Raw genomic sequence first — 56,424 nt, 5'->3', positions numbered from 1 at the left:
GTGGGCATTACCAACCAGCGGGAGACCACGGGCCTGTGGGACCGCGAGACCTCCGAGCCCCTGGCCCGCGCCATCGTCTGGCAGGACCGCCGCACCGCGGACATCTGTCAGCGGCTCAAGGCCCAGGGTGTCGAGCCCCGCGTGCGGGAGGTGACGGGCCTGGTGCTGGACCCCTACTTCTCCGGCACCAAGCTCACCTGGCTCTTCCAGCACCTCAAGGGCGCGAAGAAGCGCGCCGAGAAGGGCGACGTGTGCTTCGGCACCATCGACTCGTGGCTCGTGCACAAGCTCACCGGCGGCGTCGCCCACGTCACGGACGTGTCCAACGCCAGCCGCACGCTGCTCATGGACCTGCGCACGCTCAACTGGGATGACGAGCTGTGCTCGCTCCTGGGTGTGCCGCGCGCGTGCCTGCCGGAGATCCGAGGCAACGCGGAGGTGTACGGCACCACGCGCGGCATGCGCAGCCTGCCGGATGGCATCCTCGTCGCGGGCATGGCGGGAGACCAGCAGGCGGCCCTCTTCGGGCAGGCGTGCTTCGAGCCCGGCGAATCCAAGTGCACCTACGGCACCGGCGCCTTCCTGCTCATGAACACCGGCACCCAGCCGGTGCGCTCCACCGCGGGGCTGCTCACCACCGTGGCGTGGAAGCTGGGCAACACCACGCACTACGCGCTGGAGGGCAGCTCCTTCATCGCGGGCGCCGCCGTGCAGTGGCTGCGCGACGGCCTCAAGGTCATCAAGAAGGCCCCGGACGTGGAGGCGCTGGCCGCCAGCGTGAAGGACTCCGGCGACGTCGTCTTCGTCCCGGCGCTCGCGGGCCTGGGCGCGCCGCACTGGCGCCCGGAGGCGCGCGGCCTGTTCGCCGGCATCGACCGCTCCACCACCGTGGCGCACCTGGCGCGCGCGACGCTGGAGGGCGTGGCCCTTCAAATCCACGACCTGGCGGAGGCCATGCGCCGCGACAGCGGGCGGGACATCCCCGTCTTCAAGGCGGACGGCGGCGCCGCGGCCAACAACCTGCTCATGCAGTACCAGGCGGACCTGTTGGGTGTGCCGGTGGTCCGCCCGCGGAATCTGGAGACCACGGCCCTGGGCGCGGCCTTCCTGGGCGGCCTGGGCGCGGGCGTGTGGACCAGCCCGGACGCCATCCGCCGCGCGTGGAAGGCGGACCGGACCTTCAAGCCGAAGATGAAGCCGGAGGTGCGCGCGCGCCACCTGGAAAAGTGGAAGCAGGCGGTTTCGCGCGCGTGAAATGAGACAGAGGAGCCCGGCGCATTGAACGCGCCGGGGCTTCCATCGGGCGGGGGAGCGGGTAGAACGGCCGCCATGGCCTACGACCGCACGTTGCTCTCCCCGGATGCGCTCCAGACCTTCCTCACCCAGCACCCCACCTGGAAGCACGAGGGCGGGATGATCCGCCGCACGTATGAAGCACCCTCGTTCCTGGAGGGCATCGCCTTCGTGGAGCGCGTGGCCAAGGCGGCCGAGGCCGCGGACCACCACCCGGACATCGACATCCGGTGGCGCAAGGTGACGCTGGCGCTGGTGACGCACGACGCGGGGGGCCTCACGTCCCGCGACACCGCCCTGGCGGCGGAGGCGGACCGCCTCTTCAGCGAAGGAGCCGCGGTCCGGTGATTCACGGCGTGCGTAGCACCCTGACGGCCCTGGCGTGCGCGGTGTCCCTCGCCGCGCTCCCGGCCCTGGCCCAGGACGACGCTCCCACGGAGCCCCGTCCGGAACGTCTGTATTTCAACTCCGGCGCGCTCCTGGGGTCGGCGCGCGTGGTGGGCCTGGGCGGCGCCTACGTGGGCATCGCGGAGGGCGCCGCGGGTGTGTCCAGCAACCTGGCCGCCCTGGCCCAGCGCAGCCCGTCGCTGGAGCGCGACTGGGACCTGGGCGTCACCCTGTCCTGGCTGGACCTGCCCTTCACCGGCACCAAGCGCCGGGACGTGGACAACGACGGCCTGGCTGACGAATCCGTGGACAGCCGCCAGCTGCTGGGCGCGCTGATGTTGCAATACAAGCGCTTCGGCATCGGCTTCCTGTGGCGCAACAGCCGCACGGGCTACTGCCTCACCGCGGGCTGCCGGGGCGAGGGCGAGAAGCTGCGCGTCTCCCTCACCCAGTCCACGCTCGCGGGCTCCATCGCCTTTGGCCAGGACGACTTCATCCTGTCCCTGGGCATCTTCTCCGCGCAGGCCAGCTTCAGTGAGATGGGCGACCAGTCCTGGCGCTACGGCGACACCGGCGTGGCGGTGGACATGCTCTTCCGTCCGCACGGGCGGCCCTACCGCATTGGCGTGGCGGTGCGTCCGGAGGTGGTGGCGGGCTGGCGCCGCGACGACGGCCAGAGCCCCTTCATCGCGGGCCGCCAGGTCTACGCGGCCGTGGTGTCGCCCGCGGTGCTGTCCCTGGGCGCCAGCTGGCGGCTGGGCGAGGGCGCGCACCGCTACAACCGCCTGTCCCCCGCCGCCCGGCGGCAGCTCCAGGTGGACGGGGACGCGCTGCCGGTGCCAGAGGAGGAGCCCCGCGACGCGCTGGCCGGCCGGTGGCTCATCACCGCGCAGGTGGACCTCATCTCCAGCGTGAGCAACGCGGTGGCGTCGCGCTCGCTCGCCATCACCACGGAGCCCCAGCCCGTGGGCGACACCCCCACCTTCCAGCCGCGCCTGGGCGCTGAATGGGACACCTTCCCGGGCCTCTTGCGCCTGCGCGCGGGCACGTGGCTGGAGCCGTCCCCCTTCCGGGACCGGAACCCCCGGCCGCACCTCACCGGCGGCTTCGAGCTGTTCGTGCTGCGCTACTGGGAGGACTGGTCCCTCACCGCGTCGTTCGACCTGGCGAGCCGCTACTCCAACTGGGGCGTCTCCATCGGCTTCTGGCGGTAGTGTCTGGCTTTGCGCCGTGTTGGGTAACGCGAGGGCCTTCGTGGGCGCTCGCGTCGCCCACCCGCGGCGTCGCGAACCCCACCCGCGCGATACATCCGCCGTCCAGCAGCGGGCGGCCGAGCAACCTTCCGTGCCGTATTTGCCGGTGTGGGATGGCATGCGAACCCTGCCGTACACGGAGGGGATTCCATGTATCTGGGGCGGGGGTGGCGCCGGACCGTCGTGGGCGCGACGGTGCTGGGTTTCGCGGTTGGCGGAGGGTGGGGGTGCGGAGGCGGGGCTGAAAAGCCTGATCCGGACACCTGCCAGGATTCGAAGTTGGGGTGCCCGCCCGAAGAGCAGCCTTCGATCCCGGGCGAGCTTCCACCCCCGGGGAGCGGCACGCAGACGCCGCCGGGCAATGAGAACCCCCAGACACAGCCGCCTCCGGTGAAGGAGCCGGAGACCGTGCCACCTGCCTCGGGGGCCACGCTGTGGTTCGCGAAGGAGGGCGCCGCGCAGGACGACCTGGCGCTGGACCTGGCGGCGGACGCCACCACGGGCGACTTCTTCACCGCCGCCGTGCACGGCTACGACGACCTGGACGCGCGCACGCCCACGGATGACGCCGTGGAGCTGATCCTCACGCGGCGCTCCGGCGGGGGGCAGACGCTGTGGACCCACGCGTACGATGTGCGCGTGGACCCCACGCCCGCGGAACTGCGCGCGGACGTTCGGGCGCGCGTGGCGGCGGACGGTGCTGGCGGCATGCTCCTGGCCGGCAACATCCAGGGCACGGTGGACCTGGGCACGGGCAAGCTCAGCGACGGTGCCATCATCGCCAGGCTGTCCGCGGACGGCGCGACGCTCTGGGCGCACCGGGTGCCCGGCGAGCTGACGGTGAAGGACGTGGCGGCGGACGCGGAAGGAAGGCTGTACGTGGCCTATACCGCGCCGGCCTCCGTGGACCTGGGCAACGAGGTGAAGGGGGCCTCGGCCGGCGTGGCGGTGTTCACGGCGGACGGCACCGCGGAGCGCGCCTTCGCCGTGGGCAGCGCGGAGTCCGTAGGCGCGGGCGCCGAGCCCCTGTCCCTGGCCCCCGGCGCGGACGGCAGCGTGGCGGTGGCGGGGCACTACACGGGCACCGTGCGCTTCGGCACCAACGTCACGCAGGGCTCCGGTTCGGGCAGCCCGTTCGTGGCGCTGTACCGGCAGGACGGCGCGCTCGGCTGGGCGAAGGTGCGGCCCGGCGTGAAGGGAAGTGTCCGGGACGTGAGCCGCGACACCGCCGGTGACGTGGTGGCGGGCGGCGACTTCCAGGGCAGCTTCTCCTGGGCGGGCGCGTCGCTGAAGGGCGCCTCCAGCCCCAGCCCCTTCGTGGTGGTGACGGGCGCGGACGGCACCGAGCGCTGGGCGCGCGACCTGGGCGTGGACGCGTCCGTGCAAGGCGTGGCCATCCACTCCACCGGCGAGGTGCTGGTGGTGGGCTACACGTACTCGTGGCTGGAGAACGGAGCCTCGGGCACGGACGGCCTGGGGTCCGCGCAGCTCTTCACCCAGCGCTTCGACCCCACGGGACAGCCCCTGGCCTCGCGCCTCTTCCTGGGCACCGCGCCGGAAGCGCGCGGCGAGCTGTACGGCGTGGAGGCGGTGCCGGCGGTGACGTTGATGCCGGACGGCGACGCGGTGCTGTTCGGCTACACCGACCGCGTCACCGACTTCGGCGTGGACAAGTTCAAGCCCACGCGCGGCGACGTCTTCCTGCTGCGCGTGAAGCATTAGACGGGCGCTATGGAACGGGGCGCAGCGCGTTCTGGCCCAGGCGTGAGAAGTTGATGGAGTTGCTCAGGATGCGCACCGCCTCCTGGTCCGCGTGGAAGCCCATGGAGTTCTCCGCCTCCACGAAGTCCAGGTAGAACTGGGCGCGCTTCTGCAGGTCGCGCGCCTTGGCCAGCGCGTCCTCGGGCGCTCCCGCCTTCTGTGCGCTCTCGAGGTCGTGGATGAGGTCCACCAGCGCGTCCATGGCGATGTTGCGCGTCTGGAAGGTGCGCGTCTGGATGGTCTCCGCCCGGTTGAGCAGCTCCGCCTCGCTCCACTTGTGGCACGTCTGACAGGCGCGGTTGATGTTGAGCAGCGGGCTGCGCACGTGGTGGTCGCTGATCTTCATCGCCCCCTCGCGCTGGTAGGGCATGTGGCAGTCCGCGCACGCCACGCCGCTCTTCGCGTGGATGCCCTGGTTGTACATCTCGAACTCAGGGTGCTGGGCCTTGAGGACCTTCGCGCCGGTGAGCGCGTGGGTCCAGTCGGCGTGCCCGTCCTCGTCGTAGTAGGCCATGATCTGATCGATGTTGATGCCCTTGGCCCAGGGGTACGTGAGGCGCTTCTCCTTGCCCTTGAAGTAGTACTCGACGTGGCACTGCCCGCACACGTACGTGCGCATCTCCTGGCGGGTGGCGTCCTGGTTCACCTTGAAGTCGGGCACGCCCTGGCTGGCCTTGAGCGCGGCGATGCCCTCGATGAAGCCGGGGCGCGTGACACGCAGCTGCATGGTGGTGGGGTCGTGGCAGTCGATGCAGGACACCGGGTGCTCCACGAGCTTGCGCGCCTCGGCGAAGGGCATCTGGTTCATCTTTTCAAAGCCCTTGATGAGGTCCCCGTCCCCCAGCTTCTTGTAGGGCACGTACACGCTGCCGTGGCAGTGGATGCAGGTGCCCGGCTGCTGCGTCACCTGCTGCCGCTGGGTGAAGACCTGATCCTCCAGCATGTGCGCGTGGCCGCGCTCCTCGCGGAAGTCGGTGGCGAAGGCGTAGCCGCTCCACATGGTGACGAGGCGGGGGTCCTCCTCCAGCCGGCTCTGCGCCACCACCGAGCGTGGATCCGCCTGGGTGGGCGTGCGCGCCACCGCCTCGCTGCCACCGTAGCGGGTGCGCTTCTGGTCCACCGTGCGCTTGTAGCCGTCGTACTGGAGCGGGAAGTTCTTCCCCCACACGGCGGGGTCCGTGATGGTGTCGTCGAGCTCCACCACCCGGTAGAAGGGGTTCTTCGCCTCCTGCTTGCGCTCCATGATGTTGACCAGGAGGGCGGTGACACCCGCCGAGGCCAGCGCCGCCACCACCGCGACCGCCACCACGAGCTTGATGCCGCTGAACAGCCGGCGCTTCTCCGGAGCCTTCTCGGGCTCGGTCATCGTGCAATCTCCTTACGGATGAGCTCGGGGTTCCCCGACCCTTCGGGATGACCCACGGAGTTGTGGCAGGTGAGGCACTGGAGCTGCTCGCCGGGCGCCACCTGCCCATGGCCCGTGGGCGGCGTCTCGATGGCCTCCACGATGGAGGCATGGCACTTGCGGCACGCGTTCTCCGTCACCACGCGGTTGCCCGGACGCAGGCGGATGGGGTCCGGGAAGGTGCCGGTGGTGAAGTAGAACGAGTGCCAGAAGCCGTTGCTCGCCTTCGTGTAGTACTTGGGCAGGAAGCCCGCGGGCGTGTGGCAGTCGTTGCAGGTGGCCACCGCGTGGTGGCTGCTCTTGCGCCAGCCGTCGTACTGCTCGTTCATGATGTGGCAGTTGGCACAGGCGGCCGGGTCGTCCCGCAGGTACGACGAGCCCTTCGCGTACGCGAAGGTGAAGCCGCCGAGACCGACCGCCACACCGATGGCAATCCCGAGGGTCACGGCCAGCACGGTGCGGGATGCGAAGAGCACGTGGGGCACCCTACATAAATCGCCCACCGGTGGGGGAAACACTTCAACAGCGTGACGGTGGCGCGTGCGCGTGAAGTGTCAGACAGACGCCCACGACCGCTGACCGCATGGTCCCACCCCTCTGGCGGGCCCATGCTCGAGCATGTCCAAGCGTGCGGCGGCGTTGCTGTGTCTGGGGTTGAGCTCGGCCTGCGCGCACTACCGGGTCCAGGCGCCCGGCGCCGCCGGGGCCAGCGCCACTGAACCACAAGGCGAGGTCCTCTGGTCCCTGGGCTGGGGGCTCGTCCAGGAGCAGCCCCGGGTGGACAACTGCCAGGGCCAGGCGCTCGCGGAGGTCACCCAGAGCACCAACGTGGGCTTCGCGCTCATCAGCGTGCTGACGCTCGGCCTCGCGATGCCGCAGCGGGTGGAGTGGCGCTGCGCGAAGGCGCAGCCGGCGCCCGGCGACCTCGGGGTGCGGTAGCCATGCCCCCCGTCATCCACGAGAGCAGCCAGAAGCGCTGGCAGAACTGGCACCAGAGCTACACCCAGAAGCTGGAGCTGCTGGTGGATGTCTGGAACGCGGATGCCGCCCAGTCCACGGTGCCGGGCTACATCGACACCACCGTGGGCCTGCAGGGGCTCATCCAGCGCGCGCTCACCGAGCGCCTGGAGATTCGCGGCCTGGGCGGAGGCTGGTCCTTCACCAAGGCGCCCGCCACCAGCGGCATCCTCGTCAACACCCGGCCCCTGAACTACCTCTTCCCCGCACCCCGCACCCATCCCGCCTATCCAGGCCGGAGGGAGGACCTCCTCTTCGCGCAGTGTGGTGTCTCCGTCGCGGAGCTGAACCACTTCCTGAAGAGCATTGGCAAGTCGCTGACCACCTCGGGCGCCAGCAACGGGCAGACCATCGCCGGGGCCATCGGGACGGGCACGCATGGCTCCAGCCTGGAGACCGGCGCCATGCAGGACTTCGTGGTGGGCCTGCACGTCGTCGTCTCACCGGACCGCCACGTCTGGCTGGAGCGAGCCAGCGCGCCGGTCATCCATGACGAGATTCCCCAGAAGCTGGGCGCGGAGCTCATCCGGGACGACGCCCTCTTCAACGCCGCCCTGGTGGGCCTGGGCGGCTTCGGCCTCGTGCACGGCGTCCTCATGGAGGTGGTGGACCTCTACTACCTCCAGGCGTACCGCCGGAGGATGCCGCTCGATGAGGGGCTCTGGCGCGCGCTCGACCAGCTGGACTTCTCCGGCATCACGCTGCCGGGGCCGCCGGGACTCAAGCCCTATCACTTCACGGCGGTCATCAACCCCAACGACATGGAGCGGGGTGTCTTCGTCACGGTGATGTACAAGCACGCGCGGTGTCCGGAAGGCTCGAACCCGCCCAGCCCCGGCAGCAAGCTGACGCAGGGGGACAGCGCGCTCGAAATCATCGGCGTGCTGACGGACATGGTCTCGGAGCTGACCATCCCCCTGCTGGCGCGGCTGATGGATCGCTTCTACCCGGAGTACGAAAACGTCTGCGGGACGCACGGCGAGCTGTTCACCGACACGACCACCCGGGGGAAGGCCTGGGGCAGCGCGGTGGCCGTGCCGCTCGGCCGGGTGCGCGAGACGGTGGAGCTGGCCCTCGCCATCAATCGCACCCATGCGTTCCCCGGGCTGTTCGGGGTGCGCTACGCCCTGCCCTCCCGAGCTCCGCTGGCGTTCACCCAGCACGCGCCCATGACGTGCATCCTCGACATCGACGGAGCGTCGTCCACCCGCACGAAGTCCTACAACCGCCGCGTCTGGCAGCAGCTCGCCGGGTCCTCCATCCCCCACACGTACCACTGGGGCAAGTTCCACGAGCTGGACGGCCCGGCGGTGCGAAGCCTGTACGGAGAGGCACGCGTGGACGCCTGGCTCGAAGCGCGCCGGGCACTGCTCCCCACGCCGGAGCTGCGCGCGGCCTTCGCCAATGACTATCTCCGTGAATTGGGACTCGCGTGAGGAGACTCGCCAGCCCGTGGGCGGTGGGGCGCGGCTCTCCCCGGAAGCGGCGAGCAGCCTTCTTCAGCGACCCTCGTCGCGACCTCGGACTCGCGCGCGGAAGCTCGCCGGGGTGGCGGTAATGGCCGCACTGCTCACGCCCGGCGCGGACACGGATGACGGCCCGGTGCTCCGGGGCCAGGTGCAGCTGCGCTGGTACTTCGCCCGGTGCCGCTAAAGACAACGGGCCCGGCGCACTGAAGGCACCGGGCCCGTCCATGTCTCACAGCCGAGGAACGCCTCAGCCGCCGAGCGCCACGTTCTCCAGCACGCCCAGCGCGTCAGGGACGAGCACGGCGGCGGAGTAGTAGGTGCTCACCAGGTAGTTCGTCATGGCCTGGTCGTTCACGGCCATGCGCTTCACGGTGAGGCTCGGCTCCACCTCGTCGGGGATGCCCGCGTTGTGCAGGCCCACCACGCCCTGGTCGTCCTGACCGATGCGCATGGCGATGATGGAGGTGGTGTTCTCCCGGCTGATGGGCAGCTTGTCGCACGGGAGGATGGGCACCCCGCGCCACGCCTGGAACTTCGCCCCGCCCACGTCCACGACCGTCGGGTACAGGCCGCGCTTGTTGCACTCCCGGCCGAACGCCGCGATGGCGCGCGGGTGGGCCAGGAAGTAGCGCGTCTTGCGGCGGCGCGACACCAGCTCATCCATGTCGTCCGGCGTCGGCGGACCGGAGCGGGTGTTGATGCGCTGCTTGAGGTCGGCGTTGTGCAGCAGGCCGAACTCCGGGTTGTTGATGAGCTCCCACTCCTTGCGCTCCTTCAGCGCCTCGATGGTCAGCCGCAGCTGCTCCGCGGTCTGGTTCATCGGGTCGTTGAAGATGTCCGACACGCGGGTGTGCACGCGCAGGATGGTCTGCGCCACGCTCAGCTCGTACTCGCGCGGCTTCAGCTCGTAGTCCACGAAGGTGCCGGGCAGCACGGGCTCGCCGTGGTGACCGGCGGCCAGCGCGATGGCGGCCTGTCCCGCCTTGTCCTGGGGCTTCTTGAGGTTCGCCCGGTAGCGCTCCACGTGCGCCTTCAGCGCCGGGGACTGGCTGATGAGGGACTCGAACACGTCCTGCGGCAGCGCCATCACCGTGCAGGCCGTGACGGCCTTGACGGTGAAGGGCCACACGTCGTTCGACTCCACCACCGCCTGGTCACCGAAGTGGTCGCCGTCCGCCAGCGTGTCCAGCACGACGGGGTCGCCGTACTTGCCGGCCTTCAGCTTCTGCGCCTTGCCGTGCGCCAGCAGGAACACGTGCTCGGCGGACTTGCCCGCCTCCACGATGTTCTCCCCCGCCTTGAACTGCTTCTGGGTGAAGCGGCCAGCCAGGGTGCGGATGAGCAGGTCATCCACGTCCTCGAAGCCCCGCATCAGCGGCAGCTTGAGCAGCTCCTGCGGAATGATCTCCACCTTGGCGCCGATGTTGCTGAAGTTCAGCCGGTCGTCGCCCACGGTGTACGTCAGCCGCCGGTTCACGCGGTACGTGCCGCCGGATACCTGCACCCAGGGCAGGATGCTCAGCAGGTAGCGGGGCGAGATGCCCTGCATCACCGGCTGCGTCTTCGTCGTCGTCGCGAGCTGGCGCGCACCCGCCGTGCTGAGGCTGGTGCCTTCGTGCGCCGCTACGTCCTTCTGTGAAGTCGTCATGGAAGAACCTTCCCGTTACGTGCGGACGAAGAACTACGAGCGACCCAGCTCCACGCTCTCCAGGATGCCCAGCGCGTCCGGCGTCAGCACCGCCGCGGAGAAGTACGCCGTCACCAGGTAGTTCATGATGGCCTTCTCGTTGATGCCCATGAACCGGACGTTGAGGCTGGGCTCGATCTCATCCGGGATGCCCGCCTGGTGCAGACCCACGACGCCCTGGTTCTTCTCACCCGCGCGCATCAGCATGATGGACGTGGTGCGCGACTCGCTGATGGGCAGCTTGTTGCAGGACACGATGGGGATGCCGCGCCACGCGGGCACCATGGTCCCGTTCATGTCGGTGCTGGTGGGGTAGATGCCGCGCTTGTTGCACTCCTGCCCGAACGCGGCGATGGCGCGCGGGTGGGCCAGGAAGAACGACGGCTCCTTCCACACCGTGGCCAGCAGCTCGTCCATGTCGTCCGGCGTCGGCGCGCCGGAGCGGGTGTGGATGCGCTGCTTCAGGTCCGCGTTGTGCAGCAGGCCGAACTCACGGTTGTTGATGAGCTCGTGCTCCTTGCGCTCCTTCAGCGCCTCCACGGTCAGACGCAGCTGCTGCTGGGTCTGGTTCATGGGGTCGTTGAAGAGGTCCGCGACGCGCGTGTGGATCTGCAGCACGGTCTGCGCGATGGCCAGCTCGTACTCGCGCGGGTGCGTCTCGTAGTCCACGAAGGTGCCGGGCAGCACGGGCTCGCCGTGGTGGCCGGCGGCCAGCTCGATGGCCTTCTGGCCGGACGTGTCCTGCTTCTTCTTGGAGCGGGCCTTGAAGTTGTCGATGTGCTTCTGCAGCGACGGCACCTGCGCCACGACCGCCTCGAAGGCGGACTGCTGGAGGACGAGCGCGATGACGGGCGTCACGGCCTTCGCCGTGAACTGCCAGTAGTCCTGCGACTCCAGCAGCGCCTGGTAGCTGTAGTGGTCGCCGTCCGCCAGCGTCTCCAGCACCAGCGGCTCGCCGTACTTGCCGGTGCCAATGCGGTTCACCTTGCCGTGGGCGATGAGGACGATGGAGTCCGCTTCCTTGCCGGCCTCGGTGATGACCTCACCGGCCTTGTACTCCTTCTGCTCGAAGCGGTTGGCCAGCGCGGTGAGCGCGTCCACGTCTTCATAGCCGCGCAGCAGGGGCAGCTCGCCCAGCTCCTGCGGAATCACCTGCACCTTGGCGCCGGTGCTGGTGAAGGTGACGCGGCCGTCGCCCACCGCGTAGGTCATGCGGCGGTTGACGCGGAACGTACCGCCGGACACCTGCACCCACGGCAGCAGCTTGAGCAGCGTCCGCGAGGAGATGCCCTGCATCTGCGGCTCGGACTTGGTCGTCGTCGCCAGCTGACGCGCCGCCTGCGTGCCAAGGCTCTGGTTGTTGTCGTCGAACTTCTTGGTGTCGTTGGACATGGGTCACCCTTCTGCAGGTTGAAGAATCGAAAAGGCTTCGGACTGCGGTTGAACTCAGGATTTGGCGGCGCGGAACAGCTCGGCGACGCGCATCGCGGAGGTGCCCAGGCTGGAGACGTTCCCGGCCTTGAGCTTCGGCGCCGCGTCGTGGATGAGCTCCTTCTCGGTGTAACGGGTCACCTCCGCGTGCCACCGGGGGATGCCCGCCATCCACTGCTGGAGCTGCTCCACGTACTTGTTCAGCTTCTCCTGCGCCTTCGCATCCAGGTCGAAGGTGCGGATGACCACCGGCAGCTCCTTGGCCACCAGGTGCTCGAACTGCTTCATGCGCGCGGTCATCAATTCGTTGACCGTGAGCACGGCCGCGTCCTTGTCCACGCCCAGGAACTTCTGGACCACGAGCACGCAGTTGTTGAGCTCGCCCTCGAACTGGATCTCCTTCTGGTAGGAGAAGAGGTCGTTGACGAAGCAGGCGTAGTCCGCGGCGGAGTTCTCCAGCCCGCGCAGCGTGCGGGTGTTGAAGACGGCCTCCGGCACCGCGTCGCCCTTGGAGAGGCGCGACAGGCTCATGGTGAGGTCCGAGCCGAACGTCTTGCGGCGCATCTCCACGTAGTCCACGGGGTCCGGCACGCGGTTGGTGAGCTGGTTGTTCAGCTCCCACACCCAGCTGTCCGTCATGTCCTGGATGGCCTTGCGGAACAGCATGCGGCCGCGCGGCGACAGCGGGCCGGCGGTGCGCTTCCACAGGTCCACCAGGCCCAGCTCCACCGGGTTGGTGGGCACCGCGGCGTTGGCGGCCTCCACGTCATCCGGCATGAACTGGCCCAGCCGCGCGGTGAACATCTTCGCGCCCGCCATGTCCCGCGTGTTCGCGTAGAGCATGGGGAAGTAGTCGTCCGCGTAGGTGCCCCAGACGAGCCAGCACGCCGTCAGGTCCAGCTGCTCCGGGGTCGCGTCCGGGTGGATGTACGCGCCGCAGAGGGCCACGTCCGCCGCGTCGAACTTGTGGTCGTCCCAGACGTAGAACCCCACCACGGGCACCACCTCCAGCATGCCCACCCGCCGCGCCCACTCCTTGGAGTTCTTGCGCGCGCGGTCCAGGTGCGGGCTCAAGTACGTGCTGTACGGCATGTAGAACTTCGGCAGCTTCGTGGGGCCCACGTACTGGCGGGGCACGTGGCTCAGCGACCGGGAGCGGGGCCCCAGCCCCAGCCCGCCGGGCGTCAGCGGAATCCGCAGCGCGGAGGTACCCAGACCGGAGGGCACGGGGATGGACAGCGCCGGCCGCTCCTCCGAGTGCTGGTTCATGTAGCGGTTGGAGCGCATGTGCCACTCGTGGCCGCCGGACTGCCAGTCCTGCAAGCCGCGCAGGTACGTGAGCACCTGCGCCTGCTCCACCGGGTTGAGCCCGTACTCCGCGAACAGCCACGGCAGCTCCGTGGCGAACGTGGTCTCGAACTGCTGGAGCCGCGACGTCAGCAGGTCGTTGACCAGGTCCGCCGCGCGCTGGGTGTCGCAGTCGAGGAACTTCTCCACCACCAGCACGCCGTTGGAGAGCTCGCCCTCCTCCAGTTCGCGCTCGTAGGAGAACAGGTCGTTGCGCAGGTGCACCGCGTCCGAGAACGTGTCCTTGAAGACGCGCATCGGCCGGCTTCTGACGACGCGGTCCGGAATCTCCGCGGAGACGGCGTGCTCCACCAGGTCGGACGACCAGGGCGCGCCGCCCACCTTGCGGCGCATCTCGATGTACTCGATGGGGTTGGAGATGCGCGCCTCGCTGATGTTCTCGATCTCCCACATCGATTCATCGAGCAGGTGCTTGGTGTTCTCGAAGAAGCGCTTGCGCCAATCCATGGACATGGACGGCACGGTGCGCTGCCACAGGTCCCAGAGCGCGCGCTCCACCGGGTTGACCGGCTCCGGCGGCGGGGACATGTCCAGCGGCATGAACAGCGGCAGACGGTCCAGGTAGGCCTGCCCACCCGCCACGTCGCGCGAGTACTTGAAGACCTCCAGGAAGTGGTCGTCGAAGTAGAAGACCCAGACGTACCAGTCCGTGATGAGGTCCAGCTCCGGGCCCGGCGCCTCCGGGTGCGTGTACGCACAGAGCAGCGCGTAGTCCATGCCGTCGAAGCGGCGCTCGGACCAGACCTCGCGGTCCGTGCCATCCCGCGGCGGCCCCAGGATGCCCATCTGGTAGGACCATGCCTTGGTGTGCGCGCGGGCCGCTTCCAGGTTCGGATTCAGGCGCGCCGGCCACGGCACGTAGAAATCCGGCAGCTGGAACGGTTGCTTCTGCTTCCCCTTGGACATCTCCACCCCTCGTTGGACCCCAGGGGCTTGTACTGTCGTCCAGTGGGCAGCACCACGGACAACAGTTTTGACAGGAAATATTGCTTAATCAGTTGAATAAGGTTTCACGGGGATGGCGGATGACCCACTCGGATCAGCGAATGAGAAGGAGAGAGTCTCCCGCGGGGAGCGCGGCCCTTCCCGGGGGCCTCCGCCTCCCCGCGTGACCCACGCGTGACCTTCTAGCGGCGCGTGGAACGGCGCGCGGAGCTCTTGCGAGCGGACGTCTTGCGCGTGGACGAGCCACGACCGGACGTCTTGCGCGCGGTGCGGCCAGCGGCGGCGCGACGGGCCGGGGCCTTGCGGGCGCCGCGCTTGGCGGTGGCCTTCTTCGCGGTACCGCGCTTGCTGGTGGCCTTCTTCGCGGTGCGCTTGCCCGCGGCCTTCTTCGCGGTGGTGCGCTTGGAGGTCGCCTTCTTCGCGGCCCCCGTGCGGCGGGACGACGCCTTGCGGGCGCCCTTGCGCGCGCCGGAGGAGCGGCGGCGCGACGGCGTGGCCTCACCAACCGGCAGCATCGTGTTGGACGACGGGGTCTCGTTCGGGTCCTGCATGTTCGACTCGGCGTGCATCAACAACCTCCAGGGTGACGACCCTGCAAGGGTAAACGCAACCGCCAGAAGTGCACGCATGCCTCCCGCGCAGATGCACTCCAGCTGACGAATACGCTCACGTGCGAGGCCGAGAATCCGGCCCCGGCGCGCACGACGCCACGCGGGCCGCTACGCCGCGCCCTTCAGGAACGCGGCCAGCTTCTCGTACGCCACGGCCAGCGGAGGGATGGGCGCGCTCTCGTGGAGCTGGTGCGCCTGCGCCGTCTCACCCGGTCCGAAGTTCACCGCGTCCACGCCCCACTCACCGAAGCGCGCCACGTCCGTCCACGCCTGCTTCGACGCGGCGGGCAGCCCCGTGAGCGACATCAACCGCTGGAACAGCGGGTTGCCCGCGGCCACCGGCCCGCTGGGGGACGCGTCCGTGAACTCCACCTCCGCGCGGCCCGCCACCAGCGCCAGCACGTCCTCCTTCGCTTGCGCCACGCTCTTGCCCGGCGCGAAGCGGTAGTTGAGGTTCAGCTCGAACGCCTCCGGCACCACGTTGCGCGCCCGGCCGCCCTTGGCCAGCGTGGCGCTGATGACTTCGTAGAAGGGGAAGCCCGCGACGTTCACCTCCACGCGCTCGCGGCCCAGCAGCTCCGTGAGCAGCGGCCCCGCCTTGTGGATGGCGTTCTCCCCCTGCCACGGCCGGGCGGAGTGCGCGCTGCGCCCCGTGAAGCGGACGGTCACCTGCATGCTGCCGACGCAGCCCACCTGCACCACGCCGTCCGTGGGCTCCATGGCGATGCCGAACTTCACGCGGGACAGGTCCGGCCGCTTTTCATACAGCGGGATGAGGCCGCTCTCCGCGTAGGCGCCCTCCTCGCGCTCGTACAGGAGGAAGGCCACGTTGACGGGCAGCGCGTCTCGCTTGAGGTCCTCCGCCAGCGCCATCATCACCGCGACGCCGCCCTTCATGTCGGACGCGCCCAGCCCGTGCACGCGCTCCCCTTCGATGCGCGGCGCGCGGCCCACATCCCCGGGGTGCATGGGCACCGTGTCCAGGTGGCCGATGAGCGCCACCGTGGGCCGGGGGTCCTCCAGCGAGCCCAAAAGCAGCGTGTGCCCGACGCGGAAGACCTCCTCGCGACGGAAGTGCTTCAGCGCCCAGCCTTCCACGTGGTCCGCGATGGGACCCTCGTGGCCAATGGGGCTTTCAATGCGGCACAGCTCGAGCGTCGTCTGGGCGAGTCGGGTGGCGAGGTCGGTGGAGGCCATGCGCGAAGCACCATACTCCCCGCCCGGGCCCGGGACATCGTCCCGTCAGGCGCCGTCGGACAGGTCCTCGAAGGACGTCACGCCATCCAACACCGTGACGCAGATGCACGCGGGGCCCTGCAGCGCGGTGAAGTCGTGCAGCGAGCCGTCCGTCTTCTCCAGCTCATCCCCCGGCCATACCTCGTGGCCGGAGTCCTCGCGGAAGCCGCCCTCCAGCACCAGGTTCCACTCGCGGCCCAGGTGCGCGTGACGCGGGTAGCGGGCGCCGGGCTGGAGGCGCACGACGGCGGCCATCATCCCCTCGCGCGCCGGGCCCGTCTCCACCGGCATCAGCTCCACGCCCTCCACCGGGCCGGGCATCCAGTTGGCGGGCTCCGCCATGGACTCCAGCAGCTCGCGGGCCCGCGCCTCCGCCAGGTCCAGGAACGCGGCGACCTTCCCGGCCTGGCGGGCGAAGCGGCCGGGCCCCTCCATCTGCTCCATCAGGCGCGTGATCACCGAGGCGGGGGGCGCCACCGGCTCCACGAGCGCCCCCAGCGCATCCACGGCGGGCGTCAGCCGGGCCACCTCCGCCCGGCAGCGCGCACAGCCATCCAGGTGCCGGGCCGCGGCGTTGTGCCGGGCCGGCTCCAGGGTCCCGAGCAGCCACTCGGGGAGGATGTCGTCGAGGTGTTCCATGCTCTCCTGAAAACGACGCGGCCGTAACAAGTCGCGTAACAACACCTATACGCGACCCCGCCCGCGCCGGATTTGTCGCAGGCTCACACCGCGACGGCGAAGTCCCGCAGGGCGGCGTTGAGGCTGGTCTTCTGATCGGTGGACGCCTTGCGCTGCCCGATGATGAGCGCGCACGGGACCATGAACTTCCCGGCGGGGAACTGCTTCTCCCGCATGCCCGGAATCACCACGCTGCGCGCCGGCACGCGGCCCTTGTGGATGACCTCCTGGGGCCCGGTGACGTCGATGATCTGCGTGGACGCGGTCAGCACCACGTTGGCGCCGAGCACCGCCTCCTCCTCCACCACCACGCCCTCCACCACGATGGAGCGGCTGCCCAGGAAGGCGCCGTCCTCGATGATGACCGGCGACGCGGTGGGCGGCTCGAGCACGCCGCCCAGCCCCACGCCGCCGGACAGGTGGACGTTGCGGCCCACCTGCGCGCAGGAGCCCACGGTGGCCCAGGTGTCCACCATGGTGCCCGCGCCCACCCGCGCGCCGATGTTCACGTACCCGGGCATCACCACCGCGCCCCGCTCCACGAAGGCGCCGTAGCGCACGGTGCCCGGCGGCACCACGCGCACGCCCGCCGCCTCCAGGCCCTTCTTCAGGGGCACCTTGTCGTAGAACTCGAAGGGGCCCACCTCCATCACCCGCATCTCCGACACGGCGAAGAACAGGAGGATGGCCTCCTTCACCCAGGCGTTGACCCGCCAGCCTTCCGGGCCCTTCTCCGCGACGCGCAACTCCCCGGTGTCCAGCCGCGCGAGCGTCTCGCGCACCGCCGCCACCGTGTCCGCGTCCTTCAATTTCGCCCGGTCCGCGAACGCCGCGGACACCCGCTGGGAGAGCTCTTCGAGGGATGTCGCCATGACGCCGAGTTGAATCACACTTCAGGTGTCCGCGCTCCTCCCCGGTGTCCACCGCCGGACGGCCTCACGCGTGCGACGGCTCGGGCCCCAGCACCAGGGGCAGGGTCTGTGTCGGGATTTCGCCGTGAAACATGGCATCCGCGTGAGTCAGCGGGCCCGTGCCCTCCTTCAAGATGACGGCGCCCTGGAGCACCCGGCCCACGGCGGACAGGGGGGCCTCCTTCCAGTGGCGATGGCGGACGAAGGGCGAGCGCCGGACGTAGAGATGCTCCTGGCCGATGAGGGCCACGTACCCCAGGAGCGTCCCATCCGCCGAGCGGACGCGCATGCCGCTGATGATGGAGCGCCGTTCGGACGGCGTGTCGTCGAAAGCCATCGGTCGTCTCCTCCTGTGCGTCGGAAAGGTGGGGACGGCCCGTGGGCGCCGCGAGCAGCCCGCCCCTTCGCCGGGCCCCTGCCCGCCCGGTCGCCCCAAGAGCGGAACAGGTCCACCGGCCGCACGGCCTGGAGCCCGTCCGGCCCCTCGTGTCCGGGTTTCCCGCACCTGGAAGACGCGCTCCCGTTAGCGTGCGCCCGCCATGACGACCCCCGTCTTCCCGCCGCTGCGCGCCGCCTATGAACCGGAGGCCTTCCGGACCACCGCCCACGCCCTGATGGATCAGCTCGCGGACTACCTGAAGGCCGCGCTCGCCGGGGGCACGATGCCGGTGCTGCCCTGGGCCCCGCCCGCGGTGAACCAGGAGCGCTTCGCCACGGCGTTCCCGGAGGAGCCGGCGCCGGAGGTGTCCCAGGCCTTCGCGTCACTGATGGCGCGCGTACTTGAGAGCTCGCACCACCTGCACCACCCGCGCTACGTGGGACATCAGGTGACGGCGCCCGTGCCGCTGGCCGCGCTGTGCGATGCCGTGTCGTCGCTGCTCAACAACGGCATGGCCGTGTACGAGATGGGCCCTGTCGCCACCGCGATGGAGCACCACGTGCTCGCGTGGATGGCGGCGAAGCTGGGCCTGCCTTCGAGCGCCCGGGGCGTGCTCACCTCCGGCGGCAGCGCGGGCAACCTCACCGCCCTGCTCGCCGCCCGTCAGGCGAAGGCCGGCTACGACGCGTGGAACGGCGGCGCGCACGCGGGCCCGCCCCTGACGGTGCTGGTCCCCCGCTCCGCCCACTACTGCCTGGCCCGCGCGGTCCGCATCATGGGCTGGGGCGAGGGCGGCCTCACCCCGGTGGACGTGGACGACCACTTCCGCGTGCGGCCGGACGCCCTGGAGGACGCGCTCGCCCGGGCCACCCGCGCGGGGAGGAAGGCCATCGCCGTGGTGGCCAGCGCGGGCTCCACCGCCACCGGCGCGTTCGACCCGCTGGAGCCCGTGGCGGACTTCGCACAAGCGCACGGCCTGTGGTTCCACGTGGACGGCGCGCACGGGGCCGCGGCGTCCCTGAGCCCGAAGTACCGCGCGCAGGTGAAGGGCATCGAGCGGGCGGACTCCGTGGTGTGGGACGCGCACAAGGGGCTGCTCATGCCCGCGCTGGTGACGGCCGTGCTCTTCCGCGACGGCGCGCGCTCCTTCGACGCCTTCTCCCAGGAGGCCCACTACCTCTTCCACGGCGACGGCGACGACGCGCGCCCCTACAGCGACGTGGGCCTGCGCACGCTGGAGTGCACCAAGGAGATGATGCCGCTCAAGGTCTACGCGTGCCTGTCCGTGCTGGGCACGCGCGTCTTCGAGGAGGCCGTCACCGCCTCCTACGACCAGGCCCGGCGCTTCGCGGGGATGCTCACCGCCGCCCCGGACTTCGAGCTGGCCCTGGAGCCCGACTGCAACATCGTCTGCTTCCGCCACACCCCAGCGCACGTGCCGCCGGAGGGCTGGGACGCGCTCCAGGTCCGCCTGCGTGAAGCGCTGGTCTCCCGTGGGAGTTTCTACCTGGTGCAGACGCGGTTGCCCCGGGGCGTGTACCTGCGCACCACGCTCATCCACCCGCTCACCGGGGACGCGGACCTGGAGTCCCTGCTGGACGCGCTCCGGAGCGCGGCCCGGCCCTGAATTTTGTGAGCAAGGGAGTCGCCCTGGCGGGGGAAATGCGATAGGGCGGGGCCGCCATGCTCGTCTCGCTCGTCATCCCCGTCTACAACGAGATTCCCACCCTGGCGGAAATCCTCCGGCGCTGCATCGCCGTGGACTTCCCCAAGGAGCTCGTCCTGGTGGACGACTGCTCGAAGGACGGCAGCCGCGAATTCCTGCGCCAGCTGTCCGAACAGGGCCTGGACATCCTGGGGGGCACGCCGCAGAACCGGAACGAAATCCGCGTGCTCTTCCAGGAGAACAACCAGGGCAAGGGGGCCGCGCTGCGCCGGGGCTTCGCCGAGGCCACGGGGGACATCATCCTCGTCCAGGACGCGGACCTGGAATACGACCCCCGGGACATCCCGCGGGTCATCCAGCCCATCCTCGACGGTGACGCGGACGTCGTCTTCGGCAGCCGCTTCATCGGGTCGCCGCGCCGGGTGCTGTACTACTGGCACACCGTCCTCAACAATTTGCTCACCATGCTCTCCAACATGACGAGCGGGCTGAACCTCACGGACATGGAGACCTGCTACAAGGCCTTCCGTGCGGAAGTGCTCCGCTCCGTGCACGTGGAGGAGGACCGGTTCGGCTTCGAGCCCGAAATCACCGCCAAGGTGGCGCGCGGCAACTGGCGCGTCTTCGAGGTGCCCATCAGCTACCACGGGCGCACCTACGAGGAGGGCAAGAAGATTGGCTGGAAGGACGGCGTGCGCGCCCTCTACGCCATCGGGAAGTACGCCCTGAAGCGCTGAAAGCCCGGACGTCCGCCCGGCCGCTGTCCGGGGGAGGATGCGGCACGGGTTCTTCAAGAAAAGCGCGCTCCGAATGGGGACAAGGGAACAGACGGGCGGGTGCGGTTGGTTGTCCAGCGAGCGGCACCCTGCGAGGGGTTCCGGCTTTTCTTCCTCCGTATCGCGGCGCGTAGTAGTTTCGACAACGCACTCCGTCTGAAGGGCGGGGAGTTTCGCGGCCCTTCCGAAAGTTTCCGTCCCCGTATGTTCGACTGGCTCCACACCCTGTTTTCGCGCGACCTCGCCATCGACCTGGGTACGGCGAACACGCTCATCTACATCCGCGGCCAGGGCATCGTGTCCAACGAGCCCTCCGTCGTGGCGGTGCAGCAGGACTCGCGCGGCGGCAAGAAGGTGCTCGCCGTGGGCAAGGAGGCCAAGGAGATGCTCGGCAGGACGCCGGGCAACATCGTGGCCATCCGGCCCATGAAGGACGGCGTCATCGCCGACTTCGAAATCACCGCCGCGATGCTGCGCTACTTCATCCAGAGCGCGCACAACCGCAAGACGCTGGTGAACCCGCGCATCATCATCGGCATCCCGTCCGGCATCACGGAGGTGGAGCGCCGCGCGGTGCGTGAGGCGGCCGCCAACGCGGGCGCGCGCGAGGTCTACCTCATCGAGCAGCCCATGGCCGCGGCGATTGGCGCGGGCCTGCCGGTGACGGAGCCCAGCGGCAACATGATTGTGGACATCGGCGGTGGCACGTCCGACGTCGCGGTCATCAGCCTCGCGGGCATCGTGTTCGCCAAGTCCGTGCGCATTGGCGGCGACAAGCTGGACGAGGCGATCATCCAGTACGTCAAGCGCAAGTACAACCTGCTCATCGGTGAGCGCACGGCGGAGCTCATCAAGATGGGCATCGGCACGGCGTACCCGACGGACGAGGTCATGACCATGGAGATCAAGGGTCGCGACCTGGTGGCCGGCGTGCCGCGCACGCTGACGGTGTCCAGCGACGAGGTGCGCGACGCGCTCGCGGAGCCCGTCAACGGCATCGTCGAAGCGGTGAAGCTGACGCTGGAGCGCACGCCGCCGGAGCTGGCCGGTGACATCGCCGACAGGGGCATCGTGCTGGCCGGTGGCGGCGCGCTGCTCAAGAACCTGGACACGCTGCTCCGTGAGGAGACGGGCCTGCCGGTGTTCCTCGCGGAGGACCCGCTGTCCGCCGTGGTGATTGGCGCGGGCAAGGCGCTGGAGTCGTTGGACATCCTCCGCCAGGTCTGCCAGCCGGGCTGAGGTTCCCCGCTCCCGCTGCACCGTGACGGCGCCGGACCCGGTTTCAGGGGTCGGCGCCGTTCGCGTTTCCGGCCGGCGTCGTGGCGGCGGCCCGGGGCAGCGGCAGTCGGGTGGGCGTGACGATGCGCGCCTCGCAGTTGGGGCGGCGGCCCTCCCGGTCGTCCTCCTGGCGGGCCATCTCCTCCACGACGGCGCCTCTCAGGAGCATCCCCGGCGGTGTTGGGCGCTCCACCTTCGTGTCCATGCAGGCGTCGAACGCGCGCCGCATCCAGGGGCCGGCGGCGCGGACTGCGAAGCCTCCCAGCGCGTCCACGCGAGCGAGGCCATCCAGGCGTTGGACGAAGACCGGGTAGCCCTCCTGCGAGTCGCGCCGGGCGTGGACCAGGGTGGCGGCGGCGCGCAGGCCCGGGGCCAGACGGATGAGCTCCGGTCCGGTGGCGCGCGAGGCGGACAGGACGTGGTTGCGCAGCGGTTCGCGCGCGAGCATCACCGGCAGCGACGCGTTGAAGAGGTTCTTCGCGCGCGCATCCCCCTCCCGTGTGAGCTCCAGCGCGAGCAGCGCGGCGACCTCCGGGTCCAGGCGGGACAGCACGGCTTCGGACTCGCCCACGGCATCCTTCAGCGCGCGCTTCGGGTCCTGCAGCACGTCCCGGGTGAGGCGCAGCACGGCGCGGTCCACGGGCGACGTCACCGCCGCGACCTCCGCCGCCTTGGGGGTACGCTGGCCGGTGAGCAGGTCCAACAGCGCCATCCGCTCCGGCTGCCGCGCCAGGGCGGGGGGAACCCAGTCGAGCATCACGTAGGACGTGTGCTCGGGCCCGGCGGCCGCGGCCGTGCGTCCGGCCAGCACCAGGAAGTCCCACGTCCTGCGGCGCGCGTCCTCGGCGTAGCGGCGCACCCGCGTGGTGGCGGCGTCGCGCAGCTGCGCGCGCAGGAGGATGCGCACGTCCAGCTCCAGCGCCTCCAGGGTGTCCGGCGGGTGCTTCTCCTCGAGTGCCTTCAGCAGTCTCGCCGTCTCGGTGACGAAGTCCTGGCGCTCGCTGTCACTCCAGGGCCGCGAGTCCCCCAGCTCGAAGCGCCAGCGCGCATCCAGCCAGGCACGGACCACGTCGGGCGAGTCCGGGAAGCGCTTCGCCAGCTCCTGGTATGCGGCGACGGCCTCCGCGGTGCCCAGGGACGGCGGGCTCGCGCGCTGGAGGTAGAGGGCGGCCAGCGGTGAGTCCGGGTGCTGCTGCGCGTGCTCCGTGTAGCGGGCGCGCGCCGCGTCTCCGTCTCCAATGAGGCGCAGCAGTGACAGCGCCAGCGCCTGCGCGCCCGGATCCTCCTGCCAGGTGTGCATCAACATCGCCGCGTGGCCGCGCGTGTTGCGCCAGCGCAGGGCGTCCGGGAGGTTCACCGGCGCCTGCGAGTCCAGGATGAGCAGGGCGCGCGCGGCCATCTCCCGCGCCAGGGCATTCCCTGGCTCCACCTGTGCGACGGAGGACGCCACGCGGCCCGCGGACTCCCAGCGTCCTGCTTCCGCGAAGGCGCGCGCGGCGGCCTCCCAGTTCGCGGCCTGGACGGAGAGTCGCTCGCCCGGCTGGAGCACCATGGCGCTCTCCGGCAGGGACCTGGAGCGTGGGCCCGAGTAGGTGGCCCCGTCATCCGGGACCGCCTCCAGCATCGCCGCGCCCTTCACGTTGTAGAGGATCCGCTCGCCGTCGGTCGGCAGCCACACGTCCTCGATGACGGGCTCGTGGCCGGGCCAGGTCGTCACCGCGCGGAGCAGGTCGTCTCCCAGCTTCACGCGCCCCTGCTCCTGCGTCCCGGGTGCCACCACCCAGTGCTCGCCGCCGATGCGCACGTCCACGGGGCGCGACAAGCCATTGACGACCGTCACGGCGCGCATGCCGCGAGCCTCCAGCCACACCGCACCCAGCCCCGCCAGGCCGCAGAGCCCCAGCGCCATCCCGGCCAGGGCCACCGCGCGGCGGCGCGACCTGCCGCGCGAGGGCGGAACCTGTCCGATGACCTGAAGCGGCGCCTTGCCGTCCGCGCGCACGAGGTAGCCATCCAGGGGCCACACCGGAACGCCCAGCACCGTCACGGTGCGCTCGGCGACAAAGGGTGCGTTCGGGGCGGCGCCGCGCGGAGGCGAGCCCTTCCACCGGACACCCGTCCCCAGAACGGAGGACGCAGACGGCGAGCGAGCCGCGATGACGAAGGCGCCACGGTCTTCCACCAGCGCCGCCAGCAACTCCCGCGTGGGCCCGGGAGGCTCATGCTCCAGCCGGCGTGAGAGCACCGCGTGTACCGCCCACGCGTCACCCCGCGCGAGCGCCTCTGACAGCGCGGCATCCGGCAGGAGCTCCGCCAGGCGCGGCGCGCGCTCCAGCAAACCGCTGGGGTCCGTGACAGGGGCGAGGGACATGGCCCGCATTCAACCGGGTGCCGGCGGGGGGAAGGCAAGCCCCGGGCCCCAAATCCCGTCAGGACATGGCCCGAAGCCTCGCCGCGCAACGAACGCCATCGACCTCAAGAGGGCCACCCTCATCCATCGCCGCACCGGGCCCTCGGGCCAGAAGGCCGTCCCCACGGATGAGAGCGTAAGAACCCTGCCGAGCCCCCCGGCGGCGGCGCGCGGCCAAAACCTGTCGGACAGTCGGACCGCTTTGGCCCCCATGGCTGGCCGGAGCCTCCATTCCATCCGAGCCGAGGGAACCTGTCGGACAGTCGGACAGCTTTGGACAACCCCAACCAGGGCCCCCGGCACCCGAGCCGTGAAAACCTGTCCGACTGTCGGACAGCTTTGGGCCACCGTGCTTGGCTGGGAGCCTCCGCTATCCGAACTGCGGAAACCTGTCCGACAGTCGGACAGCATTGGGCTTCCCCGTGCCGGGGGCGGCACTCCATCCGACCAGCGAAAACCTGTCCGACTGTCGGACAGCTTTGGGCCGCCGCGACCGAGGCCTCCACCATCCGAGCCGCGGAAACCTGTCCGACTGTCCAACAAGTGTGGGACGCCGGGCTGGGAGCTGCCGCGCAATCCGAGCGCGGAAACCTGTCAGACAGTCGGACAGCTTTGGGCCGCCGCGACCGAGGCCTCCACCATCCGAGCCGCGGAAACCTGTCCGACTGTCCAACAAGTGTGGGACGCCGGGATGGGAGCTGTCGCGCAATCCGAGCGCGGAAACCTGTCGGACAGTCGGACAGCTTCTTTGGGCCGCCGCGACTGAGACCTCCGCCCCCGAGCCGAGGAAACCTGTCGGACAGTCGGACAGGTTTGAAGGTCGTGGCTGGCCGGGGCCTCCGCCATCCGAGCCGAGGAAACCTGTCGGACAGTCGGACAGCTTTGGGCCACCGTGGCTGGCCGGGGCCTCTGCTCCGTCCCATCCGCAGAAACCTGTCCGACTGTCGGACAGGTTTGAAGGCCGTGGCTGGCTGAAGCCTCCGCTCCGCCCCACCCGCAGGAACCTGTCCGACTGTCGGACAGGTTCGGGGCAACCGCGGCCGGGGGAGCACCCCATCGGGCCAGCGGAGACTTGTTGGACCGGCTCGTGCAATGCGCCACTGGCGGGGCGCGGCATGCCACTTGCCTTGAATCCCGTCAGGCCGTTGGCCGAAGCTCCCACGCCATGGGCGCCTTCGACCTCGTGATCATCTCCGTCATCGTCGCGCTCGGCCTGGGGCGCTTCCTCGTGATGCGCGACCAGCGCCGCGCGCCGCCTCCGGAGGCCGGGCCGCGCAAGCCGACGCCGCAGCGCATCGCCGGTCGCGTCCTGCTGGGGTACGCCTACGCGATGGCGCTGTTCCTGCTCGTCCGCTTCTTCCTCGGCCGGATGTGACGGACGCTGGCTTGCGTCCCATTCCGAGCGCGCTGGCTGCTTCCCCTCATGAACGCATGGCTCGTGTCGGGGTGGTGTCCCTCGCGCTGGGGGCGTACCTGCGGCGCCGGGATGTACGCGGCCCCACGAAGGGCGTCATCAACCGGCACCGCCCGACGCCGCTGCAAATCACCTACGGACTGCTGTTCGCGCATCCGTTCTGCGTGTTCTACATCGCCCTGCTCCAGGGCCCCTGAGCGCATGAGGCGCCCCGGGGCCCGAGGTCAGCCCGAGCTTCAGTGCTTGCCGTACTCCAGCTTCACGCCCTTACGCTGCGCGTAGATGTACGCCTCCATCGCGCGCATCTTCGGGTCGCCGTCCGCCAGCGGCTTGCCGCGCACCGGGTTCTCGATGCACCAGTTGATCATGTCGCGCAGCAGCGCCACACGGCCCAGCTGCACCTGGTACTTCGGGTAGGTCTCCGGGTGGGTGTTGGCCGCGTCCGGATGGCACATGTCGCACGACACGCCCACCGTGCCGCCCAGCGCGTCCGCGTCGTGGAACACGCGGTGGCCGTCCTTCACGGCCGCCTGCACGGAGTCCGCCCACACCTGCTCGTCGCGCTCGGAGTACGCGCCGTAGGTGTGGCCCGTCTGGAGGTTGGCCTTCTGCTGCTGGGGCACCGCCTTCGCGCCCGTCTCCGCGCCCACGCCGCCCTGGCGCACGTCGTTGCCCGCGGGCTTCGAGCCGGGGTTGGGCTGGGGCGCGGGCGCCGGGGGCTTCTTCGTGGCCGGGGGCGAGGCCTGCGCCAGCACAGGGCCGGGCACGTCGTCCCAGTTCGCGTTCGGGTTCTTCTTGCGCCAGTCATCCATCAACTGCGCGGTGGCGGTGATGGCCTGGGCACGGGTGAGCTTCTGGCCGTCCTTCACGCCGGGCACTTCCATGGACGTCTCCCCGTCGCACAGGCCCAGCACCAGGTTGCCGTCCTTGGACGCGGGCAGCACGTGCTTGGGCAGGGCTTGCGCCTGGGGGGCGGCCTTCGACTCCGGGGACGTGGCGAGCGCCACACCGCCGGCGAAGGACAGGGCCGCGCACGGGACCACGAGCAGCTTCATTCGCAGGTTCATGGGAGGGAGTTCCTCTTCCGGTCCTAGTAGGTGGGCAGCTTGGGCTTGGGAGGCGCGGACTGCTTGCCACCGGAGCCCAGGTAGCTGGCGCGCACGGTGATGGGGTCGCGCTGCCAGAGGTTGTAGAGCTTGTCCACGAGCCCCGACTCCAGCACGTCCATGCGGCCGTTACCGCAGCCGTCGAACTGGCTGAACGGATCCGCGCGGTTCATGGGCACCGTGAGCGAGGGCAGGCCTTCGGGCGCATACGGCCACGGCCACGCGGTGGACAGCATCCCGTGGAAGGAGATGTTGCCAATGCGGTTGCTGAGCAGTTGGTGCGTGTGGCCGTGGATGACGGTGACCTTCTCGTACGGCTTGAGGATGGCCTGCACCTCGTCCGCGTCGTCGGTCCAGAAGTTCCAGGGCTTGTAGTACTTGTAGAGCGGCGAATGGCTGAAGACGATGACGGGCGTCGTCTTCGCCACCTTGGCCAGGTCGTTCTGGAGCCACTGGCGCTGCTCGGCGCCGACCTCGAAGCGGGACTGGATGCCATTGTCCAGGCCGGCGACGATCTTCATGCGCTCCATGGGGGAGAGCTTCCGCTCCGTCCAGAAGTCCTTCTCCAGGATGGAGTTGAGCACCACGAAGTGCACGCCCTTGTGGTCGAAGGAGTAGTTGGGCGCGCCGAACAGGTCGCGCCACAGCTCGCCCATGTCCAGGAACCAGTCGTGCTCGCCCACCATCATCTTGATGGGGGCCTTCACGGACTTGAGGATTTGAGCGCCCAGCTTGAGCTCACCGGCCTGGCCCAGCTGCGCCAGGTCTCCGCCGAAGAGGACGAAGTCCGGCTGGGGGTCCAGCGCGTTCACGTCGTCCACGGCCTTGAGGATGGCGCGTACGAAGCGGTCGTTGAGCTTGTTCTCGTACAGGTGCGTGTCGGAGATGTACGCGAAGGAGAACTTGGGCTTCTCCCCCTGCGCCTCCGCCACGTTGACCAATTGGAAGCTGTTGGGCGTGAGCTTGCCCATGCCCGCGACGATGCCGGCGGAGATGCCGGCGACGCGCATGAAGGCGCGGCGGTCCAGCTTGCGCAGGCCCTCGAAGAAGGCGTCGCGTTCGGCGTAGTGCTTCGTCTCGATGCTCTGGAACTTGTTTGCCATGGCGCGCCTCCGTTACCGCTGCTTGGTGGTCGTCACCGGGGTGACGTCGCCGTAGATACCCAGGTCCGCCGGGTTCTTCACCTTCAGATCCGGGTTCGGAGCCAGGTCGCCCAGGTTGCCCTTCTTGCCCATGGCGATGGCGGTGTCCCGCTCCGGCCGGGTGTTCTTCCGGGCGCGCTGCTTCGCCAGCTGCTCCTTGTTGAGCTTGTCGAACTTCGTGTCCGTGAGGGCGAAGAGGAACGCCACCAGGTCGTCGATTTCCGGCTCGGTGAGCCCCAGCCGCTGCATCCCACCGTCGAGGTAGGGATTGGCCACGCCGCCCTTGTTGTAGTGGTCCATCACGTCCCACAGCGTGGTGAGCGACCCGTCATGCATGTACGGGCCGGTGATGCCTACGTTGCGCAGGATGGGCGTCCTGAACGAGCCCACGTCGTTCTCCTGCTTGGTGACGAGGAAGCGGCCCAGCTCGGAAAACTCCGAGTTGAGCGCCAATTCGTCGATCTGCTTCTCGTCGCCGGTGCGCACCACCTGGACGCCCTTGCGCGCCAGGGTGACGAAGTCCTGCTTGTGCGCGGCGACGCCGATGTTGTGGAACTTCTGGTCGCTGAACAGCGGGGAGACGGCGTTGCCCGCGTGGCAGGAGTTGCAGCGCGCCTTGCCGTTGAAGAGCGCCCAGCCGTTCTTCTCCGACGCGGTGAGCGCCTTGGCGTCGCCCATGATGAACTTGTCGAAGCGCGCGTCGCCGGAGAACTGCATCCGTTCGAACGCGGCGATGGCGACGGCCAGGTCGTCGAAGTTGGGCTCGCGGCCGAACACCTTCTGGAAGTCGGTGACGTACTCGGGGATGCCTCGCACCTTCTTCACGACGGTGTCCGGATCCGGCATGCCCATCTCACGCGGGTTGAGGATGGGCAGCTTCGCCTGGTCCTCCAGCGTGGCCGCGCGGCCGTCCCAGAACTGGGTGGCGTTGAAGAGGGCGTTGAGCACGGTGGGGCTGTTGCGCGTCACCTTCTGCTGCTTGACGCCCTCGGACAGCGGCTTGCCGTCGGTGAAGCCCAGCTCCGGCTCGTGGCACGTCATGCAGGCCACGGTGTTGTCCACGGAGAGGCGCTTGTCCCGGAAGAGCTTCTCCCCCAGCGCCACCCGCTCCGGTGTGGGCTCGGAGCCCTCGGGCACCGCGAGCCGCCACAGCGTCGCGGAGACGCCCGGCGGCAGCTGTGGCGGTGTCGCGGTCGCCGGTGGTGAAGGGGGAGTTGCTGCCAGTCCCACGCCGGAGTTGAGCACCACGGCGAGCATCGTGACGACGCCCGAGGGCAGCCGCATGAACGCCTCCTACCCGTTCTCTGGAGCCGCGGCGGGACATCCGCCCGGGTCCGAGGCCGGTCCGCGCATTTCACGCAACCCGCGCGAAACGTTCAACGGTTGCTAGGTCGCCAGGGAGGGGGAAGTGTCTGGCATTGGAACGTCTGACGTCACCGGGCGCCAGCCGTGGGAGGAGAGCCACGTGTGGGCTTCATCTTTCCGTCCGTGCGCGACGAGGAAGTCCACGCGGGGTTGGCCGGGAGGCGGAGTCACGGAGCCTGCGTGAGCCGGCAGGTCAGGCGTCGGCCTCGCTCGCGATGGCGACGAGTGCTCCGACGAGGTTCTCCACCTCCCAGTCGATGGCGAACACCGCGGCCTGCACCCGCGTGGAGTCCGGGGCGTTGCCGGCGAGCAGTGCCCGGGCACGGCGGAGGGCTGCCGCGAGCCCGTGCGCTTCGAGCAGGTGCAGGGTCCCCGTGATGGCCTCGCACGCGCGCTCGTACTCGTCGCGGGCGCCCTGCTTGAGCGCCGCCGTGAGCGCCGGCCGGGCCTGCTCCAGCGCCTGGACGGAGGAGCGGGCCAGAGCCGCGCTCGCCTGTGAATCTCCCGCTGCCCACTGCTTGAGCTTCGTGAAGCTGAAGTCAGGCGCCAGGACCAGGGAGTCCGCGGCGGACACGGGGGCACGGGGGGCCGCTTCTGGCGGATGCACGTGCGCCTCTGGAGCCTCGCGGGAAGTGCACCGCGCCATCTTCCTGAACAGGACTCCCTCGTCGAAAGGCTTGCCGATGAAGTCCGTGAACCCCGAGGCCAGGACCTTGCTTTCCTGCCAGGCCCGCGTGGAGGCCGAGATGGCGATGATGGGAATCTGGCGGAGCCGTTCGTCCGGGAGCTGCCGGATGACCTTCAACGCGTCGTATCCATCCAGCACCGGCATGTGCAGGTCCATGAGGACGAGCTCGTAGCCGCCCTGGCGGAGGCGCTCCACCGCCTCGTGTCCGTTCCTGGCGGCGTCGAACGAAACTCCCCAGTGCTCGAACCAACGGGCGAGCACGTAGGTGTTGACCTCGTTGTCCTCCACCACGAGCACCTTCAGGCCCCGCAGGGCCTGCGGGGAGGACTCGCTGCTGGGAGCCGTGGTGGCGGCGGCGCCCCCCGCCACGGCCTTCAAGCGCAGGTCGAAGGAGAAGCGTGTTCCCCTTCCCACCTCGCTCTCCACGACCATCTTGCTGCCATGCAGCGCCACCAGCTTCCGGCTGATGGAGAGGCCCAGCCCCGTCCCGCCGTACTTCATCCCGATGTCGTAGTTCGCCTGGGTGTACTCCTCGAAGATGGCGGCAAGGCGGTCCGGTGGAATGCCGATTCCCGTATCGCTCACCTGGAAGGCCAGGTCGCACGCGTCGCCGTCCCGGGACCGGAGGGCCACGCTGACCTTGACCCCACCCTTCTCCGTGAACTTGAGGGCGTTGCTCACGAGGTTCGTGAGGATCTGCCCGAGCTTGACCGGGTCCCCCAGGAGAGAGGCCGGGACCCGCTCGTCGGTCTCCATCTGGAGTTGCAGCCGCTTCTCCTCGGCCCGGGCGGCCTGGCCGTTCAGGATGTCGCCGAGCAGTTCCCGGAGAGAGAACTCGCGTTGCTCCAGCGAGAGCTTGCCCGCCTCGATCTTGCTCCAGTCCAGGATGTCGTTGACCAGCGCGAGCAGGTTGCCGGACGCGGAGCCGAGGATGCGCAGGTACTTCGACTGCTTGTCGGAGAGCGGCGTCATCCCCAGGAGCCGCGTGGCGGCGGTGATGGCGTTGAGGGGGTTGCGGACCTCATGGCTGAGGGTCGCGAGCAGCGCCGCCTTGGCCTGGGCCAGCTGTTCGGCCTTCCTACGGGCCATCAGCAGCTCGCGCTCATAGCGCTTGCGATCCGTCATGTTGAAGAGCGTCGTCCGGACGGACCGGGGTCTTCCGAGCGTGTCTCTCTTCTGCACGGAGTTGATCAGGGCAGGCAGCGGACGGCCGTCGGCACAAACGAGGTCCAGCGAGAGCTCGTGGACGAAGCCCTGCATCTGGAGCAGGGGGGCGTAGTGGGTTTCGTGGAAGATGCGGCCCGCGACCGTGAGCAGCTCCCAGAATCGCTTGCCGCCGAGCAAGGCCTCCCTGGAATAGCCGGTCCAGGTCAGGAAGGTCTGGTTGACCTTGATGATGCGCCCCTCCGGGCTCGTGGAGAGGTAGCCACACGGAGCGTTCTCATAAAGCTCCTCCGCCGAGTCCTCGGAAGGCTCCTTCCCCTGCTCCGTGTCAGCGCTCCCTTGCATCGTCCCCTTTCAGTAGCCCAGGAAGGGCTTCATCGCAGCGACCGTTTCCTCGGGAGCGCTCAGGTTCGGGCAGTGTCCGGTCGCCTTGAGGTGGACCAGCTGGCCATGAGGCAGCTGCCGGTACACGTACTCGCCCACTGCTTCCGCCGCGATGACGTCGTTCGAGCACTGGAGCACGAGGGAAGGCGTCTTGACCTTCGGGAGGTCGGCCCTGTGGTCGGAAAGGAAGGTCACCTTCGCGAACTGCTTCGCGATGTCGGGATCCATGCGGCAGAAGCTGTTGGTGAGCTCCGTGCCAAGCTCGGGCCGGTCCGGGTTGCCCATGATGACGGGCGCCATCGTGCTGGACCAGCCCAGGTAGTTGTCGTCGAGCGACTCCAACAACTGCAGGATGTCCTCGCGCGAGAAGCCTCCGACATACTCGCCGTCGTTGATGTAGCAGGGCGAGGGGCCAATGAGCACGAGCTTGTCGAAGCGCTCCGGCTCCTTGATGGCCGCCAGCACGCCCACCATCGCGCTCACTGAGTGACCGACGAAGACCGCCCGCTCGAGACGCAGCTCGCGGCAGATCTCCAGGACGTCATCGGCGTATCCCTCCAACGTTCCGTACCGGTTGCGGTCATAGGCCGCGAGGTCCGAGCCGCCAGCCCCCACGTGGTCGAAGAGTACGGTGCGGCAGTCCCGCTCGAACGCGGGCGCGACGAACCGCCACATGTTCTGGTCGCAGCCGAAGCCATGGGAGAACACCATGGCCTGCGCGCCCTCCCCCTTCACCTTCACGTTGTTCCTGGCGAGAACGCCCATGGGTTGCTCCGATGAAGAAAGAAGACTCCAGGACAGCCCTGGGCTCACGAGGGCGGACCGTCCACCCCAGGTAAGAGTGAAGGAGTCCCCACGCTCCGGATCAATTTCCTTCCTGAAAGAAGAGTCCACCCCTGACAGCATCCATCGCCGGGGCCAGGAGGCCTCAAGGCTCGGGGACGCGCAGGTCGCGTGAGCGCAGCAGCATGGCGGACGCCGTCGCCGGAGCGAGCACCGACGCGACGATGATGCTCCAGTCCCAAGGTCCCCGCGCCCGGGCGGCGTTGAAAGCCAACGCCTGCACCAATGTCAGACAGGCATCCGCGGTGGTGAGCCGCCCCAGCAGCGTGGCCAGCCCGTCGCGCCAGCGGCGCAGGAGCAGCAACAGGCCCGCGATGAGCCCCACGTCGAACACCACCCAGCCGTGCTGCACCCACGGCGAGGGAAACCAGTGCGCGCTCATGGGCAGCGCGAGCAACACCGTCCACGGCACCAGCAGCGCCGTCAGCGCACGCACGAAGAGGCGCGGCCGGCGCAGCAGCGTGACGAGCCCGAACTTCACCAGGCTTCCTCGCGCGAAGGCCCGGAGCGCGTCGTAGATGGCCCACGGCGCGGGTTCGTCCTTCGGGTGGGACAGATAGAGCGTCACCCACGCGTCGGGGCGGAACTTCGCCTTGAAGGAGCGCAGGCCCTCGAAGTCGAACAGCGGACGTCCCGCGCTGCGCGCGAACCGCAGCCACGGCCGCACCGGGCCCGCGAGCGGCGCCAGGCCCAGCGTCACGTACCTGCGCCCGTTCAACGCGGCGGCGCGCATCGCGGCGTCCACCAGCGTCTCCGCGGTGCCGTTGGGCGCGGTGGGTTCACGCAGCAGGTCCTGGAGGAACCAGCCGTCGCGCGCGTACACGGGCGTCACCGACAGGAAGCCCACCACGCGGCCCTCCACCTCCGCCACGAAGGCGCGGCGCTCCCGAGCAAAAGCCCCGGGGGCCAGCCCCACCAGGAAGCCCATCGTCGCCATGCGGCGCGACGCGAGCCAGTGCTCGGCCAGCACCTCCACCGCCGCTCGCAGCGGGTGGCCTTCCGTCTCCATCACCTCCGCGGGCACCTCGCGCACGCGCACGCCGTGGGAGCGCGCGCGGCGGAGCTGTTCGCGCAGGCTGCGGCTGCCCTTCACCACCGCTTCCCATTTCGTTGGGTCCCACACCGGCTGCTCGCCAATGGGCAGCTCCTCGAACGGCACGAGCCGGGAGAAGCGTGACTCCGTGGCGAAGAAGCTCACGCGCTTGCCCGCGCTCCGGGCCGCCTGGTGGAAGGCCTCCACCACGTCGTGCACGCGCTCATGCGATGCGATGGGACCGCCTCCCGCCACCCACGCGCCGCCCGTGTCCACGTAGGCGATGCACCCGTCCCCTTCCGGCGAGAACCAGTACTGGAAGCCCGGCTGCAGCACCTGGAAGGACGTCGCGTTCCAGCCGTGGTGCTTGAGCAGCGCCAGCACCCGCTCGCGCGGGTCGCCTGCGGGGTCCTGGTGGGGGTCGGCCATGGTGTTTGCGTTCAAACTACGTCCCACCGGGCAGCCCCGCCAGCCAAAGCCGCCCTAGGAGACAGGGCCCCTCCTGGAGGGACGGGCCGTGAGGAAGTTCGCGGGCGGGAGATCCAATCCGGCCGCGCCCACGCACTACAGGAGGACGTCCTTGACGGGGAAATCAGGGCCGGAAGCCGGGCCCCCACGGCACGGCCCTGCCATGGGCGCCCGGCTTGTAGTACCGCTCAGGAACCGTCGTCCTCCGCGTCGTCCCCGCCGCCATCCCCGGGAGCCCGGCCGAGCAGCCGGTCCACCTCCGTGTGCGCGCCTTCCGCCTGCGCCGCGCTGATGCGCTTGTAGAGCTTCAGCGCGTCCACCACGTGGTGCGCGTGCTTCCACAGCGCCCGGGAACCACTGGACGGCGAGCGCTTGCGCGGAGACGGCAGCATCGCGGCGAGCACCGCTCCCTGCGCCACGGAGAGCTGGGACGCGGACACGCCGAAGTGCTCCCGCGCGCCCGCCTCAATCCCATACACGCCGTTCCCCCACTCCACCACGTTGAGGTACAGCGTCAGGATGCGCTGCTTCGTCAGCGCTTCCTCCAGCCGGTGCGCCAGCACCAGCTCCTTCAGCTTGCGCACCAGGCTGCGGTCCGTGGACAGCCAGAGGTTCTTCGCCAGCTGCTGCGTGAGCGTGGACGCCCCCCGCCCCAGCTCCCCCTTCTCCACCGCCTGCCCCACCGCGCGCGCCAGCTCCACCGTGTCCACGCCGTCGTGCAGGTAGAAGCTCGCGTCCTCGGAGATGAGCACCGCGTCCACCGCGGGCTTGGACACCGCGGACAACGGCACCCACTGCTGCCTCCGGCGCGGCTTGCGCCCGGCCTCGCGCGCCTCGTTTGCCCGCTGCTCGATGAGCGCCGTCGTCTTCGGGTTCTCCTTCGCCAGGGAACTCGCATCCGGCAGCCCGGCGAACGTGAGCGCCGCGGTCCCCAGGCCCAGCACCAACACGCCCACGAACACCCAGCGCGCCCAGCGCCTCCTTCGCGGCGGCGAGGGCTGCACCTCCGGCGGTGCCGGCCGGATGGGCCCGGCGGGTTCGGGGCTCGGGGACTCGGATGGACCTTCGACGGTGGACATCTTCCGGCCGTGTCTAGCGCCGTGCCGTCCGGGCGTCACCCTTCACGGTGAGCTTCGCGGAGGCCAGGCGCGTCTCGGGCGAACGCCAGCGCTCGTCCACCGACGCGAAGCCCGCCACCAGCTCACCCGCGAGGTAGCCGCGCGTCTTCTTCCCCTTGCGGCGCAGCCAGTCGTTGATGACTTGCCCCTTCGCGTCCTTGCGCGCCTCCGGCTGCGCGAGGTTGAAGCGCGAGCGCTTCACCAGCCCGCCGGACTTGTGCACGAACGTCACCGTGCCGTCCGTCCCCACCCGCTCCACGATGCCGATGTGCGTGAGGCCGTCGTTGATGAGGCCGTCGCGGTTGCGGTCGAACGTGTTCTTGAAGAACACCAGCGCGCCCGGCTTCGGCGTCTCCGTCAGCATCCCCAGCGCGCGTGCCTTGCGGTGGATGGCCGTGACGCCGTTCTCCTCTGGCAGCACGTCGTCCGGCAGCAAATCCAACCGACGCTGCTGGAACGCCAGCCGCGTCATGCCCGAGCAGTCATCGCTCACCGTCGAGCTCATCTTCGCCAGCGTCGTCATCCCCACCCAGGACTTCGCCCGCCACAGCGCCCGGTCCGACAACTCGACCACCGGCCGGGCCTTCTTCGTCGCCGTGACCTTGTTCGCTGCCTGAGCCGCCCCGCCCCACACCAGCGCGCTCACCAACGCGCCCACCCACACGCCTCGTCCCATGCGCACGCGACAGAGCAACAGCCGTGCCCGGTCTTCGCGGCGTTGCGCATGTCCATCTCACGACGAAGCGCGCGCACCCGTCGGCATGCGCTGGGCAAGGAAGTTCCCACCCATGGCAACCGCGCGCCCTGAATCCCTCAGGGCACGACGGCGGGCGGGATTGCCGGCTCGGCGCCCCGGTTCCCATTCGAGGATTCCTGCCCGGCACTCGACGGGACGTTGTTCCACAGGGTGCCGCCCCTCACCCGCAGCCGGCCCGTGTCGTTCAACTGCATGAGGTGCGAGTCGTGGACGGTGCCCCCCCGAACGCGGCCCGGGTCGGCAGGCACGGCGCCCATGGGCGGAGGGGACGTCTCACCTTCAAAGGTCTGCGCCGGCGCGCAGCCCCTGCTCGCGCATCCGGGGCTGAAGGACTCGCCGGGCGGGCTCGGGAAGCGGGTCCGCTCGGGGGCCCAGGTCCGCGCGGGCCTGGGCTGTATCAGCCTCGGAGGGTTGGGAGCCGGAAACTCCGTGGGCGACGGGCTCATCTCCCGGGCCTCCAGCGAGACCATCAGCGGCAGCGCCAGCCCCAGCACCGCGAACTGCCCCAAGGCGCCGGGCATCCGCGAACCGGGCGCGGGCAGTACCTGGGTGCGCAGACTCGACAGGATGAACGCACCGCCAATGGCCGTGCACAGCGCGAGCGCGCCCCACGTCATGGCCTGGGCCGTGATGACAATGGAGGACAGGCGCCAGGTCGCGCCCACGTCCACCGCCGCCCTCCAGGCGTGGTCCCTCCAGTCCGCCGCCGGCCCGGCCATGCCGTAGCCCACCGCGCACGCCGCCACCCAAACGGCGGCGCCATGCACCTCGCGCCGGAGGAGCCACCCCTGCGTGAGGCCCACCGCCACCCCCATCCCGATGGACGCCGTCCCGGGCGACAGCCCCAGCGCCACGGCCAGGGCCCGCGAGCCCACCAGGCCCACCGCCACCGCCATCGCCGTCATCCCCGCCCAGCCAGACACCTGGAGCCCCGCCCGGCGCAGCGCGAACGCCTGCGCGTTCCCCAGCATCGCCCCCGCGACCGCGAAGACGCCCAGCTCCGCGAGCCGGTGCACCACGCCCTGCTCCACCGAGGACAGCCGCCAGACGGCCGCCGAGCCCAGCAACGTCTCCAGCAGGCGGGCCCAGTCCTCCGCCTGCGTCCACGGGACAAGCAGGCCCAGCACGGTGACCACGGAGACGAGGAGGACGTGGACAAGACGAGAGCCCATGGCCCGGCAGTCTGCGCGAGCCCCCCGCTCCAAAGCCATTCACCGAGGCACCTTCCTGCCCGCCGGCCAACGGAGGTGTCGCCCGGTGGAGGTGGATGTACGGCGCGACAGGACCTCACGGGTTAGACTGAATCCCGGTGCGTTTCGCCTACTACCAGCGCCTGTCGCCCGCCGAGCAGCGCATCTACCGGCGGAGCGACGCCGTCACGGAGGTGCCCCTGCGGACGCCCGCGACGCTGCGGCCCGGGGTGGAGGCGGTGCGGCAGGCCCTGCTCCAGGAGGACCGGGCGGCGCTCCAGGCCGCGACGCAGTCCCTGGCCCGCGCGTTGACCGAGCGGCTGGAGGTGGCCGGGGTGGAGGTGGAGGTGCTGGAGACGCGGCCCTCGAATGAAGAGGGAGAGCTGCACGGGCTCTACACGTGGGCGCCCGGGCAGCGGCCCCGCATCCAGGTGTGGATGCGCACCGCGAAGCGCGGCCGGGTCGTGGCCTTCCGCACGTACCTGCGCACCTTCCTGCACGAGCTCTGTCACCACCTGGACTTCCTCTGGCTGGAGCTCGGCGCCTCCTTCCACACGGAGGGCTTCTTCCAGCGCGAATCGAGCCTCTTCGGGCAGCTGGTGCCCCCGTCAGCGGGGTTGGAGCGCAGTGAAGCGTCGGACACTGGGAAATGGAGCACGAGCACAAGGCGCGGCCGGCGCTAGATTGCCGCCCCTATGGCGCATCCCACCGACGACAAGAACTTCCGTCTGCCCACCACCCTCCGACCGCGCCGCTATCAGGCGACGGTGACCCTGGACCTGGAGGGCCGCACCTTCACGGGTGAGCAGCGCGTGGAGCTGGAGCTGGCCCAGCCCACCACGGAGATCATCCTCCACGCCAACGCACTGGAGCTGGGCGAGGTCACCTTCCGCGCCGGCAACGACGTGCGCAAGCCCGCGTCCAAGCGCGTGGCCCCGGTGAGCGAGACGGTGGTGCTCACGTTCGACGCTCCCCTGCCCGCGGGCAGCGCCACGCTGGACGTGCTCTGGACGGGGCACTTCAGCGACGGTCTGCGCGGCCTTTACGCGGCGGGCAAGGTGGCCGCGACGCAGTTCGAGGCCGCGGACGCGCGCCGGCTGTTCCCCTGCTTCGACGAGCCCGCGTTCAAGGCGCGCTGGGCGCTCACGGTGCGCGTGCCGGAGGGCCACGCGGTGCTGGGCAACGGCCGCGTGGTGAAGGATGAGAAGGACGGGGCGCTGCGCAAGGTGACGTTCGAGGAGACGGAGCTGCTCAGCTCGTACCTCATCGCGCTGGTGGTGGGCCCGCTGGTGGGCACCCCGGAGGAGAAGGCGGAGGGCATCCCGGTGCGCACGTGGGCGCTGCCGGAGAAGGCGCACCTGGCGAAGTTCGGGCAGGACGCGGCACTCCAAGTATTGCCCCGGCTGCAGGACTACTTCGGGCTGCCGTATGCCTTTGGCAAGGTGGACCAGGTGGGCATCCCGGACTTCGAGGCGGGCGCGATGGAGAACGCCGGCCTCATCACCTACCGGGAGGTGGCGCTGCTGTTGGATCCGGCCACCGCGCCGCTGTCCGTGCAGAAGCGCGTGGCGGAGGTGGTGACGCACGAGCTGGCGCACCAGTGGTTCGGCAACTGGGTGACGATGGTGTGGTGGGACGACCTCTGGCTGAACGAGGCGTTCGCCACGTGGATGGCTTTTAAAATCGTCGACCAGTGGCGGCCGGACTGGCGCATGTGGCTGGACTTCGACGCGCACCGGGCGAGCGCGCTGGCGCTGGACGCGCTCAAGTCCACGCACCCCATCCACGGTGAGGTGCGCAACGCGGGCGAGGCCGGTGAGAGCTTCGACGCGATTACGTACGAGAAGGGCGGCGCGGTGCTGCGGATGATTGAAGGGTTCCTGGGAGAGGGGCCCTTCCGCGAAGGCATCCGGCTGTACATGCGCAAGCACGCGCGCGCGAACGCGGTGAAGGAAGACCTGTGGAACGCGCTCGGTGAAGCGGCGAAGCAGCCGGTGAACGAGCTGGCCACCAAGTGGATTGGCCAGAGCGGCTTCCCGCTGGTGTCGGTGAAGGTGGAGGGGCGGAAGGTGACGCTGTCGCAGCGGCGCTTCTATTCGGAGCCGGGGGTGAAGAGCCCAGAGACGTGGCCGGTGCCCATGGTGCTGCGCTTCGAGGACGCGGGCGGCGTGCGGGAGCAGCGCGTGCTCTTCCGCGACACGGAGACGACGGTGACGCTGGAGGGCGGCGCGGGCGAAGTGAAGTGGCTGTGCGCCAACGGCGGCTCCACGGGCTTCTACCGGGTGGCGTACGAGAAGCCGGCGCTGGACGCGCTTGCGGCGAACCTGGGGACGCTGGCGCCGTCGGAACGCATCTCGCTGCTGGCGGACACGTGGGCGCTGGTGCGCTCGGCGCAGGCGCCGGTGGCGGACCTGCTGGACCTGGCGGCGCGCTTCGGGGACGAGGAGGACGAGGCGGTGCTGGACGAGCTCGTCGGGCGGCTCGGGTACATCGAGAACCGGCTGACGGAGGGCGAGGACCAGGAGCGCTTCCGCCGGTGGGTGGAGCAGCTCTTGGGCGGCGGCCTGAAGAAGCTGGGCTGGCAGGCGGCGCAGGGCGAGCCGGACCGGGTGCGGCTGCGCCGCGCGGCGCTGGTGCGCGCGGTGGGTGGTCTGGCGCGCAGTCCGCAGGTGCTGGCGGAGGCGCGTCCGCTGGTGGCGCGGATGCTCCAGGGAGACAAGACCGCGCTGGACGCGAACCTGCTGGACACGGCGGTGGGCATGGTGGCGCGCGCGGGTGACTCGGCGCTGTTCGATGATTTGTCGCAGCGGATGCCCAAGGAGCCGGACCCGGCGACGCAGCGGCGCTACCTGATGGCGCTCACGGCCTTCGAGGACGCGACGCTGGCGGAGCGGGCGCAGGGCCTGCTGTTCACGGAGACGGTGAAGACGCAGGACGTGGCGAGCTTCGCGACGGGCCTGTTGGGCAACCGCACCGGGCGCGACGCGTGGTGGGCGCATTTGCAGAAGAGTTGGAAGGACCTGGTGTCGCGCACGGGCGCGGCGCCCATGCTGCTGCGCCGGGTGGTGGAAGGCCTGGGCCTGCTGCGCACGCGCGAGCAGTTGGAGCAGATGAAGGCCCTGCTCCAGGCGAACCCCATTCCGGAGGCACAGCAGGCCACGGCGCAGACCCTGGAGCGGCTGACCCAGGACGTGGCCCTGCGCGAGCGCGTGGCCCCGGAGGTGGCCGCGTGGTTGAAGCGCCGGCCGTGATGCCCTGAAGGACGCCTCCGGCCGCGCATCTGGAAGTTGCGCGGCCGGGGGGTTCTGGGGATGGTTCGAGATGCCTCGGGGCTTGCCCGGGGCGCACTGCACGGCGCCTGGCCGTGCGCCAGGACACCGCCGCCATGCCGCCCCCTTCCGCGCCCCTCCTCCCCTCCTTCCGCATCCAGGGGTTCCGAGCGTTCAGGGATCTGGAGATTCCGCGCCTGGGCCGCGTCAACCTGATTGTCGGCAAGAACAACGTGGGGAAGACCACGTTGTTGGAGGCGATCAAGGTCTATTCGGCAGGTTCAGATGCGGCATGGGAGCTCAAGGAACTTCTTGAGTTCCGCCAAGAGGTCCATCGGCATGCACCTCGAGACGACAAGGCCCAACGCATCAACATCATGCGTGCCTTCTTCCAGCCTCCCGAGCAGCCTGCGCTGACATCTTTTTACCTGAGCACCCGCGATCTCGACCCGAAGCTTTCCGTCCGGCTGGGCAGAAGCCCCTTGGTGCAGGGAGAGAAAGGCTCCCGAGCATCAGGGGCATCCTTCATCGCGGCGGATGAAAAGCCCTCATCTCCTCAGGATGAGCTGGAGGAGGAAGTACTTCAGGTCCGGATCACTACTGGCTCATATCGGTACCATCGAGTTATCGACCTAAGCGATCTCCGGTCTTCAAGCGTGGCCGGCAGCTTGGTCGAAAGCCGACTCAATGCCAGGAACTCTTTTGCCTGCCAATACTTGCCAGCACGAGGCATCAAACCGCTTGATATCGGGCCGTTGTGGGACAGCATTGTCCTTACCAATGGCGAACAATCAGCGCTCCAAGCCCTGAGGATCATTGCTCCTGATATCGAGCGCGTTTCTCTTGTCGAAGGCGCAATGTACCAGGGTACGCGCTACGCTCTTGTTGCCAGAAGAGGCCATACATCTCCCGAGCCGCTTCAAAGCATGGGCGACGGAATGAACCGGATCTTCGAACTCGCCCTAGGGTTGGTGAATTCCAAGCACGGAATCTTCCTGATTGATGAGGTTGAGAGCGGCGTCCACTACGCGGCACAAGAGCAGCTCTGGCGGTTCATCTTCGAGGCTTCCAGTCAGCTCGGTGTGCAGGTCTTCGCCACCACGCACAGCTGGGATTGCATCACGGCCTTCCAGAAGGCAGCGTCCGCCCACCCTGAAGACGGAACGCTCATCAGCCTCGCCCAAACGGATAGCGACATCAAAGCCACCGTCTTCAACGAAGGCGACCTGGAGATCATCACCCGGGAATCCATCGAGGTCCGCTGATGCCGCCCAAGCCAGAGCGGATCCTCTTGGTCGAAGGCGCGGAGGACCGCGAAGTCGTCTACCACCTCTGCAACCACCACAAGCTCGACAACAAGCAACTCTTCGTTGTTGAAGCCAAGGATGGTTACGAGCGGCTGCGCGACGACTTGAAGGTCCGTCCACGTGTCCCCGGAGTGAAGACCATTGGCGTCGTTGTCGACGCGGATGAAGACCTTGCCCACCGGTGGCAGTCCCTCCGCGACGTGCTCGAACACTCCGGCTACACGCAGCTACCCAGCCAGCCCGAAGCAGCCGGCGTCATCATCCCCGCCCAAGGCACGCTGCCGCGCATCGGCATCTGGATGATGCCGGACAACCAGCTCACGGGGATCCTGGAGGACTTCCTCCAGCAGCTCGTCACGCAGAACGACCCGCTCCTGCCCACAGCCTTCACGGCCCTGGACACCCTCCCCGAGCGCCGATTCAAGCCCACCTACCGCTCCAAGGCCGCCATCCACACCTGGCTCGCCTGGCAGCAGGAACCCGGCACGCCGCTCGGACAGGCCGTGTCCAAGCACTACCTCCAGGCGGACCACGAGCTCGCTCAGCGCTTCGTGGCCTGGATGCGGCGCCTGTTCATCCCCGCTCCCGAAGCCCCAGCCCCATGAAGACCACGCTCACGCCCGAAGCCTCCGCCGCCTCCCGTGAAGCCCTGCGCCGCGCCAACGTGGCGTTCACCCACGCGTATCCGGGCGAGTCCTCCCGGCGCCAGCCCGTGCACACCGTGTACGGCGGCGCCCACCTCTTCCGCGCTGGCACCGCGCGGAAGATGGGGGACCTGGCGCTCGCGGCGCTGCGCGACTACGCCGCCGATGGCTCCCAGCTCGCCCACGGCCTGGGCCTGCCCCAGCGCGGCGGCTTCGCCCAGCGCGTCCATGACCGCGTCGTGGACAAGCTCCAGCGTGAACCCGTGGAGGACTTCCGCATCGACTTCGAGGACGGCTATGGCCACCGGCCCGACTCGGAAGAAGACGCCCACGCCGTCGCCGCCGCCACGGAGGTGGCCCGGGGCCTGGAGCAGGGCTCGCTCCCGCCGTTCATCGGCATCCGCGTGAAGTCCTTCACGGAGGAGCTCTGCGCCCGCGCCTCGCGAACCCTGGACCTCTTCGTCACCACGCTGCTGGAGCAATCCGGTGGCAGGTTGCCTCAGTCCTTCGTCGTCACCCTGCCCAAGGTCACCGTGCCTGAACAGGTGACCGCCCTGGCGAAGCTGCTGTCGGAGCTGGAGTCCGCCCACCGCCTGTCTCCCGGCGCGCTCGCCCTGGAGCTGATGGTGGAGACGCCCCAGGCCCTCTTCGACGCGCGCGGCAGGCCGCACCTGCGCTCGCTCGTGGAGGCCGGCGAGGGCCGCTGCTCCCACGTGCACCTGGGCGTCTACGACTACACCGCCGCCCTGGATGTCAGCGCGCACATGCAGCACATGCTCCACCCCGCCTGCGATTACCTGCGCGACACCGTGCAGGTGCTCCTCGCGGGCAGTGGCGTGCACCTGTCCGACGGCGCCACCAACGTCATGCCCGTGGGCCCCCACCGCAAGCAGGGCGACACCCCGCTCCTCCCCACGCAGCGGCGCGAGAACACCGACGCCGTGCACCGCGCATGGCAGCTGGCGTACCGGCACACGCGCCACTCGCTGGAGCGCGGCTACTACCAGGGCTGGGACCTGCACCCCGCCCAGCTCCCCGTGCGCTACTCCGCCGTCTACGCCTTCTTCCTGGAGGGCCTGGAGCCAGCGTCCCAGCGCCTCAAGGCCTTCGTGGACAAGGCCGCCCAGGCCACCCTGCTGGGCGACGTGTTCGACGACGCCGCCACCGGCCAGGGCCTGCTCAACTTCTTCCTGCGAGGCCTGGCCTGCGGCGCCCTCACGGAAGAGGAGACCCGCGCCACCGGCCTGACGCTGGAGGAGCTGAGAAGCCGCTCCTTCCGCGCTATCGTCCAGGGCCGCGCGTCACGCTGACGCGGGCGGCTCCGCGGGGGGCACCGCGCTCCGGGGCCCCAGCCACTCGCGCGCGACGGCCACGTCCACCGCGAGGATGCCCAGCAGGAACAGCCACGGCCCCGGCTTCGACGACAGGCCCGTCAGCGCCCAGACGGTGATGAGCCCCGCGAGCACCGCCGGCACCACCGAGGGCAATGCCTCCCGCGCGCGCCGCACCGACCCCAGCACGCCCAGCGCCAGCAGCCCCAACACCACACCCGTCGCGCCCAGCCGGCCGCGCCCCGTCCCCGCGCCCTGCCCCGACGACGGGAACACCAGCGTGTTGAACTTCCACGTGTGGTTGTCCTCGATGTCCCAGGCGAAGTTGTCGTCGATGGTGATGTTGCGCTCGCGCTGCAGGTGGGCCGTGGGCACCAGCGACCACGCCGAGCTCCACGGCAGCAAGAGCCCCACCGCGCACGCCGCCACGCCCGCGAACACCCACCGCTTCAGCCGCACGTCCGCCGGCCGCTTCGTGAGCGACGGCTCCGCCAGCGACGACGCCTGGAACGCCCGCCACTGCACGGAGCCCAGCACCACCGCCGCCAGCACCCACAAGAGCGGCGCCACGCCCAGCCCCAGCGACAGGAACGCCTGCGTCACCGTGAGCGCGGTGAACATCGGCAGGAACGCCGGATGCGCGGCCCACTTCACCACCGGCACCAGCGTATCCGGCAGCTTCCGGCCCGCGGCCACCCACTCGCGCGCGCCCAGCATGCCGGCGCCCACCAGCATCAACACCGACCATGGCAGCCCCAGCCCGCCGCCGACGAAGGGCAGCACCGGCGCCACCACCGCCGCCGCCACCAGTCCGGAGCCGAGCAGCGGCAGCGAGCCCCCGGGCAGCCGCTCGCGCAGCCTCGGGTCGTCCAGCACGTCCTGCACCGCGCGACCCGCCGAGTCCGCCGCGCGCTGCGCCTTGTCCGCCACCTCGTCCATCACCGGCGACCCGGGCGCGTTCACGTCCCCGCCGCAGTGGGGGCACGTCCGCGACGACTGGCCTTCAGGGAGCGGCTGACCACAGTGCGGGCAGGACATGGCGCGAGTCCTCCTCAGATGAAACAGGAGCGCGAAAGCCTACACCGCGTCCCCGCTGCATCCTCCATGAACGCGCGGGAAGCCCCCAGGGCTTCGCACCCTTCGCATACCCGGCTGCTACCAGAGCATGTCCTGGTCCTCGGTGACGCCGGGGACGTTGGACAGCTTCAGCTCCTGGCCACCCACGCGCAGGGTGCCCTCGAAGAAGCCCACGGGCTGGGCGAAGTGGCTCACCACGAGCCGCAGGTTGCGCTCCTCGCGGTGCACGTAGATGGGCTTGAAGCGCAGGTCCACCGCGCCGTCCGCCGTCGTCAGGCGCCACGGGTCCAGCAGCTCCTTCGCGTCGTACTCGAAGCGCGCGCGGCCCACCGGGTAGAGCCGGTCGCCCAGCCAGACGGCGTTCTCGTTGGCCTCGGTGGCGCTCTCGTTGAAGCCCTCCACCAGGTTGAGCCCCACGGGCGTTCCGTCCGGCAGCCGCCCGGCCGCGAAGGCCCAGCGCCAGGCGGTGTGCCGCGCCAGGTAGCCCTGCGTGTAGTCCATGCCACCCACGCCGCCGTCCAACCGGAAGCGCCGGCCCCCCGCCTCCAGACTCCCGAAGGCCAGCAGGCCGCTGCGCTTCTGGGTGACGTTGACCAGCCCGTCGCCCTCCACCGGCGCGATGACGGTGAGGGCCGGCGGACCGCCTGCCACCAGCAGCTCGCCGTTCCACTGGAACGTCTGGAGCGACTGCGTGCGCATGCGGCTGACGTCCACCTCCACCTGGTAGCGCTCGTCGGACTCGCCGCGCTTCACGGACATGCGCCCGCCCAGCGTGCGGAAGGCCGCCACGAGCCCCGCGCCCGGCTTGTCGCTCACCTCCGCCAGCGGCCCGGGCACGCCCAGGAAGCTCACGTCACAGAGCGGCTTCTTCTCCTGGAGGTCCACCGCCACCGCGAAGGCGTTGGCCGTGTAGCCCAGGTCCACCACCGCGAAGAGGGCCGCCACCTCCTGCGTGGCGACGAAGGTGTAGTGCCAGCGCTTGCGCTTGAGCAGCCGCGTCGCGCGCCCCGGCGCCCACTTCCCCAACAGCCGGGGCAGGTCCACCTCCGGCAGCTCTCCCTGGTACGTGCCGAACCGCGGTTCCCCTGCCGTGGAGGCCACCGAGTTCGGGGCGAAAGGCAGCAGGGCTTCTCGTTCACGCTCAAGCGTCATCGCGAAACATTGGACGGCACTTCGCCGCCCCTGTCACGTGAACACGCTGGCCAAGTTGTGCCCCGAAGACACTCGCCCCCCCGGCTCGGTTGACCCATGCCTGCTCGCTAGCTCCTGCCGAAGATGATGCGCTCCTGGGTCAACAGACGCGTGGTGAAACGCAGCGCCACCAGTGACACCACCACGCAGGACACGAGCGCGAGCAGGAAGGGCACCGGCCCCAGCGTCTCGCCGCGCATCACCTCGCCCGCGAGCAGCTCCTGTCCCAGCACCGGCACCGCGAACATCCACGTCTGCGTCTGGATGGGAGACAGGGCCAGCAGCATCCCGGGCAGCGTGGGCAGCACCATCAGGAGCGACAGGTACGTCTGCGCCTCCTTGAACGAACGTGCATAGGTGGACACCCACATCTGCACGGCGGACGCGGCCAGCACCAGCGGCAGCACCGCGGCCAGCATGCCCAGCGCGGCCGGCGTGTCGAAGCGGGCCCGCACGCCCAGGTCCTCCAGCGGCACGCGCTTCACCACCAGGAAGTAACCCACCAGACACAAGAGCACGCCCGCGCCCGCCATCGCGCAGGTGGCCAGCCACTTGCCCGCCACCACCGCGCCGCGAGGGGCCGGGTTGAGTAACAGGGGCTCCAGCGAGCCGCGCTCGCGCTCGCCCGCCATGGTGTCGCTGGCCAGCTGCATGCCGCCCGCGAACGCCGCCATCACCAGGAACAGCGGGATGGTGGTGAGCACCGTGGCCGCGGTGCGCTCGGGAGTGGACAAATCCAGCTCGTCCACGCGCACGGGCACCGCCAGCTCCGGCGACACGCCGCGCGCGAACAGGCGCTGGCTGCCGGTCTGCTGCGAGTACACCGCCAACATCCGCTGCGCGCGCTGCACGGACTGACGGGCCTTGTTGCGCGAGCTGTCCATCACCAGCCGCACCGCCGCGGTGTGCCCGTCCGTGAAGTCCTTCGAGTAGTCGTCCGGCACCACCAGCACCAGGTCCAGCTTCCCGGCCTGCACCAGCGCCTCGTAGTCCTGCGGGGCCTCCGACAGCTTCGCGCCGTAGCGCTCCAGGAAGGCCATCAGGCTGGGCGCGTGCTCGCGGCCCACCACCGGCATCTCCAGCGGCCGGTCCTGCCGGTACCAGGAGGCCATCACGTTGAACATCACCAGGAACACCAGCGGGCCCAACAGCGGCCACATCACCGCGGTGCCCAGCGTGCGCTTGTCCCGCAGATGGTCCAGCACTTCCTTGCGCAGCACCGTCCCGATGAGGCCCTTCATTCGCGCAACCCCTGCTCGCTGCCAATCACGCTCACGAAGGCTTCCTCCAGGCTGTCCTTGCCGGTGCTCGCGCGCAGCGCATCCGCCGTGCCGTCCGCCACCACCCGCCCGCGCGCCACCACCACGATGCGGTCACACAGCGCGGCCACCTCCTGCATCACGTGGCTGGAGAACACCACGCAGCAACCCTGCGCCTTCAACTTGCGCAAGAGCGTGCGCACGGAGCGCGTGGCCATCACGTCCAGGCCGTTGGTCGGCTCGTCCAGCAGCACGTTGCGAGGCCCGTGCACCAGCGCGCGCGCCAGCGCCACCTTCACGCGCTCGCCCTGGCTGAAGCCCTCCGTGCGCCGGTCCGCGATCTCCTTCATGTCCAGCAGCTCCACCAGCTCCTCCACGCGCGCATCCAGCGCGGAGCCGGACAGGCCGTGCAGCTCGCCGAAGTACCGCGCGTGTTCGCGCGCGGTGAGGCGCGGGTAGAGGCCTCGCGCGTCGGGCAGCACGCCCAGCGCGCGCCGGGCCGCCTCCGGCTGCTTCGCCACGTCCACGCCGTCCACGGTGGCGGTGCCGCCGTCCGGGCGCACCAGCGTGTAGAGCATGCGCAGCGTGGTCGTCTTGCCCGCGCCGTTGGGGCCCAGGAGGCCCGTGATGACGCCGTCCTCCGCTGTGAAGGTCACGTCATTCACGGCCGTCACGGAGCCGAAGCGCTTGTGCAGGTTCCTGGCTTCAATCATGGGCGCTTGAGTCCTACGGAACAGGGCCGGCGAAGGAGGTGAAGAAGGGCGGCCGCTTGAGGCCCGCGCCACAGTCGGGCGTCAGGCCCTCCACGCTGCCGCGCGTGAGCACGTCCGCCATCAGCGTGCGCGCGCAGTCCGCGCCCACCGTGTTGTGCCCCAGCCCCGGCACCACCACGTGCAGGCTGTGCGTGAGCGTCCGCTTCGCCTCCTCGCCCCAGGGTGGCGGCGTCACGGGGTCCAGCTCGCCGGACAACAGCAGCGTGGGGATGTCCGACTTCACGGGCTCGCGGAAGCTCGCGGGCACGTTCGCCTGGGGCCACTTCGCGCACGCGCGCTTGATGTCCAGCGCCATGCGCGGGCCGAACCAGGTGCCCTTCGCTTCACGCTCGGCGTCCTCCTCCGTGAAGAAGGGCGCGTCCTCCGCGCACACCACCGCCAGGAACATGCCGCGGCTGGTGGTGCGCGCCACCTCGTCGGTGAGCCCCAGCGACAGCGCCACGAAGGGCGTCCAGTCGTCCTTCGCGGCGCGGTCCAGCATCAGCGGGACGAGCGACGCGACGTCCGGGCTGTAGAGCAGCGAGAACAGCTCCGACAGGAAGACGCGCCGGGTGAGCGTGAAGTCCTCCGGCACGCCCGTGCGCGGGTGCGACAGGTGCACCTTCGCGGGCGCGGCCTCCAGCTTCGCGAGCAGCGCTTCCGTGCGGGCGCGCAGGTCCGGATAGGCCTTCGCGCAGACGCCGTCCTTCGCGCACGCGTCCATCAGCAGGTCCAGGGCGCGCTGACCGTCGCGCGCGGCGTACAGCGGCAGGTACTGCCCCATGGGGGCCACGCCATCCAGGATGGCGGTGCGCACGCGGTCCGGGTGCTGGCGCATGTACACCAGCGCCGCGCGCGTCCCGTAGGAGATGCCCCACAGGTTCACCTGCCGGTAGCCCAGCGCCGCGCGCACGTCGTCCAGGTCGTCCATGGCGATGGACGTGGTGTAGAGCCGCTCGTCCGCGTCCCAGCCCTTGCGGCACTGGGGAATCACGTCCGCGTCCTCGCGGTCCTCGAAGCGCTCCGCCAGCGACGTGCGCGAGGGGTTCAACGCCTCGCAGTCCAGCGGGTGCGAATCCCCCGTGCCGCGCTGGTCCACGAACACGATGTCGCGCTGACGCCGGATGCGATCCAGCGCGGGCAGGATGCGCGTGCGGGACGCCGCCTGGCCAGGGCCGCCCGCGAGGAAGAACAACGGGTCCTCCTTCGGCTGCGACGCGAGCGCGGGCACCACCACCACGCGCAGGGAGATTTTGCGCCCCTTCGCCGCGGCCCGGTCCTCGAAGACCTCCAGCGTGCCGCAGAGGGTCTGCGCGGCCACCCCGTCCAGCCGGCACGGCTTCAGGTCCATCCGCCGCGCGGAGGCCGTCTCCGCGTTGGAGGACCGGGAGCAGCCCGTGAGTGACAGCGCCGCCAGCACCGCCAGCGCGAGCCACCTCCCCGGACGGCTTCCCGGAGGCGCGGCGAGGGGGTGAGACAAGATGCCACCTGTCACGGCGGGCCAACCTCCAGCACGGGGGAGTCCCCTTGGCGCATACCATTGGCGCACCGAAGGTGCACCCGTCGAAGCCCCGACACGCGCGGCGATTGAATCCGCGCGAACGCGGTGCGTCCTCTGCTACGCCCATGCCCATGAAGAAACGCGCGTTCCTGGTCCTCTTCGCCCTGTCGCTCACCACGCTCTCCGGCTGCGCAGCGCTGCAGAGCCTGCTCAACGGTGCCTTCAAGAAGCCCACGCTGAAGTTCAAGACGGCCCGGCTGGCGAACGCCTCCCTGTCCGACGCCACGGTGGATCTGGTGTACGAGCTGGACAACCCCAACAGCCTGGGACTGAAGCTGGCGTCGGTGGACTACGCCTTCTTCGTGGAGGGCAAGCAGCTGGTGGCCGGCAAGCCGAAGGAGGGCCTGAACCTCAAGTCCAACGGCAAGAGCCAGATTGTCTTCCCCGCCAACGTGAAGTTCGCGGACATCGCGCCGGTGGTGACCACGTTCCTGGACAAGGACGCGGCGGCCTTCAGGGCACAGGGGACGCTGGGCATCCAGACGCCGCTGGGCGTGCTGAAGTTCCCCCTGGAGAAGGAGGGCACGTTCCCCGTCCCCAAGATTCCCCAGGTGCAGTTCCAGGCGCCGCGCATCACCAACGTCACGCTGAGCGGGGCCACGGTGGAGTTCCCCCTGGCCATCACCAACCGCAACGCCTTCCCCCTGCCGGTGGCGGGCATCACCGGCGCGCTCAAGGTGGCGGGCGCCAACGTGGGCAACCTGTCCACGGGCAACCTGGGCATGCTGGATGGCAGCGGGACGAAGCAGGTGACCCTGCCGCTCACCATCAACTTCGCGAGCGCCGCCTCCGCGGCCATGGCGCTGCGCTCGGGCGGTAACGCGCAGGTGAGCCTGACGGGCAACCTGACGTCGGACGCGCAGTCCGTGCCCCTGAACCTGAGTCAGCTCGTGAATTTCACGAAATAGACAGCAGGGCATGCAGGGAAGCGGGCGGTGCATGGGACACCGGGGATGTTGTCCCCGGGCAGGGGAGCCGTTACGGTTGCGCCGCTTCCCGAGGGCCCCCCATGCGCCGCATCCTCTTCAAGTCCAAGATCCACCGCGCGACGGTGACCCAGGCCGACCTCGACTACGAGGGTTCGGTGACCATCGACAAGGACCTGCTCAAGGCGGCGGACATCCTGCCCTTCGAGAAGGTCGCGGTGTGGAACGTCACGCGCGGCACCCGGCTGGAGACGTACGCCCTGGAGGGCGAGTCCGGCAGCGGTGTCATCTGCATCAACGGCGCCGCCGCGCACCTGAACCAGCCGGGTGACCTGGTCATCCTGGCCACCTTCGCGGAGGTCGAGGAGGCGGAGGCCGCCCACTGGAAGCCCACGGTCGTCTTCGTGGACGGCAAGAACCGGGCGGTTCCCGGCGTCACCGAGGAAATCCCCGGGCCCGCGCGCCGTATCGCGTAGAGACGCCCACGGGGTCCTTCCGGCACCTTTTGCCGCACCTGGCCCTGTCTGCCATGCTTCCCGCCTTTTCCTTGTTGGCGCGGAGGCGCGGCGACGCGCGTCCCGGAGGCGATGACGCGATGAAGTGGACGTGGGCGGGACTGACGGTCCTGGTGGCGGTGGCGGGGTGCAAGCAGGTGGGTCCGTATCAGCGTGACCCCAACGAGGAGGACGCGTTCGTCTCCAACGTGCCGCTCATCCGCGCGCCCGCCCAGGACCGCTGCGCGGCGCTGGGGAAGTCCTCCGTGCGCGGCGGCTGTGACGACGCCCTCTACCTGGCCCAGATGTACGCCCGGCGCCTGTCGGTGGGGGACGAGGTGTGCCTGGAGGGCGGCTTCGGCGAGGAGCCGGGCGCGGCGTGCAAGGCGCGCGCGGCGGTCATCGACACGGGGCCCAACCGGGTGAAGCTGGAAGTGCGCTCGGCGCGTCCGGATTCGCGGTGGTTCAAGTCCGAGATGCGACACGGCTGGTACGAAGAGGGCGCGTTGGTGGACCTGTACCTGGCCGAGCGGGGTTACTAGAGACGACCGGCCGCGTGCATCGCGGCCAAGGAGGAGGACATGGCCTTCTACGACGGCGTGACGGAGCGGCTGGGCTTCATGAAGAAGCTGACCCCCGCGGAGCTGAAGAAGCTGGGGTCGCTGCGCCTGTCGGACCTCATCCAGGGGGAGATCGGCCGGGCGCGCGTGCGCGTGGCGGCGCTGGAGAAGCGCTACCCGACCGCGACCACCAAGGAGCTGGCGCAGCGACTGGTGGATGAGAAGAAGAGCCTCGCGGGCATGGTGGGCGGCGTGAGCGGCGTGTTCGGGCTCATCTCGCTGCCGGCGGACCTGACGTTCATGGCGTACCTGCAGCTCGTCCTGCTCACCGACGTGGCCACGCTCTACAAGGCGAACCTCAAGACGGACCGGGCGCGCGGGGAGATGTTGGACTTGTTCGGCTACGCCAACGGGCTGGGGCCGCTGCACCGCTCCGGGCCGAAGGTGCTGGGGAAGCTGGCGGCGCTGCTGCTCGCGAAGGGCGGCATGACGACGCTGGGCCGCGCGATGCCGCTGGTCGCCGCGCCCATCACCGCGTACCTCAACAACCAGCACATCCAGATGGTGGGTGAGCAGGCCGTGCGCTTCTACGAGGGCTTCGACAAGGCGCACGCGAAGGCGCGCAGCGCCCGGCGCAAGGCTGCTGGCGCGGAGTAGAGCGCCCCGAGAAAATCAGGTCAGCAACCAGTTCAATATGTCCGTCACGTATCTCCGTTGATGACTTTCGCGGTCCCCATGGGGCCGGGATGCCGGATGCGACGCACGCAGGGCCGGACGCGGCGCTTGCTTACGGCATGGAGGGGTGCATGACGGAGCTTTCGGTGGAGGTGCGCGTGCAGGTGGCGCGGTGGCGGAATCTTCTCGTGGACGCGGCCCGCTGCGGCGCGCTGGAGAGCCCCCTGGACGTCCTGAGCCATCCCCACTGGGAGCCTCGGGAGCTCCAGGCGCTCTGGTGGCTGCGCTCGGAGAGCCTGCTGCCCGTGGGTGTGCTCGCCACGCGCCTGGGGGGACTGGCCATGCCACGCCTGAGCCGCCTGGTGGACCGGCTGGAGGACGGCGGCCTCGTGCGGCGGGAGCGCTCGGTGCGGCATGATCGCCGGCGCGTGCGCGTGCGCCTCACCGACGCGGGCCGCGCGCTCGCGGATCAGCTCGATGCGCAGGTGCAGGAGCGCATGGCGCGGCGGCTGGCCCCGCTCCAGGGAGAGACGCGCAGCGCGCTGATGGACGTCCTGGAGCTGTGGGTGCAGGCCCTGACCGTCCAGGCCCGCACCGCCGAGGAAGTGGCCGAGGAGAGCGTCGAGCTGGCCAGCGTCCCCGACGAGCTTCTAAGGGCGTCGGCCGCCTGAACTACAGCCGCACCTCCACGACGCCCGAGCGGCGGCACGCCTCCGCTCCGTCGCCCTCCCATTCGTTCCCCGCGCCCTGCACGAACATCGGCAGCACGTCCGAGGTCACTGCGCCCAACCGCCAGTGCCCCGCGCTGTCCGTCTCCGCGCGCATGGGTGGCATCGAACGGTACTTCCCGCCCACCATCACCAGGGCTCCCGCCACGGGACGTCCTTGATGGGTGACGTGAACCTCACAGGAGGGGCCGGCGGAAGGCGCTGGTGACAGCCGCACGTCCACGCTCGTGTCGTCCGCGCCCATCTGCGCCACGCTGCTGGGCCGTGACGCATAGGGCGCTGACGCGACCTGGACGCGGTAGGTCCCGGGCTCCAGCAGGGACACCGCCATGCCGTCCTCCTCCGGAACGAACTCCCGCGAAGGCACCGCGCTCCACAGCCCCTGCGCGTCGCGGCGCTCCAGCAGGTACACCGGATAGGGCGGCACCGTGCGCTCCTTCAACTGCGCCCGCGTGAAGCCATCCATTCGAACGACCAACCACCGGTACAACGGCACGCGCCACTCGACGTCCACCACGCCCTGCATCTCCTCTGTCGGCGTGAAGTCGAAGTCCCACATCGAAGGCGCCTCCGGACGGCCTTCCCCCTTCATTCCCCGATAGACGTTGAAGCGCGTCGTTTGCCATGCCGGCACGTCGGGAATCGTGAAGCGTCCCTCCCCGTCCACCGGCTCCTCTCCTCCCGGCCAGCTCACCATCCGCCCACCGGACCGGGACGAGTTCCCCAGCAGGACCCGTCCGCGCAGGGTGACGGAGCGGCCCACGCCTTCGGGGAACAGCCGCGCCACGTCCAGCGTCACCGGGGTCACGGTGCCTTCACGCAGGCGCACCTCGACTGGGCCACCCTCACGTCCCGAGGGCGCGCGCAGCCACAGCCTCACCGCCCGGTCCGGAGGCAGCGGCGCCAGGCGCGTGTCCGCGTCCGGGCTCAGCGGCACCGGCGAGCGATTCACGAGCGCCCATCCCAGGTCCGGGTTCACCAGCGCCAGCATGGGCTGAAGAGCGCTGGCCCGCTCGGCGTCGTGCGGATCCACGTCGCGCTCGATGCGCACGGAGAACGTCCCCTCCATGTTCCGCGCACCGTCCAGCCGGATGCTCACGCCCGTGGGCCGGTTCGCTCGCAGCACGCCCGCGTCCAGCGTGCCCGTCTTCGGCAAGGAGCCCGGCACGAAGTCCGCCCACCAGAAGGTCCCGTCCGGTTCGAACGCGACCACCTGGTAGCGCGGCGCGGGCGGCACGGCGACGGGCCCCACCACACCGCCCTGCGACGAAGCGGTGGCCGGCGCCTTCATCCACTCGCGCACGTTGGCCAGGTCCTCCAGGCTCGAAGGCCCCACGAGGCTGATCGTCTTCTGCCGCTTCTCCTCCTCCCACCATCCCTCATCCCCTTCGATGACGAACGCCGCGCCCACACGCGCCTCACCCGCGAACGGATGCGCCCCCTCCAACGTCGCCGTCAGCCACAGGCCCGCGTCCGCCACGGCCTCCACCGGGAGAGCCACCTCCGGCACGCTGGCGTCCTCGACCCTCACGGACACAGGAGGTGATGGCGGCACCAGCGGTGACGCGGGCTCGGGACGCAGCAGCATCCACAAGCCCACGCCCACGAGCACCACCACCAACATCCCGACCAGGCCCTGCTTCAAGCGCATGCGGCGTCAGTCCGTGTCGCTGTTGGAGTACAGGGACAGCCACACCGGCGCGTGGTCCGACAGGCGGGTGACGTAGTCCAGCGGGTTCGCGATGTAGTCGCGGCCGGTGCTGGAGAACTCCGTCACGTAGCTGTCCTGCATCCAGAAGTGATCGTACGCGTTGGCGTAGCCCCCGGACGAGTTCATGGTGGTGGCCACGTCCAGCTTGCACGTCACCGCGGGCGACAGGCCCTTCAGCTGGCTCCAGGACGCGTGGGTGCAGGCCATGTTGTGGTCACCCACGAGGATGACGTCCTGGTCCGTGGTGCTGGCGGACTGCACGGACGCGAACACGCCGTCGATGGCCTGCGCCTCCAGCGTGCGGTCCGTCGCCGTGCCCCACACCGCGTGCCAGTTGAGGAAGGTGTAGTCCGCGCCCGTGGGCACGTGGCGCACCTTCACCACCTGCGGCTCGCGCTCGAACAGGTCCCCCGTGTCCGTCCACACCGTGGAGGACAGCAGCGACACCGTGTCCGTCCGGTACAGCACCGCGTAGGACTCCTTGTAGGACGACCGGCCGATGAGCGGCGTCACCACCGCCTTCCACGTCACCCCGGAGACCTGCGTCAGGTTCGTCGCGATGGCCGTCGCCGCGGCCGCGTCCATCACCTCCTGGAGGAACACCAGGTCACAGCCATTGTTCGAGTTGCTGTTCACACCGAACTGGTTCCACAGCTGCTTCGCGTCATCCAGGTAGGTCTGCTCGGCCGCCCATCCCTCGTGGCGGAGGTTCCAGCTCACCACCCGGAGATACGAGCCCGCCTGCGCCAACGCGGGGAGCACCAGCACAGTCAACACCAGGACGCGCGACAAGAAGGACGACCCTCTCATTTCACGGCACCTCCAGCCCAGCGGGAGAAAAGCGCCCCATCTTCGGCATGCCAGCGCCCCAGGAACAGCCCTCCTTCGTGGAATCGAGGTGACAGCCCACCCCGCACGACACTCCCCGGACACCATCCATAAAATGCAACTTGATTGCATGTGACTCCCGGTGGCACTTATTGCGGGCCCTGCCTTCACCCGCGGTACCCACCCAAGGAGTCCCCCATGTTGAAGCATGCCCTGCTCGCCGCTGGCGCCGTCGTCCTGCTCGCCGGCTGCGGTACCGAAGAAGCCCCCACCCCGGAGTCTCAGGCCCCCGTCACCCAGGAGTCGGAGCTGCTCGCCGTCTGCGAGGACACGGAGGAACTGGCGGAGGTCGCCGAGCACTCCTGCTTCCACGCCGAATACGGTCCCTTCGAGTCCGTCATCGCCGCGGCCCATGGCGGCCCGTCCTTCGTGGACGTGAGCGTGGGACACACCACGTACAACGTCACCCTGCCGGCCATCAGCTACCAGCAGTGGACGCTGGGCTACGCGGGCTCCGTCATCTTCACCCCGGAAGAATCCACCGAGTACGCCTTCCTCACCTCCGGCTACCGCGCCGTCCGCGTCTTCAACGCGGCCACGAATGAGGAGGTCGGCCTTGAGTGCCGCTACCACGTCCCGCAGGAGGTCTGCGGCAGCCTGCGCACCGCCGTCACGGCCGACCTGGAGGGCGGCGTGGACTACCGCCTGGACTTCGCGGCCGTCGTTCCCCAGCCCGCCACGTTCCTCCTCATCATCGAGGAGACGGGCCACGACCACCACGAGGAGTAGGCCCGCCTGAGTGAAGGCCCGTGGACACCTCCAAGGCCCACGGGCCTTCCCAACATCCAAAAACTTCTGTATCTCAGTTGCATATACATCACAAATCCAGATGAGGCAGCCCCATGCGTACCCCGTTTCCAGCCCTCCTCCTGGCCGGCGGCCTCGCGGTCCTGACCGCCTGCGGCGGCGACGACGCCACGCCCGGCACGCCCCACGAGCAGGGCGACCCATGCGACCCCAACGGCCACATCCACCGCGAGCCTGAGGGCGACTGGTGCCACTGCAACCGGGGCTTCCTGGCCAGCGAAGAGGGCCTGTCGTGCGTGGCGGACCCGGACTACGTGCCGCGCACGGACTTCGACTTCGGGGACAACGGCGAGCACGCCTGCTGGCACGTCACGAACGGCCCCTTCGCCACCGTCACCGCGTCGCCGGAGCGGCAGCCGCGCGTGGACGACTTCCACACGCACTACACCGTCCAGCTGCGCCCGGAGAACGGCCAGTCCGTGGGCACGTTCAGTTTCAAGGCCTGGGCCAGCGGTGACTTCATCCTCTACCTGAGCACGCCCGACGTGGCCGTCACGGTGAAGGAAGGCGAGCGCGTCGTGGAGCCCCTGGGCACCCAGGCCACGGGCGGCTTCTGCGACGGCCTGAAGCAGATGGTCGGCTACGAGCTGACGGACAAGGTCCAGTACACC

At 69.8% G+C, this 56,424-nt stretch carries 50 protein-coding genes (2 of these 50 cut by a window edge); 23 read left to right on the top strand and 27 right to left on the bottom strand.

The features are described 5' to 3' along the window. The 4 genes from glpK to D7X30_RS01455 all read left to right on the top strand — a co-directional run. Positions 1-1,254, top strand: the 3' portion of a protein-coding gene (gene glpK, locus D7X30_RS01470) for a glycerol kinase GlpK (RefSeq protein WP_120561031.1). It extends 231 nt beyond the left edge of the window; only the last 1,254 of its 1,485 coding nucleotides appear in the window; its start codon lies beyond the left edge, outside the window; the stop codon is at positions 1,252-1,254. Positions 1,255-1,329: 75 nt separating this feature from the next. Beyond that, positions 1,330-1,641, top strand: coding sequence for a 4a-hydroxytetrahydrobiopterin dehydratase (locus D7X30_RS01465; protein ID WP_120561030.1), 312 nt, complete (start codon positions 1,330-1,332; stop codon positions 1,639-1,641). Between the two features lie 8 nt (positions 1,642-1,649). After that, positions 1,650-2,894, top strand: coding sequence for a hypothetical protein (locus D7X30_RS01460; RefSeq protein WP_233591306.1), 1,245 nt, complete (start codon positions 1,650-1,652; stop codon positions 2,892-2,894). Positions 2,895-3,341: 447 nt separating this feature from the next. Continuing rightward, positions 3,342-4,655 (top strand): hypothetical protein, encoded by a 1,314-nt coding sequence (locus D7X30_RS01455; RefSeq protein ID WP_147443064.1) that lies wholly within the window; start codon positions 3,342-3,344, stop codon positions 4,653-4,655. A 7-nt stretch (positions 4,656-4,662) separates the two neighbouring features. On the opposite strand, the gene D7X30_RS01450 is transcribed toward D7X30_RS01455, so the two are convergent. Both D7X30_RS01450 and nrfH read right to left on the bottom strand, forming a co-directional pair. Next, positions 4,663-6,060, bottom strand: a complete 1,398-nt coding sequence (locus D7X30_RS01450; RefSeq protein WP_120561027.1) for an ammonia-forming cytochrome c nitrite reductase subunit c552 — start codon at positions 6,058-6,060, stop codon at positions 4,663-4,665. After that, positions 6,057-6,575 (bottom strand): cytochrome c nitrite reductase small subunit, encoded by a 519-nt coding sequence (gene nrfH, locus D7X30_RS01445; protein WP_014400156.1) that lies wholly within the window; start codon positions 6,573-6,575, stop codon positions 6,057-6,059. The genes D7X30_RS01450 and nrfH overlap by 4 nt, the downstream gene beginning before the upstream one ends. Before the next feature lie 142 nt (positions 6,576-6,717). Between nrfH and D7X30_RS01440 the strand changes: the two genes are divergently transcribed. After that, entirely contained in the window at positions 6,718-7,038 is a 321-nt protein-coding gene (locus D7X30_RS01440) for a hypothetical protein (RefSeq protein WP_120561026.1), read from the top strand. 2 nt (positions 7,039-7,040) lie between these two features. After that, positions 7,041-8,552, top strand: a complete 1,512-nt coding sequence (locus D7X30_RS01435) for an FAD-binding protein (RefSeq protein ID WP_120561025.1) — start codon at positions 7,041-7,043, stop codon at positions 8,550-8,552. 280 nt (positions 8,553-8,832) lie between these two features. Here the strand turns inward: D7X30_RS01435 and D7X30_RS01430 are convergent, their stop codons facing one another. The 8 genes from D7X30_RS01430 to D7X30_RS01395 form a co-directional block, all read right to left on the bottom strand. After that, a complete protein-coding gene (locus tag D7X30_RS01430; RefSeq protein ID WP_120561024.1) occupies positions 8,833-10,233 on the bottom strand; it encodes a family 2B encapsulin nanocompartment shell protein in 1,401 nt (466 codons plus the stop codon). Between the two features lie 33 nt (positions 10,234-10,266). Then, positions 10,267-11,664: a family 2B encapsulin nanocompartment shell protein gene (locus tag D7X30_RS01425; RefSeq protein WP_120561023.1), complete on the bottom strand. Its 1,398-nt coding sequence runs from the start codon at positions 11,662-11,664 to the stop codon at positions 10,267-10,269. Positions 11,665-11,718: 54 nt separating this feature from the next. Further along, positions 11,719-13,977 (bottom strand): family 2 encapsulin nanocompartment cargo protein terpene cyclase, encoded by a 2,259-nt coding sequence (locus tag D7X30_RS01420; RefSeq protein WP_120561022.1) that lies wholly within the window; start codon positions 13,975-13,977, stop codon positions 11,719-11,721. Positions 13,978-14,198: 221 nt separating this feature from the next. After that, a complete protein-coding gene (locus D7X30_RS01415; RefSeq protein WP_120561021.1) occupies positions 14,199-14,585 on the bottom strand; it encodes a cell envelope biogenesis protein TolA in 387 nt (128 codons plus the stop codon). Between the two features lie 150 nt (positions 14,586-14,735). Further along, the gene (dapE, locus tag D7X30_RS01410) at positions 14,736-15,824 is read right to left on the bottom strand and encodes a succinyl-diaminopimelate desuccinylase (RefSeq protein WP_120561020.1); all 1,089 of its coding nucleotides are present in this window, start codon (positions 15,822-15,824) and stop codon (positions 14,736-14,738) included. 45 nt (positions 15,825-15,869) lie between these two features. Further along, the gene (locus D7X30_RS01405) at positions 15,870-16,502 is read right to left on the bottom strand and encodes a cupin domain-containing protein (RefSeq protein ID WP_120561019.1); all 633 of its coding nucleotides are present in this window, start codon (positions 16,500-16,502) and stop codon (positions 15,870-15,872) included. An 83-nt stretch (positions 16,503-16,585) separates the two neighbouring features. Beyond that, positions 16,586-17,413 carry a 2,3,4,5-tetrahydropyridine-2,6-dicarboxylate N-succinyltransferase gene (locus D7X30_RS01400; RefSeq protein ID WP_120561018.1) on the bottom strand — a complete coding sequence of 276 codons (828 nt, stop codon included), beginning with the start codon at positions 17,411-17,413 and terminating at the stop codon, positions 16,586-16,588. 64 nt (positions 17,414-17,477) lie between these two features. Next, complete coding sequence (locus tag D7X30_RS01395; protein ID WP_120561017.1) at positions 17,478-17,789, bottom strand: hypothetical protein; 312 nt, start codon at positions 17,787-17,789, stop codon at positions 17,478-17,480. 202 nt (positions 17,790-17,991) lie between these two features. Here D7X30_RS01395 and D7X30_RS01390 point away from each other — a divergent pair, with 202 nt between their 5' ends. The 3 genes from D7X30_RS01390 to D7X30_RS01380 all read left to right on the top strand — a co-directional run bounded on the left by D7X30_RS01390 (position 17,992) and on the right by D7X30_RS01380 (position 21,512). Continuing rightward, positions 17,992-19,458: an aminotransferase class I/II-fold pyridoxal phosphate-dependent enzyme gene (locus D7X30_RS01390; protein ID WP_120561016.1), complete on the top strand. Its 1,467-nt coding sequence runs from the start codon at positions 17,992-17,994 to the stop codon at positions 19,456-19,458. A gap of 56 nt (positions 19,459-19,514) precedes the next feature. Further along, positions 19,515-20,234: a glycosyltransferase family 2 protein gene (locus D7X30_RS01385; RefSeq protein WP_120561015.1), complete on the top strand. Its 720-nt coding sequence runs from the start codon at positions 19,515-19,517 to the stop codon at positions 20,232-20,234. Positions 20,235-20,477: 243 nt separating this feature from the next. Beyond that, positions 20,478-21,512: a rod shape-determining protein gene (locus D7X30_RS01380; protein WP_014400170.1), complete on the top strand. Its 1,035-nt coding sequence runs from the start codon at positions 20,478-20,480 to the stop codon at positions 21,510-21,512. Between the two features lie 43 nt (positions 21,513-21,555). Here the strand turns inward: D7X30_RS01380 and D7X30_RS01375 are convergent, their stop codons facing one another. Next, positions 21,556-23,922, bottom strand: a complete 2,367-nt coding sequence (locus D7X30_RS01375; RefSeq protein WP_120561014.1) for a hypothetical protein — start codon at positions 23,920-23,922, stop codon at positions 21,556-21,558. Positions 23,923-25,126: 1,204 nt separating this feature from the next. Between D7X30_RS01375 and D7X30_RS01370 the strand changes: the two genes are divergently transcribed. Beyond that, positions 25,127-25,336, top strand: coding sequence for a hypothetical protein (locus tag D7X30_RS01370; RefSeq protein WP_120561013.1), 210 nt, complete (start codon positions 25,127-25,129; stop codon positions 25,334-25,336). Positions 25,337-25,392: 56 nt separating this feature from the next. Beyond that, on the top strand, positions 25,393-25,572 hold the full coding sequence (locus D7X30_RS41535; protein WP_147443063.1) for a hypothetical protein: 180 nt from the start codon (positions 25,393-25,395) through the stop codon (positions 25,570-25,572). A 39-nt stretch (positions 25,573-25,611) separates the two neighbouring features. Here the strand turns inward: D7X30_RS41535 and D7X30_RS42190 are convergent, their stop codons facing one another. The 9 genes from D7X30_RS42190 to D7X30_RS01325 all read right to left on the bottom strand — a co-directional run bounded on the left by D7X30_RS42190 (position 25,612) and on the right by D7X30_RS01325 (position 36,615). Further along, on the bottom strand, positions 25,612-26,442 hold the full coding sequence (locus D7X30_RS42190) for a c-type cytochrome (RefSeq protein WP_199724143.1): 831 nt from the start codon (positions 26,440-26,442) through the stop codon (positions 25,612-25,614). A gap of 23 nt (positions 26,443-26,465) precedes the next feature. Next, complete coding sequence (locus tag D7X30_RS01360; RefSeq protein WP_014400174.1) at positions 26,466-27,584, bottom strand: metallophosphoesterase; 1,119 nt, start codon at positions 27,582-27,584, stop codon at positions 26,466-26,468. A gap of 12 nt (positions 27,585-27,596) precedes the next feature. Continuing rightward, entirely contained in the window at positions 27,597-28,907 is a 1,311-nt protein-coding gene (locus tag D7X30_RS01355) for a cytochrome-c peroxidase (RefSeq protein ID WP_120561012.1), read from the bottom strand. A 274-nt stretch (positions 28,908-29,181) separates the two neighbouring features. After that, complete coding sequence (locus D7X30_RS01350) at positions 29,182-31,185, bottom strand: ATP-binding protein (protein WP_120561011.1); 2,004 nt, start codon at positions 31,183-31,185, stop codon at positions 29,182-29,184. Positions 31,186-31,194: 9 nt separating this feature from the next. After that, positions 31,195-31,989, bottom strand: coding sequence for an alpha/beta fold hydrolase (locus D7X30_RS01345; RefSeq protein ID WP_120561010.1), 795 nt, complete (start codon positions 31,987-31,989; stop codon positions 31,195-31,197). Between the two features lie 163 nt (positions 31,990-32,152). Then, the gene (locus D7X30_RS01340; protein WP_199724142.1) at positions 32,153-33,529 is read right to left on the bottom strand and encodes a bifunctional lysylphosphatidylglycerol flippase/synthetase MprF; all 1,377 of its coding nucleotides are present in this window, start codon (positions 33,527-33,529) and stop codon (positions 32,153-32,155) included. Positions 33,530-33,756: 227 nt separating this feature from the next. Beyond that, entirely contained in the window at positions 33,757-34,647 is an 891-nt protein-coding gene (locus tag D7X30_RS01335) for a biosynthetic peptidoglycan transglycosylase (RefSeq protein ID WP_120561008.1), read from the bottom strand. 13 nt (positions 34,648-34,660) lie between these two features. Next, positions 34,661-35,368: a CHAP domain-containing protein gene (locus tag D7X30_RS01330; RefSeq protein ID WP_147443062.1), complete on the bottom strand. Its 708-nt coding sequence runs from the start codon at positions 35,366-35,368 to the stop codon at positions 34,661-34,663. 131 nt (positions 35,369-35,499) lie between these two features. Further along, positions 35,500-36,615, bottom strand: a complete 1,116-nt coding sequence (locus D7X30_RS01325) for a hypothetical protein (protein ID WP_147443061.1) — start codon at positions 36,613-36,615, stop codon at positions 35,500-35,502. 137 nt (positions 36,616-36,752) lie between these two features. Here D7X30_RS01325 and D7X30_RS01320 point away from each other — a divergent pair, with 137 nt between their 5' ends. The 5 genes from D7X30_RS01320 (at position 36,753) to D7X30_RS01300 (ending at position 43,163) form a co-directional block, all read left to right on the top strand. Beyond that, on the top strand, positions 36,753-37,316 hold the full coding sequence (locus tag D7X30_RS01320) for a hypothetical protein (RefSeq protein ID WP_120561005.1): 564 nt from the start codon (positions 36,753-36,755) through the stop codon (positions 37,314-37,316). A gap of 12 nt (positions 37,317-37,328) precedes the next feature. After that, a complete protein-coding gene (locus D7X30_RS01315; RefSeq protein ID WP_120561004.1) occupies positions 37,329-39,884 on the top strand; it encodes a M1 family metallopeptidase in 2,556 nt (851 codons plus the stop codon). A gap of 113 nt (positions 39,885-39,997) precedes the next feature. Then, positions 39,998-41,167: an ATP/GTP-binding protein gene (locus D7X30_RS01310; RefSeq protein WP_147443060.1), complete on the top strand. Its 1,170-nt coding sequence runs from the start codon at positions 39,998-40,000 to the stop codon at positions 41,165-41,167. Beyond that, complete coding sequence (locus tag D7X30_RS01305) at positions 41,167-41,814, top strand: DUF3226 domain-containing protein (RefSeq protein WP_120561002.1); 648 nt, start codon at positions 41,167-41,169, stop codon at positions 41,812-41,814. The genes D7X30_RS01310 and D7X30_RS01305 overlap by 1 nt, the downstream gene beginning before the upstream one ends. Then, positions 41,811-43,163: a phosphoenolpyruvate kinase gene (locus D7X30_RS01300; protein ID WP_120561001.1), complete on the top strand. Its 1,353-nt coding sequence runs from the start codon at positions 41,811-41,813 to the stop codon at positions 43,161-43,163. The genes D7X30_RS01305 and D7X30_RS01300 overlap by 4 nt, the downstream gene beginning before the upstream one ends. Here D7X30_RS01300 and D7X30_RS41855 read toward each other — a convergent pair. The 5 genes from D7X30_RS41855 to D7X30_RS01275 all read right to left on the bottom strand — a co-directional run bounded on the left by D7X30_RS41855 (position 43,155) and on the right by D7X30_RS01275 (position 48,958). Beyond that, complete coding sequence (locus D7X30_RS41855) at positions 43,155-44,222, bottom strand: zinc ribbon domain-containing protein (RefSeq protein ID WP_158619178.1); 1,068 nt, start codon at positions 44,220-44,222, stop codon at positions 43,155-43,157. The two genes, D7X30_RS01300 and D7X30_RS41855, sit on opposite strands and share 9 nt — an antisense overlap. Before the next feature lie 117 nt (positions 44,223-44,339). Beyond that, positions 44,340-45,413 (bottom strand): DUF2804 domain-containing protein, encoded by a 1,074-nt coding sequence (locus tag D7X30_RS01290; protein WP_120561000.1) that lies wholly within the window; start codon positions 45,411-45,413, stop codon positions 44,340-44,342. A 107-nt stretch (positions 45,414-45,520) separates the two neighbouring features. Continuing rightward, positions 45,521-46,693 (bottom strand): ABC transporter permease, encoded by a 1,173-nt coding sequence (locus D7X30_RS01285; RefSeq protein ID WP_120560999.1) that lies wholly within the window; start codon positions 46,691-46,693, stop codon positions 45,521-45,523. Beyond that, positions 46,690-47,424: an ATP-binding cassette domain-containing protein gene (locus tag D7X30_RS01280; RefSeq protein WP_120560998.1), complete on the bottom strand. Its 735-nt coding sequence runs from the start codon at positions 47,422-47,424 to the stop codon at positions 46,690-46,692. Before D7X30_RS01280 ends, D7X30_RS01285 begins: the two co-directional genes overlap by 4 nt. Positions 47,425-47,437: 13 nt before the next feature. Beyond that, positions 47,438-48,958 carry an alpha/beta hydrolase gene (locus D7X30_RS01275; protein ID WP_120560997.1) on the bottom strand — a complete coding sequence of 507 codons (1,521 nt, stop codon included), beginning with the start codon at positions 48,956-48,958 and terminating at the stop codon, positions 47,438-47,440. A 131-nt stretch (positions 48,959-49,089) separates the two neighbouring features. Here D7X30_RS01275 and D7X30_RS01270 point away from each other — a divergent pair, with 131 nt between their 5' ends. The 5 genes from D7X30_RS01270 (at position 49,090) to D7X30_RS01250 (ending at position 52,350) form a co-directional block, all read left to right on the top strand. Then, positions 49,090-49,932, top strand: coding sequence for an LEA type 2 family protein (locus D7X30_RS01270; RefSeq protein ID WP_014400193.1), 843 nt, complete (start codon positions 49,090-49,092; stop codon positions 49,930-49,932). Positions 49,933-50,033: 101 nt separating this feature from the next. Further along, the gene (gene panD, locus D7X30_RS01265) at positions 50,034-50,426 is read left to right on the top strand and encodes an aspartate 1-decarboxylase (RefSeq protein ID WP_120560996.1); all 393 of its coding nucleotides are present in this window, start codon (positions 50,034-50,036) and stop codon (positions 50,424-50,426) included. A 119-nt stretch (positions 50,427-50,545) separates the two neighbouring features. Continuing rightward, positions 50,546-50,986 carry a hypothetical protein gene (locus tag D7X30_RS01260; protein WP_120560995.1) on the top strand — a complete coding sequence of 147 codons (441 nt, stop codon included), beginning with the start codon at positions 50,546-50,548 and terminating at the stop codon, positions 50,984-50,986. 39 nt (positions 50,987-51,025) lie between these two features. Further along, complete coding sequence (locus D7X30_RS01255; RefSeq protein WP_120560994.1) at positions 51,026-51,661, top strand: EcsC family protein; 636 nt, start codon at positions 51,026-51,028, stop codon at positions 51,659-51,661. Positions 51,662-51,810: 149 nt separating this feature from the next. Continuing rightward, on the top strand, positions 51,811-52,350 hold the full coding sequence (locus tag D7X30_RS01250) for a MarR family transcriptional regulator (protein ID WP_120560993.1): 540 nt from the start codon (positions 51,811-51,813) through the stop codon (positions 52,348-52,350). A gap of 1 nt (position 52,351) precedes the next feature. Here the strand turns inward: D7X30_RS01250 and D7X30_RS01245 are convergent, their stop codons facing one another. Further along, complete coding sequence (locus D7X30_RS01245) at positions 52,352-54,058, bottom strand: carboxypeptidase regulatory-like domain-containing protein (protein WP_120560992.1); 1,707 nt, start codon at positions 54,056-54,058, stop codon at positions 52,352-52,354. A 6-nt stretch (positions 54,059-54,064) separates the two neighbouring features. Beyond that, on the bottom strand, positions 54,065-54,928 hold the full coding sequence (locus tag D7X30_RS01240) for a deoxyribonuclease I (protein WP_120560991.1): 864 nt from the start codon (positions 54,926-54,928) through the stop codon (positions 54,065-54,067). Between the two features lie 216 nt (positions 54,929-55,144). Here D7X30_RS01240 and D7X30_RS01235 point away from each other — a divergent pair, with 216 nt between their 5' ends. Continuing rightward, positions 55,145-55,735: a hypothetical protein gene (locus tag D7X30_RS01235; protein ID WP_120560990.1), complete on the top strand. Its 591-nt coding sequence runs from the start codon at positions 55,145-55,147 to the stop codon at positions 55,733-55,735. Positions 55,736-55,848: 113 nt separating this feature from the next. Beyond that, on the top strand, positions 55,849-56,424 hold the 5' portion of the coding sequence (locus D7X30_RS01230; protein WP_120560989.1) for a hypothetical protein. It continues 60 nt past the right edge of the window; the window shows 576 of its 636 coding nt (coding positions 1-576); the start codon lies at positions 55,849-55,851; its stop codon lies off the right edge, out of view.

Source organism: Corallococcus sp. AB011P, from assembly GCF_003611605.1.
GTDB lineage: Bacteria > Myxococcota > Myxococcia > Myxococcales > Myxococcaceae > Corallococcus > Corallococcus coralloides.
The sequence above is the reverse complement of the archived record's forward strand: the minus strand, read 5'-3'. Positions and strand labels throughout refer to the sequence as shown.

What these genes read in the sequence shown, in the direction of transcription:
- D7X30_RS01430 (WP_120561024.1), bottom strand. Translation starts at nt 10,233, where the DNA reads ATGACGACTTCACAGAAGGACGTAGCGGCGCACGAAGGCACCAGCCTC.
- D7X30_RS01285 (WP_120560999.1), bottom strand. Translation starts at nt 46,693, where the DNA reads ATGAAGGGCCTCATCGGGACGGTGCTGCGCAAGGAAGTGCTGGACCAT.
- D7X30_RS01405 (WP_120561019.1), bottom strand. Translation starts at nt 16,502, where the DNA reads ATGGAACACCTCGACGACATCCTCCCCGAGTGGCTGCTCGGGACCCTG.
- dapE (WP_120561020.1), bottom strand. Translation starts at nt 15,824, where the DNA reads ATGGCCTCCACCGACCTCGCCACCCGACTCGCCCAGACGACGCTCGAG.
- D7X30_RS01375 (WP_120561014.1), bottom strand. Translation starts at nt 23,922, where the DNA reads ATGTCCCTCGCCCCTGTCACGGACCCCAGCGGTTTGCTGGAGCGCGCG.
- D7X30_RS41855 (WP_158619178.1), bottom strand. Translation starts at nt 44,222, where the DNA reads ATGTCCTGCCCGCACTGTGGTCAGCCGCTCCCTGAAGGCCAGTCGTCG.
- D7X30_RS01260 (WP_120560995.1), top strand. Translation starts at nt 50,546, where the DNA reads ATGAAGTGGACGTGGGCGGGACTGACGGTCCTGGTGGCGGTGGCGGGG.
- D7X30_RS01420 (WP_120561022.1), bottom strand. Translation starts at nt 13,977, where the DNA reads ATGTCCAAGGGGAAGCAGAAGCAACCGTTCCAGCTGCCGGATTTCTAC.
- D7X30_RS41535 (WP_147443063.1), top strand. Translation starts at nt 25,393, where the DNA reads ATGGCTCGTGTCGGGGTGGTGTCCCTCGCGCTGGGGGCGTACCTGCGG.
- D7X30_RS01270 (WP_014400193.1), top strand. Translation starts at nt 49,090, where the DNA reads ATGCCCATGAAGAAACGCGCGTTCCTGGTCCTCTTCGCCCTGTCGCTC.
- D7X30_RS01340 (WP_199724142.1), bottom strand. Translation starts at nt 33,529, where the DNA reads ATGGCCGACCCCCACCAGGACCCCGCAGGCGACCCGCGCGAGCGGGTG.
- D7X30_RS01325 (WP_147443061.1), bottom strand. Translation starts at nt 36,615, where the DNA reads ATGGGCTCTCGTCTTGTCCACGTCCTCCTCGTCTCCGTGGTCACCGTG.
- D7X30_RS01360 (WP_014400174.1), bottom strand. Translation starts at nt 27,584, where the DNA reads ATGGCAAACAAGTTCCAGAGCATCGAGACGAAGCACTACGCCGAACGC.
- D7X30_RS01255 (WP_120560994.1), top strand. Translation starts at nt 51,026, where the DNA reads ATGGCCTTCTACGACGGCGTGACGGAGCGGCTGGGCTTCATGAAGAAG.
- D7X30_RS01400 (WP_120561018.1), bottom strand. Translation starts at nt 17,413, where the DNA reads ATGGCGACATCCCTCGAAGAGCTCTCCCAGCGGGTGTCCGCGGCGTTC.
- D7X30_RS01390 (WP_120561016.1), top strand. Translation starts at nt 17,992, where the DNA reads ATGACGACCCCCGTCTTCCCGCCGCTGCGCGCCGCCTATGAACCGGAG.
- D7X30_RS01370 (WP_120561013.1), top strand. Translation starts at nt 25,127, where the DNA reads ATGGGCGCCTTCGACCTCGTGATCATCTCCGTCATCGTCGCGCTCGGC.
- D7X30_RS01425 (WP_120561023.1), bottom strand. Translation starts at nt 11,664, where the DNA reads ATGTCCAACGACACCAAGAAGTTCGACGACAACAACCAGAGCCTTGGC.
- D7X30_RS01465 (WP_120561030.1), top strand. Translation starts at nt 1,330, where the DNA reads ATGGCCTACGACCGCACGTTGCTCTCCCCGGATGCGCTCCAGACCTTC.
- D7X30_RS01315 (WP_120561004.1), top strand. Translation starts at nt 37,329, where the DNA reads ATGGCGCATCCCACCGACGACAAGAACTTCCGTCTGCCCACCACCCTC.
- D7X30_RS01450 (WP_120561027.1), bottom strand. Translation starts at nt 6,060, where the DNA reads ATGACCGAGCCCGAGAAGGCTCCGGAGAAGCGCCGGCTGTTCAGCGGC.
- D7X30_RS01245 (WP_120560992.1), bottom strand. Translation starts at nt 54,058, where the DNA reads ATGCGCTTGAAGCAGGGCCTGGTCGGGATGTTGGTGGTGGTGCTCGTG.
- D7X30_RS01350 (WP_120561011.1), bottom strand. Translation starts at nt 31,185, where the DNA reads ATGCAAGGGAGCGCTGACACGGAGCAGGGGAAGGAGCCTTCCGAGGAC.
- D7X30_RS01435 (WP_120561025.1), top strand. Translation starts at nt 7,041, where the DNA reads ATGCCCCCCGTCATCCACGAGAGCAGCCAGAAGCGCTGGCAGAACTGG.
- D7X30_RS01380 (WP_014400170.1), top strand. Translation starts at nt 20,478, where the DNA reads ATGTTCGACTGGCTCCACACCCTGTTTTCGCGCGACCTCGCCATCGAC.
- D7X30_RS01335 (WP_120561008.1), bottom strand. Translation starts at nt 34,647, where the DNA reads ATGTCCACCGTCGAAGGTCCATCCGAGTCCCCGAGCCCCGAACCCGCC.
- D7X30_RS01235 (WP_120560990.1), top strand. Translation starts at nt 55,145, where the DNA reads ATGTTGAAGCATGCCCTGCTCGCCGCTGGCGCCGTCGTCCTGCTCGCC.
- D7X30_RS01280 (WP_120560998.1), bottom strand. Translation starts at nt 47,424, where the DNA reads ATGATTGAAGCCAGGAACCTGCACAAGCGCTTCGGCTCCGTGACGGCC.
- D7X30_RS01305 (WP_120561002.1), top strand. Translation starts at nt 41,167, where the DNA reads ATGCCGCCCAAGCCAGAGCGGATCCTCTTGGTCGAAGGCGCGGAGGAC.
- D7X30_RS01440 (WP_120561026.1), top strand. Translation starts at nt 6,718, where the DNA reads ATGTCCAAGCGTGCGGCGGCGTTGCTGTGTCTGGGGTTGAGCTCGGCC.
- D7X30_RS01300 (WP_120561001.1), top strand. Translation starts at nt 41,811, where the DNA reads ATGAAGACCACGCTCACGCCCGAAGCCTCCGCCGCCTCCCGTGAAGCC.
- D7X30_RS01345 (WP_120561010.1), bottom strand. Translation starts at nt 31,989, where the DNA reads ATGGGCGTTCTCGCCAGGAACAACGTGAAGGTGAAGGGGGAGGGCGCG.
- D7X30_RS01395 (WP_120561017.1), bottom strand. Translation starts at nt 17,789, where the DNA reads ATGGCTTTCGACGACACGCCGTCCGAACGGCGCTCCATCATCAGCGGC.
- D7X30_RS01355 (WP_120561012.1), bottom strand. Translation starts at nt 28,907, where the DNA reads ATGCGGCTGCCCTCGGGCGTCGTCACGATGCTCGCCGTGGTGCTCAAC.
- panD (WP_120560996.1), top strand. Translation starts at nt 50,034, where the DNA reads ATGCGCCGCATCCTCTTCAAGTCCAAGATCCACCGCGCGACGGTGACC.
- D7X30_RS42190 (WP_199724143.1), bottom strand. Translation starts at nt 26,442, where the DNA reads ATGAACCTGCGAATGAAGCTGCTCGTGGTCCCGTGCGCGGCCCTGTCC.
- D7X30_RS01415 (WP_120561021.1), bottom strand. Translation starts at nt 14,585, where the DNA reads ATGCACGCCGAGTCGAACATGCAGGACCCGAACGAGACCCCGTCGTCC.
- D7X30_RS01250 (WP_120560993.1), top strand. Translation starts at nt 51,811, where the DNA reads ATGACGGAGCTTTCGGTGGAGGTGCGCGTGCAGGTGGCGCGGTGGCGG.
- D7X30_RS01385 (WP_120561015.1), top strand. Translation starts at nt 19,515, where the DNA reads ATGCTCGTCTCGCTCGTCATCCCCGTCTACAACGAGATTCCCACCCTG.
- D7X30_RS01240 (WP_120560991.1), bottom strand. Translation starts at nt 54,928, where the DNA reads ATGAGAGGGTCGTCCTTCTTGTCGCGCGTCCTGGTGTTGACTGTGCTG.
- D7X30_RS01290 (WP_120561000.1), bottom strand. Translation starts at nt 45,413, where the DNA reads ATGACGCTTGAGCGTGAACGAGAAGCCCTGCTGCCTTTCGCCCCGAAC.